Source organism: Mycobacterium sp. E2479 (assembly GCF_001667925.1).
GTDB lineage: Bacteria > Actinomycetota > Actinomycetes > Mycobacteriales > Mycobacteriaceae > Mycobacterium.
In genome coordinates this window covers 1-57671 of sequence record NZ_LZJR01000046.1, presented here as the reverse complement: position 1 = coordinate 57671, position 57671 = coordinate 1, and the positions used below count along the sequence as shown (strand labels likewise).

General features: G+C 67.5%; 51 protein-coding genes (1 of these 51 running past the window's edge). 22 read left to right on the top strand and 29 right to left on the bottom strand.

Translation table 11 applies throughout. The features are described from left to right. Both A5686_RS05020 and A5686_RS05015 read left to right on the top strand, forming a co-directional pair. Nucleotides 1–544, top strand: the end of a protein-coding gene (locus A5686_RS05020; RefSeq protein ID WP_067931820.1) for a DUF3367 domain-containing protein. It extends 3680 nt beyond the left edge of the window; the window shows 544 of its 4224 coding nt (coding positions 3681–4224); its start codon lies beyond the left edge, outside the window; it ends in the stop codon at nucleotides 542–544. 88 nt (nucleotides 545–632) lie between these two features. Continuing rightward, entirely contained in the window at nucleotides 633–2084 is a 1452-nt protein-coding gene (locus tag A5686_RS05015) for a lipase maturation factor family protein (RefSeq protein WP_067931732.1), read from the top strand. A gap of 13 nt (nucleotides 2085–2097) precedes the next feature. On the opposite strand, the gene A5686_RS05010 is transcribed toward A5686_RS05015, so the two are convergent. Next, nucleotides 2098–3252 (bottom strand): NAD-dependent formate dehydrogenase, encoded by a 1155-nt coding sequence (locus A5686_RS05010; protein WP_067931730.1) that lies wholly within the window; start codon nucleotides 3250–3252, stop codon nucleotides 2098–2100. Nucleotides 3253–3355: 103 nt separating this feature from the next. After that, complete coding sequence (locus tag A5686_RS05005) at nucleotides 3356–4267, bottom strand: LysR family transcriptional regulator (RefSeq protein ID WP_067931818.1); 912 nt, start codon at nucleotides 4265–4267, stop codon at nucleotides 3356–3358. A gap of 111 nt (nucleotides 4268–4378) precedes the next feature. Between A5686_RS05005 and A5686_RS05000 the strand changes: the two genes are divergently transcribed. Then, nucleotides 4379–4591, top strand: a complete 213-nt coding sequence (locus A5686_RS05000; protein WP_067931816.1) for a DUF2945 domain-containing protein — start codon at nucleotides 4379–4381, stop codon at nucleotides 4589–4591. Nucleotides 4592–4609: 18 nt separating this feature from the next. Beyond that, on the top strand, nucleotides 4610–5170 hold the full coding sequence (locus A5686_RS04995; protein ID WP_067931728.1) for a DUF488 family protein: 561 nt from the start codon (nucleotides 4610–4612) through the stop codon (nucleotides 5168–5170). A 9-nt stretch (nucleotides 5171–5179) separates the two neighbouring features. On the opposite strand, the gene A5686_RS04990 is transcribed toward A5686_RS04995, so the two are convergent. Further along, the gene (locus A5686_RS04990; RefSeq protein WP_067931726.1) at nucleotides 5180–5653 is read right to left on the bottom strand and encodes a DUF309 domain-containing protein; all 474 of its coding nucleotides are present in this window, start codon (nucleotides 5651–5653) and stop codon (nucleotides 5180–5182) included. 19 nt (nucleotides 5654–5672) lie between these two features. Continuing rightward, on the bottom strand, nucleotides 5673–7319 hold the full coding sequence (locus tag A5686_RS04985; protein ID WP_067931724.1) for an acetolactate synthase large subunit: 1647 nt from the start codon (nucleotides 7317–7319) through the stop codon (nucleotides 5673–5675). 91 nt (nucleotides 7320–7410) lie between these two features. Here A5686_RS04985 and A5686_RS04980 point away from each other — a divergent pair, with 91 nt between their 5' ends. Beyond that, nucleotides 7411–8829, top strand: a complete 1419-nt coding sequence (locus tag A5686_RS04980; protein WP_067931722.1) for an NADP-dependent succinic semialdehyde dehydrogenase — start codon at nucleotides 7411–7413, stop codon at nucleotides 8827–8829. Nucleotides 8830–8845: 16 nt separating this feature from the next. Here A5686_RS04980 and A5686_RS04975 read toward each other — a convergent pair whose 3' ends face one another. The 3 genes from A5686_RS04975 to A5686_RS04965 all read right to left on the bottom strand — a co-directional run bounded on the left by A5686_RS04975 (nucleotide 8846) and on the right by A5686_RS04965 (nucleotide 11573). Next, the gene (locus tag A5686_RS04975; RefSeq protein WP_067931720.1) at nucleotides 8846–9787 is read right to left on the bottom strand and encodes a R2-like ligand-binding oxidase; all 942 of its coding nucleotides are present in this window, start codon (nucleotides 9785–9787) and stop codon (nucleotides 8846–8848) included. Then, a complete protein-coding gene (locus tag A5686_RS04970) occupies nucleotides 9784–10479 on the bottom strand; it encodes a TetR/AcrR family transcriptional regulator (protein WP_067931718.1) in 696 nt (231 codons plus the stop codon). Before A5686_RS04970 ends, A5686_RS04975 begins: the two co-directional genes overlap by 4 nt. Nucleotides 10480–10604: 125 nt before the next feature. Further along, nucleotides 10605–11573, bottom strand: a complete 969-nt coding sequence (locus tag A5686_RS04965; RefSeq protein WP_067931716.1) for a GlxA family transcriptional regulator — start codon at nucleotides 11571–11573, stop codon at nucleotides 10605–10607. A 74-nt stretch (nucleotides 11574–11647) separates the two neighbouring features. Between A5686_RS04965 and A5686_RS04960 the strand changes: the two genes are divergently transcribed. Then, nucleotides 11648–12106 (top strand): tautomerase family protein, encoded by a 459-nt coding sequence (locus A5686_RS04960; RefSeq protein WP_156749939.1) that lies wholly within the window; start codon nucleotides 11648–11650, stop codon nucleotides 12104–12106. 43 nt (nucleotides 12107–12149) lie between these two features. Here A5686_RS04960 and A5686_RS04955 read toward each other — a convergent pair whose 3' ends face one another. Continuing rightward, nucleotides 12150–13850: an acyl-CoA dehydrogenase family protein gene (locus A5686_RS04955; protein ID WP_067931712.1), complete on the bottom strand. Its 1701-nt coding sequence runs from the start codon at nucleotides 13848–13850 to the stop codon at nucleotides 12150–12152. A 124-nt stretch (nucleotides 13851–13974) separates the two neighbouring features. Here A5686_RS04955 and A5686_RS04950 point away from each other — a divergent pair, with 124 nt between their 5' ends. Beyond that, entirely contained in the window at nucleotides 13975–14955 is a 981-nt protein-coding gene (locus A5686_RS04950) for a phosphotriesterase (protein WP_067931710.1), read from the top strand. Beyond that, the gene (locus A5686_RS04945) at nucleotides 14948–16438 is read left to right on the top strand and encodes an AMP-binding protein (protein ID WP_067931708.1); all 1491 of its coding nucleotides are present in this window, start codon (nucleotides 14948–14950) and stop codon (nucleotides 16436–16438) included. Before A5686_RS04950 ends, A5686_RS04945 begins: the two co-directional genes overlap by 8 nt. Here the strand turns inward: A5686_RS04945 and A5686_RS04940 are convergent. Beyond that, on the bottom strand, nucleotides 16435–17667 hold the full coding sequence (locus tag A5686_RS04940; RefSeq protein WP_156749938.1) for an acyltransferase: 1233 nt from the start codon (nucleotides 17665–17667) through the stop codon (nucleotides 16435–16437). The genes A5686_RS04945 and A5686_RS04940 overlap by 4 nt on opposite strands. Nucleotides 17668–17788: 121 nt before the next feature. On the opposite strand from A5686_RS04940, the gene A5686_RS04935 reads away from it, so the two are divergent. Both A5686_RS04935 and A5686_RS04930 read left to right on the top strand, forming a co-directional pair. Further along, on the top strand, nucleotides 17789–19093 hold the full coding sequence (locus A5686_RS04935; protein ID WP_197520477.1) for a DUF3068 domain-containing protein: 1305 nt from the start codon (nucleotides 17789–17791) through the stop codon (nucleotides 19091–19093). Between the two features lie 21 nt (nucleotides 19094–19114). Then, nucleotides 19115–20833 carry a hypothetical protein gene (locus A5686_RS04930; RefSeq protein WP_067931704.1) on the top strand — a complete coding sequence of 573 codons (1719 nt, stop codon included), beginning with the start codon at nucleotides 19115–19117 and terminating at the stop codon, nucleotides 20831–20833. Here A5686_RS04930 and A5686_RS04925 read toward each other — a convergent pair. Next, nucleotides 20813–21979 carry a glycosyltransferase family 4 protein gene (locus A5686_RS04925; RefSeq protein ID WP_067931702.1) on the bottom strand — a complete coding sequence of 389 codons (1167 nt, stop codon included), beginning with the start codon at nucleotides 21977–21979 and terminating at the stop codon, nucleotides 20813–20815. The genes A5686_RS04930 and A5686_RS04925 overlap by 21 nt on opposite strands. A gap of 143 nt (nucleotides 21980–22122) precedes the next feature. Then, a complete protein-coding gene (locus A5686_RS04920) occupies nucleotides 22123–23352 on the bottom strand; it encodes a TerC family protein (RefSeq protein WP_067931700.1) in 1230 nt (409 codons plus the stop codon). A gap of 104 nt (nucleotides 23353–23456) precedes the next feature. Here A5686_RS04920 and A5686_RS04915 point away from each other — a divergent pair, with 104 nt between their 5' ends. The 4 genes from A5686_RS04915 (at nucleotide 23457) to A5686_RS04905 (ending at nucleotide 26915) form a co-directional block, all read left to right on the top strand. Then, nucleotides 23457–24230, top strand: coding sequence for a class I SAM-dependent methyltransferase (locus tag A5686_RS04915; RefSeq protein ID WP_156749943.1), 774 nt, complete (start codon nucleotides 23457–23459; stop codon nucleotides 24228–24230). Between the two features lie 107 nt (nucleotides 24231–24337). After that, entirely contained in the window at nucleotides 24338–25807 is a 1470-nt protein-coding gene (locus A5686_RS04910; RefSeq protein ID WP_067931696.1) for an aldehyde dehydrogenase, read from the top strand. Nucleotides 25808–26106: 299 nt separating this feature from the next. Further along, on the top strand, nucleotides 26107–26238 hold the full coding sequence (locus tag A5686_RS28185; RefSeq protein ID WP_255404998.1) for a hypothetical protein: 132 nt from the start codon (nucleotides 26107–26109) through the stop codon (nucleotides 26236–26238). 23 nt (nucleotides 26239–26261) lie between these two features. After that, complete coding sequence (locus A5686_RS04905; protein ID WP_231986290.1) at nucleotides 26262–26915, top strand: TetR/AcrR family transcriptional regulator; 654 nt, start codon at nucleotides 26262–26264, stop codon at nucleotides 26913–26915. A gap of 5 nt (nucleotides 26916–26920) precedes the next feature. Here the strand turns inward: A5686_RS04905 and A5686_RS04900 are convergent, their stop codons facing one another. The 7 genes from A5686_RS04900 to A5686_RS04870 form a co-directional block, all read right to left on the bottom strand. Beyond that, nucleotides 26921–27217 carry a hypothetical protein gene (locus tag A5686_RS04900; RefSeq protein ID WP_067931694.1) on the bottom strand — a complete coding sequence of 99 codons (297 nt, stop codon included), beginning with the start codon at nucleotides 27215–27217 and terminating at the stop codon, nucleotides 26921–26923. A 20-nt stretch (nucleotides 27218–27237) separates the two neighbouring features. Further along, the gene (locus A5686_RS04895) at nucleotides 27238–28764 is read right to left on the bottom strand and encodes a class I adenylate-forming enzyme family protein (RefSeq protein ID WP_067931692.1); all 1527 of its coding nucleotides are present in this window, start codon (nucleotides 28762–28764) and stop codon (nucleotides 27238–27240) included. A 205-nt stretch (nucleotides 28765–28969) separates the two neighbouring features. Further along, nucleotides 28970–29761: a crotonase/enoyl-CoA hydratase family protein gene (locus tag A5686_RS04890; protein ID WP_067931690.1), complete on the bottom strand. Its 792-nt coding sequence runs from the start codon at nucleotides 29759–29761 to the stop codon at nucleotides 28970–28972. A gap of 140 nt (nucleotides 29762–29901) precedes the next feature. After that, nucleotides 29902–31311: a wax ester/triacylglycerol synthase family O-acyltransferase gene (locus A5686_RS04885; protein ID WP_067931688.1), complete on the bottom strand. Its 1410-nt coding sequence runs from the start codon at nucleotides 31309–31311 to the stop codon at nucleotides 29902–29904. Nucleotides 31312–31355: 44 nt separating this feature from the next. Next, nucleotides 31356–32561, bottom strand: a complete 1206-nt coding sequence (locus A5686_RS04880) for an alpha/beta hydrolase (protein ID WP_067931686.1) — start codon at nucleotides 32559–32561, stop codon at nucleotides 31356–31358. Between the two features lie 168 nt (nucleotides 32562–32729). After that, nucleotides 32730–33383 carry an SAM-dependent methyltransferase gene (locus A5686_RS04875; protein ID WP_067931684.1) on the bottom strand — a complete coding sequence of 218 codons (654 nt, stop codon included), beginning with the start codon at nucleotides 33381–33383 and terminating at the stop codon, nucleotides 32730–32732. A 322-nt stretch (nucleotides 33384–33705) separates the two neighbouring features. Further along, nucleotides 33706–34434 (bottom strand): alpha/beta fold hydrolase, encoded by a 729-nt coding sequence (locus tag A5686_RS04870; protein WP_082947486.1) that lies wholly within the window; start codon nucleotides 34432–34434, stop codon nucleotides 33706–33708. A gap of 179 nt (nucleotides 34435–34613) precedes the next feature. Here A5686_RS04870 and A5686_RS04865 point away from each other — a divergent pair, with 179 nt between their 5' ends. Further along, on the top strand, nucleotides 34614–35513 hold the full coding sequence (locus A5686_RS04865; RefSeq protein WP_067931680.1) for an alpha/beta hydrolase: 900 nt from the start codon (nucleotides 34614–34616) through the stop codon (nucleotides 35511–35513). Nucleotides 35514–35519: 6 nt separating this feature from the next. Here the strand turns inward: A5686_RS04865 and A5686_RS04860 are convergent, their stop codons facing one another. From A5686_RS04860 to A5686_RS04850, 3 genes are read right to left on the bottom strand one after another with little or no spacing between them, the layout of a single operon-like run. Beyond that, a complete protein-coding gene (locus A5686_RS04860) occupies nucleotides 35520–36833 on the bottom strand; it encodes an amidohydrolase family protein (RefSeq protein WP_067931677.1) in 1314 nt (437 codons plus the stop codon). Continuing rightward, nucleotides 36827–38011 (bottom strand): CoA transferase, encoded by a 1185-nt coding sequence (locus A5686_RS04855; RefSeq protein WP_067931675.1) that lies wholly within the window; start codon nucleotides 38009–38011, stop codon nucleotides 36827–36829. The genes A5686_RS04860 and A5686_RS04855 overlap by 7 nt, the downstream gene beginning before the upstream one ends. Before the next feature lie 29 nt (nucleotides 38012–38040). Continuing rightward, nucleotides 38041–39054 carry a MaoC family dehydratase gene (locus A5686_RS04850; protein ID WP_067931673.1) on the bottom strand — a complete coding sequence of 338 codons (1014 nt, stop codon included), beginning with the start codon at nucleotides 39052–39054 and terminating at the stop codon, nucleotides 38041–38043. Nucleotides 39055–39199: 145 nt separating this feature from the next. Between A5686_RS04850 and A5686_RS04845 the strand changes: the two genes are divergently transcribed. Together A5686_RS04845 and A5686_RS04840 are read left to right on the top strand one after the other, a co-directional pair. Beyond that, nucleotides 39200–40342 (top strand): acyl-CoA dehydrogenase family protein, encoded by a 1143-nt coding sequence (locus A5686_RS04845; RefSeq protein ID WP_067931808.1) that lies wholly within the window; start codon nucleotides 39200–39202, stop codon nucleotides 40340–40342. Nucleotides 40343–40472: 130 nt separating this feature from the next. Continuing rightward, nucleotides 40473–40937, top strand: coding sequence for a CD225/dispanin family protein (locus tag A5686_RS04840; RefSeq protein WP_067931671.1), 465 nt, complete (start codon nucleotides 40473–40475; stop codon nucleotides 40935–40937). Here A5686_RS04840 and A5686_RS04835 read toward each other — a convergent pair. From A5686_RS04835 to A5686_RS04820, 4 genes are read right to left on the bottom strand one after another with little or no spacing between them, the layout of a single operon-like run. Then, a complete protein-coding gene (locus A5686_RS04835) occupies nucleotides 40922–41881 on the bottom strand; it encodes an enoyl-CoA hydratase/isomerase family protein (protein ID WP_067931669.1) in 960 nt (319 codons plus the stop codon). The two genes, A5686_RS04840 and A5686_RS04835, sit on opposite strands and share 16 nt — an antisense overlap. 3 nt (nucleotides 41882–41884) lie before the next feature. Beyond that, nucleotides 41885–43402, bottom strand: coding sequence for a fatty-acid--CoA ligase FadD4 (gene fadD4, locus A5686_RS04830; RefSeq protein ID WP_067931667.1), 1518 nt, complete (start codon nucleotides 43400–43402; stop codon nucleotides 41885–41887). A gap of 34 nt (nucleotides 43403–43436) precedes the next feature. Further along, entirely contained in the window at nucleotides 43437–44498 is a 1062-nt protein-coding gene (locus tag A5686_RS04825) for an S-adenosylmethionine:tRNA ribosyltransferase-isomerase (RefSeq protein ID WP_082947483.1), read from the bottom strand. After that, entirely contained in the window at nucleotides 44495–45211 is a 717-nt protein-coding gene (locus A5686_RS04820) for an SDR family oxidoreductase (RefSeq protein WP_067931663.1), read from the bottom strand. The genes A5686_RS04825 and A5686_RS04820 overlap by 4 nt, the downstream gene beginning before the upstream one ends. Nucleotides 45212–45271: 60 nt before the next feature. On the opposite strand from A5686_RS04820, the gene soxR reads away from it, so the two are divergent. After that, nucleotides 45272–45733 carry a redox-sensitive transcriptional activator SoxR gene (gene soxR / locus A5686_RS04815; protein ID WP_067931661.1) on the top strand — a complete coding sequence of 154 codons (462 nt, stop codon included), beginning with the start codon at nucleotides 45272–45274 and terminating at the stop codon, nucleotides 45731–45733. A 31-nt stretch (nucleotides 45734–45764) separates the two neighbouring features. Here soxR and A5686_RS04810 read toward each other — a convergent pair whose 3' ends face one another. The 3 genes from A5686_RS04810 to A5686_RS04800 form a co-directional block, all read right to left on the bottom strand. Then, nucleotides 45765–47594 (bottom strand): phosphoenolpyruvate carboxykinase (GTP), encoded by a 1830-nt coding sequence (locus A5686_RS04810; RefSeq protein ID WP_067931659.1) that lies wholly within the window; start codon nucleotides 47592–47594, stop codon nucleotides 45765–45767. A 140-nt stretch (nucleotides 47595–47734) separates the two neighbouring features. Beyond that, nucleotides 47735–49300 (bottom strand): hypothetical protein, encoded by a 1566-nt coding sequence (locus tag A5686_RS04805; protein WP_197520476.1) that lies wholly within the window; start codon nucleotides 49298–49300, stop codon nucleotides 47735–47737. Next, nucleotides 49297–50400: a hypothetical protein gene (locus A5686_RS04800; RefSeq protein WP_067931655.1), complete on the bottom strand. Its 1104-nt coding sequence runs from the start codon at nucleotides 50398–50400 to the stop codon at nucleotides 49297–49299. Before A5686_RS04800 ends, A5686_RS04805 begins: the two co-directional genes overlap by 4 nt. A gap of 193 nt (nucleotides 50401–50593) precedes the next feature. Between A5686_RS04800 and trmB the strand changes: the two genes are divergently transcribed. From trmB to A5686_RS04785, 3 genes are read left to right on the top strand one after another with little or no spacing between them, the layout of a single operon-like run. Continuing rightward, the gene (trmB, locus tag A5686_RS04795) at nucleotides 50594–51370 is read left to right on the top strand and encodes a tRNA (guanosine(46)-N7)-methyltransferase TrmB (RefSeq protein ID WP_197520479.1); all 777 of its coding nucleotides are present in this window, start codon (nucleotides 50594–50596) and stop codon (nucleotides 51368–51370) included. A 15-nt stretch (nucleotides 51371–51385) separates the two neighbouring features. Continuing rightward, nucleotides 51386–52099, top strand: coding sequence for an NYN domain-containing protein (locus A5686_RS04790; protein WP_067931652.1), 714 nt, complete (start codon nucleotides 51386–51388; stop codon nucleotides 52097–52099). Nucleotides 52100–52148: 49 nt separating this feature from the next. Further along, nucleotides 52149–55061 carry an MMPL family transporter gene (locus A5686_RS04785; protein ID WP_067931650.1) on the top strand — a complete coding sequence of 971 codons (2913 nt, stop codon included), beginning with the start codon at nucleotides 52149–52151 and terminating at the stop codon, nucleotides 55059–55061. A 37-nt stretch (nucleotides 55062–55098) separates the two neighbouring features. Here A5686_RS04785 and A5686_RS04780 read toward each other — a convergent pair whose 3' ends face one another. Next, on the bottom strand, nucleotides 55099–56247 hold the full coding sequence (locus A5686_RS04780) for an AI-2E family transporter (protein WP_067931648.1): 1149 nt from the start codon (nucleotides 56245–56247) through the stop codon (nucleotides 55099–55101). A gap of 155 nt (nucleotides 56248–56402) precedes the next feature. Here A5686_RS04780 and A5686_RS04775 point away from each other — a divergent pair, with 155 nt between their 5' ends. Next, complete coding sequence (locus tag A5686_RS04775; RefSeq protein WP_067931646.1) at nucleotides 56403–57578, top strand: YbhN family protein; 1176 nt, start codon at nucleotides 56403–56405, stop codon at nucleotides 57576–57578. The last annotated feature ends 93 nt before the right edge of the window (nucleotides 57579–57671 follow it).

The window sequence follows — 57671 nt, the reverse complement described above, 5'->3', positions numbered from 1 at the left end:
CACCAGCAACGGAGCCCGCTTGACGCCGATCGCCGTCAACGGATGGCAGCAGGGCTGGGTGGTGCCCGCGGGCGACCCCGGCACCATCACGCTGACGTTCGCCTCCAACTCGCTTTATCGCGCGGGACTGGCGGTGGGGCTGGCCCTGCTGCCGCTGTTGGCGATGCTCGCGCTTTGGCGAACCCGACGCAAAGGCGACGAAGCCGCGCCCGCGCGGCCATGGCGGCCCGGTGCATGGGCGACCGCCCCGGCGCTGGCCGCCGCCGGGTTGATCGCCGGCTGGGGCGGCGTCGTGGCGATGGGTGTCGCCCTGGGCCTGCGCTACGTGTTGCACCGGCGGCGTTGGGAGCGTGTGAGCGTGGTGTGCAGCGCCGGCGGGCTGATCCTGGCCGGGACGGCGTTGTCGCGGCAGCCCTGGCGGTCCGCCGACGGCTACGCCGGCCATTCCGCCGGTGTTCAGCTGCTTGCCCTGATTTCGGTTGCGGTGCTTGCCGCTTCGGTGGTTGCGGTGCCCGCACGTGCGCGAGGACTCCGCGACCAATAGTCGGCCGGGCTATTGGCTAGCCGTTTACCGGCTGATTGACTGGATACGCGGGTTGGCGTAACCGTCACCAACCGAGGAGTCGAGCGCCATGGATTGGTTTTCCGCACCCGACTATTGGGTGGGCAGACTGGTGCTCGAGCGCGGCGCCGCGGTGATTTACCTGCTCGGCTTCGTCGCGGCCGCGGCCCAGTTTCGTGCGCTCATCGGCGAACGCGGCATCCTGCCCATTCCGCAGTTCTTGGCGCGGCAGTCCTTCTGGCGCACGCCGAGCCTTTTCCATTTGCGTTATTCCGATCCGCTGTTCTCGGCCGTCTCGTGGTTCGGCGCGGCGCTGTCGGCGGCCATCGTTGTCGGGGCGGCCGACGCGGTGCCGCTGTGGGCGGCGATGTTGATGTGGTTGACGCTGTGGGTGCTTTACCTGTCGATCGTCAACGTCGGGCAGACCTGGTACTCGTTCGGCTGGGAATCACTGCTGCTCGAGACCGGCTTCTTGATGATCTTCCTGGGCAATCACGACGTGGCGCCACCGGTGCTGACGCTCTGGATGGTTCGACTGCTGTTGTTCCGCGTCGAGTTCGGTGCGGGACTGATCAAGATGCGCGGCGACCCGTGCTGGCGTGATCTGACGTGTTTGTACTACCACCATGAGACACAGCCGATGCCGGGGCCGTTGAGCTGGTTCTTCCACCATCTGCCCAAACCACTGCATCGGATTGAGGTGGCAGGCAACCATTTCGCGCAGCTGATCGTGCCGTTCGGATTGTTCACGCCGCAGCCGGTGGCCGGCGTTGCCGCCGCGATCATCATCGTCACTCAGCTCTGGCTCGTCGCCTCGGGCAATTTCGCCTGGCTCAATTGGGTGACGATCCTGCTGGCGTTCAGCGCAATCGACGACGCGTCGGTGGCGATGCTCCTGCCGCACGGCCTGGTACCAGCGCATGCCGGTCTGGCGCCAACGCCGCTGTGGTTCGTCGGCCTGGTGGCCGCAATCACCGCCGCGGTGTTGTTCATGAGCTACTGGCCGGTGGCAAACATGCTGTCGTCACGGCAGCGAATGAATATGTCGTTCAACTCGTTTCATCTGGTCAACACCTATGGGGCGTTTGGCAGCATCGGACGGATCCGCCGCGAGGTGGTGATCGAAGGCACCGACGAGACGCTCCTCACCGCTCAAACCGTCTGGAAGGAATACGAATTCAAGGGCAAGCCGGGCGCGCTACGACGGCTGCCGAGACAATGGGCCCCATATCATCTGCGCCTGGACTGGCTGATGTGGTTCGCCGCCATCTCGCCGGGCTACGCGCAGCCGTGGCTGAAGCCGTTCATGCGGCGGCTGCTGGAAAACGATCGAGCGACCCTACGCTTGTTGCGCCACAACCCTTTCCCCGACTCGGCGCCCCGGTTCGTACGGGCTCAGCTCTACCAGTATCGCTTCACCACGCTGGCCGAGCTGCGCCGTGACCGAGCCTGGTGGCATCGCGAACTGGTGGGCGGCTACGTGCCACCGATGGCCCTGTCGAGGGCGACCAGCGCCGGTTGAGCGGCTTTGACACCTACTTCTGGTAGGACAGCGCCCCGGTGCCCGCGAGCCTTCCGCCTTCGACGATCAGGTATTCGGGACGAATGGGCGTGCCGGCGAACCAGCTCTCCAGAATCTCCCGGGTGCCGGCGGCATAACGTGCCTGAGCGGACAGCGTGGTACCCGAAACATGCGGCGTCATCGCATTATTCGGCATCATTCGCCACGGGTGATCGGGCGGCGGCGGCTGCGGATACCACACGTCTCCGGCGTAGCCCGCCAGCTGCCCGGATTTCAGGGCGTCCGCGATCGCCTCCGGAACGGTCTCCTCGGCGCGGGCGGTGTTGACGATGTAGGACCCCCGCCGCATCGTCGAGATCAACTGCTCGTTGAACATCCTGCGGGTGTCGTCGTACAACGGCGAGTGGATGGACACCACGTCGACGGCCTTGACCAGCGACTCGACCGTGGGGTGAAACGTCACGTTCAGTTGATTCTCCACGTCCGGTGCCAGCCGGCGGGTGTCGGTGTAGTGCAGGTTGACGTCGAACGGCGCCAGCCGGCGCAGTACCGCACGCCCGATCCGGCCGGCGGCGATGACGCCGACATCCATACCCTCGAGGTCGTAGGCACGCTCGACGCAATCGGCGATGTTCCAGCCTCCCTCGGCGGCCCACCGATGCGACGGCACGAAATTGCGCACCAGCGCGAGGATCTGCATCACCGCGTGTTCGGCGACACTGATGCTGTTGCTGTATGTCACCTCGGCCACGGTGATGCCGCGCTCTTTCGCCGCGTCCAGATCCACATGGTCCGAGCCGATGCCCGCAGTCAGCGCCAGCTTGAGTTTGGGCGCCTTGGCGATGCGTTCCCTGGTCAGGTAGGCCGGCCAAAACGGTTGGGAGATCACGATCTCGGCGTCGGCCAGCTCACGCTCGAATTCCGAGTCGGGGCCCTCCTTGTCCGACGTCACGACCAATTCGTGTCCGGCATCTTCGAAAAACTTGCGCAGCCCGAGCGCGCCCGAGACGCAGCCGAGCAGCTCACCGGGCGTGAAGTCGATCTTGGACGGAGTCGGCACCGTGCTGCCGTCGGGATATCCGTGAATCGTCGGGATGCTGTCGCGCGCGTAGCTCGGCGGGTAGCCGTCGACGGGGTCTGGGTAGAGCACCATCACACACTTGGCCATTGAAGTCCTCCTTGGACGGAATCCACCCCAGTCTCGGAGGGCGCCACTCGGGTGTCAAAGACGCCTTTCCGACCGGCTGATAGGCAGCGCCGATCACCGGCCGCTAGGGCAGCTCGCTGAGCGTCGCGCCGATACGGGCCTCGCGGGCGGTCCGCCGTAACGCACGAGCCAACAACGAGCCCGGCTCCGCCCTGTTGGTCACCAGCGCGATCAACGAGGTCACCGAGGGACGCCGCAGCCGCAGCACGCTGACTCCACCGGGTACGCCCAGGGTGTGAATCCATGGTTGCGGAACGATGCTCGCCCACCGGGCGGTGCGGACGTGGGCGAACAGCGCGGCCACGGAATCGGTTTCCAGCTGCGGGGTGACCTGCAGGCCGTGGGTAGCCAGCGCGTCGTCGATGAGCCGGCGGCCCCGCATCCCCTGCGTCAGCAGACACAGCGGTAACTGCACGGCGTCGGACCACGCGATGGTTTTCGCCTCGCCACCAAGCAGTTCGGCGGCGGCGATGAGCACCGGCTGCTCGTGGTACAGCGGGGTGACCAGCAGATCGGCCGTGTCCTGCTGGTCCGGATACAGGATGCCCGCGTCCAATTCGAACTTGCGGACCCGCTCGACGATCCCCGCCGAGCGCAGGTTGACCTCGAGCTGAACCCGCACCAATGGGTGCGCAGCACAAAACGGATCAGTAAGCAGCGCAACGGTGGTCGAGGCGGCCGGCACCACGCCGAGCCGCAGTTCGCCGGTCAGTCCGGCCCGCAGCGCGGTGACTTCCTGTTTCAGGGCGTCGCGGTCGGCCAGAATGCGCCGCGCCCACGGCACCAGCCGCTCACCCTCGGGAGTGAGGCCCTCGAACCTCTGTCCGCGCCGCACCAGCGGGACGTTGAGTTCGGATTCGAGCTTTCGGATGGCTTCCGACAGCGCGGGCTGCGATACGTAGCAGATGCTTGCGGCGCGGGCGAAGTGACGCTCTTGAGCGAGCGCGACGAAGTATTCCAGCTGACGGAACAGCATGAGCCATTCGATCATGCCGCCGGCTGTTAGCGGGTACCCGTCTTGGTGGCCGCAGCGGTTCAGCGCCATGGTTGGCGAAACGAGGCAGCCCACACGCGAAGGAGGCGCACCGTGCCGAAACATCTCGAGGTCGGAGATCACGTCAGATGGAACTCGGAGGCGGGCCAGGTCAGCGGCACCATCGTGAAGAAGCACACCCGCGACACCGAGTACAAAGGCCACAAACGGCATTGCACGAAAGACGATCCGCAATACGAGATACGAAGCGACAAAACCGACCACATCGCGATGCACAAGGGCGACGCCCTGGAGAAGATCGACTAGACCGAGCGCGACACCACCATGGGCGATCAACACGAAATCTGGACCATTGGGCACTGGACATGTCCGGTGCCGACCTTCCTAGAACCCCTGGATCACGCCCTCATCAATCTGCTCGCCGACGTGCGCGCGCAACCAGGCTCGCGCCGCAGCCCGCAGTTCGGAAGTGCAGAGATGTCGCGCTGGCTCGGAGACGCCGGTATCCGTTACATCCACCTCCCCGAGCTCGGCGGACGCCGTCGTCAGCAGAACGTCGATCCCAGCATCAACGCGGGCTGGCAAAACGCGAGCTTCAAGAACTACGCCGACTACACCCTTTCCGGCGAATACCGGCGCGGCCTCACCCGACTGATCACTCTCGCCCGCTCCCACCGACTGGCGATAATGTGCGGCGAACCCATGCCATGGCGATGCCATCGTCAACTGATCGCGAACAGCCTTGTCGCGCAAGGATGGACGGTATGGCACCTGATGAGCGGATCCGCCCCGCGTCAGCACCGACTAGGTCAATGGGGCGCCACGCCCGTGATCGACGAGCGAAAGCGCGTGACCTACCCGGCGGCGCCGATGCCGGCCGGTTAGCCGGACCGATCAGAGCAGGAGGCGGGGCCGTAGCCGCGACGCGCTGATGTCGACCCCCGCGACAAGATCGTCGATCAGCGTATCGACGTACTCCACCAACCCGCCGACGTCGATACCGTGCGGTGCCGGCCGATTCGCGTGGGCGAGGTGGCCGGAGGCGCGGCGAAGCAGAGCGGTGGCACCGTTTCGGTTCCCCCGCTGGACGTGGGTGATCCCGACCGCTAGCTGCGTCAGGCCTTGCCAGAGCGCCTGCTCGTTGGCCGGACCGCTCTTCCACGCGGCCTCTAAGACCTCGTGAGCGTTGAACGCGAAACCTCGATCCAGCAGATCTTGGGCATACGCGAGGGTCTCGGCCGGTGCGAGCTCCAGGTCATCCGGAACGCGTGGCACGCCTGCGCTGCCGGGGGGTAGCGGTCGGCCCAGCGCATCGCGCGGTCGGGCATTTCGCGGCCGACCCGTCTCGTCACGATCACGCTCTGCCATCTGCAATGGGTTCTTTGACCTATAGCGTTTCGTCCAGCTCGCCGAGACGGTCGGTCAACCGCAGATTCTCGGAGTAGTCGACCGGGCAACTGATCAGCGAGACGCCGTCGTCGTTGAGCGCGGTGCGCAGCGTCGGCAGCAGCTCCTCGGCGCTGTTGATGCGATATCCCTTGGCGCCGAAGCTTTCCGCGTAGGTCACCACATCCGGGTTATTGAACTTCACGTAATGGTGTTCTCCGAGTTCGAGGTCCATCTTCCATTCGATGAGGCCATAACCGCCGTCATCCCAAATCAGCACCACCAGCGGGATCCGCTCGCGGACCGCGGTCTCGATTTCTTGCGAGTTCATCAGGAATGCGCCGTCGCCGACGACGGCCAGCACCTTGGCCTCCGGCTGCGCCAGCTTGACGCCCAGCGCTCCGGGAAGGGCAAAGCTCATGGTGGACAACCCGTTTGAGATCAGACAGGTGTTCCGCTCGTACGTCGGATAGAGCCGGGCCATCCACATCTTGGTCGCGCCGGTGTCGACCAGGACGACGTCGCTGCGGCCCAGCGCCGCGCGCGTGTCGGCCACCACTCGCGCCGGCGCCAGCGGATAGCGCGAATCCTCTTGTCCCCGTTCGAATTCCTCATGAAGAAGACCAGAACCGGGGATTTTCGGGTCAGCCTCGAAGACATGGTCCTCGAGCGCCTCGGTCAGCGCGTCCAGCGAAGCGCTGATGTCGCCGATAATTCCGACGTCGACCGAATAATGCGCGTCGACCTCGGCCGGGAAGCGATGAACATGGATGACCTTCTTGTCGGCCGTGGGGTTGATCCGCACCGGGTCGAATTCCTGCAGCTCGTAACCGACAGCGATGACGGCGTCGGCGTTGTCGAACCCGAAGTTCACATAGTCGTGCCGCATGAACCCGAGCGTCCCGATGCTGTTGGGGTGATCGTCGGGCATGACGCCCTTGCCGTGGAACGTGTTGGCCACCGGGATGCCGAATTTTTCGGAGAAGCGCACGAGGGCCTTAGTCGCGTCGGCACGGGCCGCGCCGTGACCGGCCAGCACCACCGGACGACGCGCATTGCGCAAAATATCGACCGCGCGTGCCACCTGGCGGAACGCCGGCGCGTCGGCGCGGACGACGTTGCGCGGCAAGGGCGTCAGGTCGTAGTCGGCCTCGTCGGCGTCGATGTGTTCCGGCACGGCGAGATAGACCGCCGCCGGGCGTTCGGTCTCGGCCTGTTTGAAGGCTTTGCGCACCATCTCCGGTATGGCGCGCGCGGTCGGAATGTCGGCGGCCCACCGGGTGATCGGCGCGAACATGGACACCAGGTCGACGTACTGGTGTGACTCCTTGTACTCGCGGTCGTGACCTACCTGGGCGGAGATCGCCACCAGCGGGGTGCTGTTGGTGGTGGCGTCGGCGACCCCCAGTTGCATGTTGATGGCACCTGGGCCCAGCGTCGAAGACACCACCGCCGCTCGGCCGGTGACCCGCCCGTACATCTCCGCCATGAACGAGGCGGCCTGCTCATGCCGGGTGAGCACATACCGGATGCTCGACGACGCCAGCGCTTGCACGAAACGAATGTTCTCCTCGCCGGGCAACCCGAATACGACGGCGACACCCTCGTTTTCCAGGCACTTGACGATCAACTCAGCGGCTCTGCTCATCCGACACCTCCCTTAGGGGAACGATAGTGGCAGGCTGGGTGTTGGACTTTCCGCCACCGAGCAAGACAAACCCAATGAAGGGAGCGCCGACGTGCCCATCGCCACCATCAACCCGGCTACCGGCGAGACAGTGAAGACCTTCACCCCGGCCACCGATCAAGAAGTCGATGCCGCGATTGCGCGCGCTTACGAACGCTTCCTCGACTACCGCCACAACACGACGTTTGCCCAGCGCGCCCAGTGGGCAAACGCGACCGCCGACCTGCTGGAGGCCGAGGCCGACGAGGTCGCCGCCATGATGACGCTGGAGATGGGTAAGACCCTGAAGTCGGCCAAGGCCGAAGTGCTGAAGTGCGCCAAGGGTTTTCGCTACTACGCCGAAAACGCCGAGCAGATGCTGGCCGACGAGCCGGCCGACGCCAAAGCGGTAGGCGCGAAGCGGGCCTACATCCGCTACCAGCCGCTCGGGGTGGTGCTGGCGGTGATGCCGTGGAACTTTCCGCTCTGGCAGGCCGTGCGGTTCGCGGCGCCGGCGCTGATGGCCGGCAACGTCGGGATCCTCAAGCACGCGTCGAACGTTCCCCAGACCGCGCTCTACCTTGCCGACGTCATCGCCCGCGGCGGCTTCCCCGAGGGGTGTTTCCAGACCCTGCTCGTCTCCTCGAGCGCGGTCGAGCGCATCCTGCGCGATCCCCGGGTGACTGCGGCCACGCTGACAGGCAGCGAACCGGCCGGCCAGTCGGTGGCGGCCATCGCCGGCGACGAGATCAAGCCGACCGTGCTCGAGCTCGGCGGTAGTGACCCGTTCATCGTGATGCCGTCGGCGAACCTGGACGAGGCCGCCAAGACCGCGGTCACCGCCCGGGTGCAGAACAACGGCCAGTCCTGCATCGCCGCGAAGCGGTTCATCGTGCACACCGACATCTACGACGCGTTCGTCGACAAGTTCACCGAGCGGATGAAGGCGCTGACCGTCGGCGACCCGACCGACCCGGACACAGACGTGGGCCCGCTGGCCACCGAATCGGGCCGCGACGAGATCGCCAAGCAGGTCGATGACGCCGCCGCGGCGGGCGCCACGATCCGGCTCGGCGGCAAGGCCATCGACGGACCGGGGTGGTTCTACCCGCCGACAGTGGTCACCGACATCACCAAGGACATGGCCCTGTACACCGAGGAGGTGTTCGGCCCGGTCGCGTCGATGTATCGGGCGGCTGACATCGACGAAGCCATCGACATTGCCAACGCCACCACGTTCGGCCTGGGGTCCAACGCCTGGACCAACGACGAGGCCGAGCAGCAGCGGTTCATCGATGACATCGAGGCCGGCCAGGTCTTCATCAACGGGATGACGGTGTCCTATCCCGAATTGGGGTTCGGCGGCGTCAAGCGGTCCGGGTACGGACGCGAACTCGCCAGCCTGGGCATCCGTGCCTTCGTCAACGCCAAGACCGTGTGGGTCGGGGAATCCGAGAACGGCTCCTCGAGCGGCGGCGACAAGGTCGAGTGAGCCGGACCGCCGAGCGCTAGGCGGAGGCCCCTGCCAGCGCTCGCTCGTCCTCGTCGGCGAAGGTGTCCTCGAGCTGCAGCGGGGAGTAGTCGACATCGATCTCGCCGAGCGGACGTCCGCGGGCGCTGGAGATGGTGCCGAAGCGTCGCATCCCCTTGTCGGCGGCGTACTGCATGAACTCATCCACCGACAGGCCGAAGGGCATCGGGTCGTAGAGGGCGAAGCCTTCCTCGATCAGGCGCAGGCCGAGCGGCATCAGCTCGTTCATCCGCGTTTCGAAGACGCCCCAGTTGGCGTCGTCGGCGGCAACGTGGCGCCGGCAGGTGAAGGTGCCCCACGCCATGTGCCGGCGCTCGTCGTCGCCGATGCGCCGCACCAACTCCTGCATGCCGGGCAGGATGCCGCGTTCCACGCAGATCTTGTGCCAGCCGAAGTAACCGGTCAGCGCCAGCATGCCTTCGACCATGTGGTTATAGGTCACCGACGCCCGCACCTGGGCCGCCGGCGACGGATCAACCGTCAACGCGTTCAGGCAGTCCGGCAGTTCCTCGTAGAAGATCGTGCGGTAGGTCGGCACGTCCTCGAGGAAATTGTGCAGATCCTCGGTGATCCCGACGGCGTCGAGCCACATGCGGAACACCTGGACGTGCTTGGCCTCCTCGAACGCGAACTGCGTCAGATACATCTCGTCACCGAGCCGGCCTTCGGCCCGCATCGCGGCCATGAACGGCTGGATGTCCTGGGTCACCGATTCCTCGCCGGCGATGAACTCGGCGCACAGCCGGGTCGCGTAGTGGCGTTCGTCGTCGGTGAGGCGTTCCCAGTCTTCGCGATCGCGGGAGAAGTCGATGTCGGCGGGATTCCAGAATTTCGCGTTGCCGCCCGCAAACAGCTTGAGCGGCAAGCTGTCCCAGTTGAGACCGCCCTCGGCCATCGAGGCTATACGGGTTCTGTTCATGTGACCTCCTCAGATCGTTTAGGGGCTGAGCCGACCGGCGGGGTTTTCGGCGCAGCGGAGAACGCCACCGCCAGCACCGCGACGAGTCGGCGCACGGCCAGCGCCGGCTGCTCCGGGGTGGGCTCGTCGAGCCCCAGAACCGGATCCAGGCCGCGCATGTAGGGCGCCAATGCCAGGTGCGGAAAGATCAACAGCAGCAACGACAACAGCGCATCGGTGTCGGAATCCGCGCGAAGGTCGCCGCGGACGTGCGCATCGCGGACCAGCGGCCGCATCACTTCCAAATAGTGACGGTGGATGACGTTCTGCACGCTGACGCGGGCTTCGGTGTCGACCTCCAGGGTCGCCGCGGCGTGCAGCGCGCGTTCGTGCGGATGGTCCGCGAAGTAGGCCACCCACGCGTCGAGCCAATCGGTGAGAAAGTCGAAGAACGGCCGGCTCGGGTCGAGTTCGCGGATGCGATCTTCCATATAGGCGCGCACCCGCTGGCTGGCGATGTCGGCGATGAACGCATACAGGTCACGCTTGTCCGCGAAGTACTGGAACAGGCTGCCCTTGGCGACCCCGGCGCGGCGTGCGATGACATTCAGGCTGCCCCGGGAGAACCCATGGGCCCCGAATTCCGACTCAGCGGCCTCGATGATCGCGGCCCGGCGGGCGGGATCGACGCGCGCCCAAGTGACCGTTGGCAATGCCCCTCCTCAACTGAATGACCACTGGTCATCCTACTGTGAGGAACTTCACAGTCAAGGGGTTCGTGCCGGCCTTCTCGCCGAGGCGTGGGGCGCGAGACCGATCGTATGCGGACAGCTCCTAGCTACGCCGACTTCGGCCGGGCGCCTGGACGCAATGCGCCGGGCGATCGGCCGGTGTGTCGCTTGACCAGTCGGTACAGCGTCGCCGGGTCGGCTAGGCCCACCGCAGCGGCGATTTCTTCAAGGGGCATCGGGGTCGTCCGCAGAAGATGCAGCGCACGTTCAAGGCGCACCCGTTGCACAAGCTGCAGTGGGCTGAGTCCGGCCGCCTTCCTCGTTCGTCGCGCCAGCGTCCGCGGGCTCAGCCGGCACCAGTGGGCCAACGAATCCAGCGTGTGTGCCTCGTTCAGATGGGAGCGTACGAATCTCTCCAGCCCGGCGACAGTTTCGTCGCGGGCCGCCAGGTGTGAGGGAATGAGGAACCCCGCTTGCGATGTGCGCTGATCGGCGACGAGTCGGTTGGCGAGTTCGTCGGTCAACGCCGCCCCGCCGAGGTCGCGGATGAGCGCCAGCATCAGGTCGATATGGGCGAACGCGCTACCCGCGGTCCAGATCGGTCCGTCGCGGACCACCATTTCGTCGATCACGACCCGGGCGCCCGGCGCAAGACGGGCAAGATCCGCGCCGAGCCACCACGTGGTCACGCAGCGTCGTTCGTCCAGCAAACCGGCGAAGCCAAGGACGAACACTGCTGTGCACGAGGCGGCGATGTCGGCGCCGCCGGCACGGGCCCTCCGCAGCCATTCCGCAGCGGCGCTCACGTCCGCGGCACCGAGTCGGTCGGCGATCTCGGCGGGTTCGGCGGCACCGAGGCCGGGAATGACGACCACGTCTCGCGGTTTCGCCCGCGCCAGCGGCTGACCCGTGGCGGTCAGTCCGCCACGCAGGGCAACGAGGCTTTCGGGCGCCACGAACCGCAAGTCAAACGAACTTCTGCGGTGGATTCGATTCGCCGCATGGACGACGTCGATCGTGGCGCCCACTGCGCTGGCGCTGGCCCCATCGAGGACAAGAACATCGACACCGATCATGTGGCGAATTATGCAAGGAAATTGTCCGCCCTGCCACTAGCTTCTGGGGCGCCCAGCGCCGCAGGGTGGTTCTCATGCCCTTACTCCGAGTGACCCTCACGTCCGGTGCTTTCGACGATGCTCAGAAGGCGCGTCTCGTGGCAGCGCTCACCGAGGCGGCCTGTGATGCCGAGTCCGTGCCCGACGAGCCCCACCATCGGATTCGCGCATTGGTGCTGCTGACGGAATTGGCTCCGGGAGGCTTCTATTCCGCCGGCGCCTCCGCGGACGCCGGGGTCGCCGGCGTGTTCGTCGATTGGCAAGTCAGCGGCGGCGTGCTCGACGGCGCGCGCAAAGCGCGTTTCGCCCACGACCTTCAACAGGCGGCCGCCTCCGCCGCGGGCACGCACGGCAACCGGACGGTGGTCACATCGTGCGTCATCCACGAGGTGCCCGAAGGTCAGTGGGCCCAGAACGGCGCGATCCGCCGCCTGCCCCAGGTGGCCTCGATGGCCGGCTTCGAACACCTGGTTCCGATCGCATCGCGCGGATAGCCGCGCCACGGCAGAACTGCCCCGGCGTTTCCCGCCAGGCGCCTCAGGGGCGCATCCGGTAGGCGCCGTTCAGCGGCAGGACGTGATCCTTCCAAATCTGGTCGTAGCGCGCGGGGTCGTGGACGGGGCGGCGGATCATCCGCAACGCAAAGCGCGCCTGTTCGTCCGTCGTCGCGGGCTTGTCGGACAGCTCCACCGCGTAGGCGTTGAAGTCGCGGACCAACACGGCGAAGATCTCGTCGATCAACCCCTCGTCGACGCCCGATAGCGCAGCTTCCTCCAGGATGAGCTGGGCGTAGGGAACCGTCGCGAACAGCTGACCGACGGCGAAGGCGAAGTCGATGTCCTTCTGCTGCGTGGCGTCCGGGGTGGCGCTGGCCAGCATGTCGGCGAGCACGTCGATCTGCGAGCGCAGCAGCGCGACGTTGGGCAGGTGTCCGAAGCCGTCGAAGGGCGCGCGCCAGTCGTGGAAGCGCACCTTGCCCAGGCCGCCGGTCGGCCCCTGCGCGAACAGGAAGGCGTCGTCGGCGTCGTCGTCGCGGCGGCCGATCAACGGCAGCCCGCTGTTGGGGGCGAACAGGAAGTTCGGCATGAACTTGGCGAGCAGCCCGATGTTGATGTGCACGGTGCCCTCCAGCCTTGGCAGCAGGCCGATTTCGCGCGTCATCGCCTCGAAGATGGTGTCCTTCTCGACGCCTTTGGCGGCGATGACGTCCCATAGCGCGGTGATGACGCGTTCGCCTTCGCTGGTGATCTTCGCCTTGGTGAGCGGGCTGTACAGCAGGTAGCGGCGGTCGGAGCCCGACGCGCTGCGCATGTAGTCGCAGGCCCGGGTGGCGACCAGCCGCATCGCGACCAGCCGCGCATAGGCATCGGTGAGCAGCCGCCGCACGTGGGTGAAGTCGGTGACGACCGTCCCGTACAGGATGCGGTTGGACGCGTGGGTGACCGCCTCGTACATCGCGTGCGTACACATGCCGACCGCTCCCCAACCGAGGTTGTACTTGCAGACGTTGACGGTGTTGAGGGCGGCGTGAAAGGCCTCGGCGCCGCGGTGCAGGATGTCGGCCTCGGTGACCGGGTAGTCGCGCAGCGCATAGTTGGCGACGAAGTTCTGGGAGTTCACCACGTTCTTGATCAGGTGGTAGCGATCATGCTGGGAGTCTGCGGCGAAAAACACGTATTCGTCGGTGCCGTCGAACTTGCCGAAGGTGGAGACCATCCGCGCCACGTTTGCGTTGCCGATGTAGTACTTTTCCCCGGCGGCCGTCCAGCCTCCGTCCGGCGAGGGTGTCAGGTTCATGTCAGTCTGGTAGACGTCCGCGCCGTGCGTCTGCTCCGACAGGCCGAAGGCGAAGACCTCGCCCGCCTCGAGCAACGCGGCGGCCTTGCGCTTGGCGTCGGAGTTGGCACTCATCCAGATCGGGCCCAGGCCCAAGGCGCTGACCTGGAAGGGGTACCAGTAGTTCAGCCCGTAGAAGCCGACGATCTCGGCGAACGCACTGATCCGGTAGGTATCCCAGCGGCAATCTCGTGCGCCGTAGGCGCTGGGGGTCAGCAACGACGCGAAAATGCGCTCGCGACCGATATGGTCCAAAAACTCCGAGTACCACACCCGTTCGTGGTCATCGGACTTCAGCCGGGCCTTGCCCCGGGACTCGAAGAAGTCGACCGTGGCGGACATGATTTCCGCCGAGCGGTGGTCTGGGTACTGGCGTTGCAGGTGGGTCGGATTGAGCAACATGACGTGACTCCCAGCGGGCTCTCGACGAAGACGAGGGTGACGGTACTGCAATAGCGCGGCCGCCGGGGTCCCCGCAACAAAACGACCCTGTTGGTCACGTACCAGTCCACCTAGCATCAGTGGCGTGTCAGAACTCAATACCGCTCGCGGGCCCATCGATACCGCTGCATTAGGCGTGACCCTCATGCATGAGCACGTGTTCATCATGACCACCGAGATCGCGGAGAACTATCCCGAGGCGTGGGGTGACGAAGATCAGCGTGTCGCCGACGCCGTCAACCGGCTCAACGAGCTGAAGGCCCGCGGCGTGGACACCATCGTCGACCTCACGGTGATCGGCCTGGGCCGCTACATCCCGCGCATCGCCCGGGTCGCAGCGCAGACCGAACTCAATATCGTTGTGGCAACCGGGCTTTACACCTACAACGACGTCCCGATGTACTTCCACTACCTCGGCCCGGGCGGCGAACTCGGCGGCCCGGAGATCATGACCGACATGTTCGTCCGTGACATCGAGCAGGGCATCGCCGACACCGGCATCAAGGCCGGAATCCTCAAGTGCGCCACCGACACGCCGGGCGTCACCCCCGGTGTGGAGCGGGTGTTGCGCGCGGTCGCCCAGGCGCACAAGCGCACCGGAGTGCCGATCTCGACCCATACCCACGCCGGGCTGCGGCGCGGCCTCGAACAGCAGCGCATCTTCGAAGAAGAGGGCGTGGACCTGAGCCGAGTGATCATCGGGCATTCCGGCGACAGCACCGACATCGGTTATCTCGAGGAGCTCATCGCGGCCGGGTCCTACCTCGGGATGGACCGCTTCGGAATCGACGCGTTCCTGCCCTTCGAAGACCGGGTGAACACCGTGGCGCAGATGTGCGAGCGCGGCCACGCCGACAAGATGGTGCTGTCTCACGACGCTAACTGTTACTTCGACGCGCTGCCCGACGAGCTGGTGTCGCAGGTGATGCCGAACTGGCACTACCTGCATATCCACAACGACGTGATCCCGGCGCTCAAGGAGCGCGGCGTGACCGACGAACAGCTGCAGACCATGTTGGCGGAAAATCCGCGCCGTATCTTCGAGCGACAGGGCGCATATGAGTGAGCCGATCCCGCCGATCGGTACGCAGATTTCGGCGTTGGCCGAACTCGCTCCCGAAGAGCCGGCGGTCACCTGCGACGGAGTGACCCTGACCCGCGCCCAACTCGACCGTTCGACGAATCGACTGGCGCGTGCCTACGCCGAGCGTGGTGTGGGCGTCGGCGACTACGTCACGATGGTGCTGCCCAACTCGGTCGAATGGATCCAGGCCGCGGTGGCGTGCTGGAAACTGGGCGCGGTGCCGCAGCCGTTGTCCGCGCGGCTGCCCGACGCGGAGTTGGCGGGCCTGCTCGAGTTGCGACCGCCGGCCTTGCTGGTGGGCCGCGAACATCCCGAGTTTCCCAGTGTGTCAGCGGGTTTCGAACCCAATCCGACGTTGTCGGACGCCGCAGTGCCGGAGGCGGTGTCACCGGTGTGGAAGGCGATGGGATCCGGCGGCAGCACCGGTCGGCCCAAGCTGATCGAATCCGGCGGCGACAGCCGCATACCGCCGGCGATCGGCTATCCCCTGGGGGCCCAGGAGGGCGACACCACACTGATACCGGTACCGCTGTCGCACAACACCGGCTTCACCACCGCCACCATCGCGCTGCTGATGCGTCATCACCTGGTGCTGATGAGCCGCTTCGACCCCGAGCGGTTTCTCCGGCTGATCGCCGACCATCGGGTCAGCTTCCTGACGACGGTGCCGACGATCATGCAGCGGACGCTGCCGGTCTACCAGGCGGACCCGGACTACTACGACCTGTCCTCGATCCGGCGGTTCTGGCATTTGGGGGCGCCCTGTCCGCCCGCCATCAAGCAGGCATGGATCGACCTGCTGGGCGCGGAGAAAGTTTGGGAGCTCTACGGCGGCACGGAATTACAAGCGCTGACGTTCATCTCCGGCGACCAATGGCTGACGCACCGCGGTTCGGTCGGCGTGGTGGTCGCCGGAGAGATGAAGGTGCTCGACGACGACGGCAACCCCTGCCCGCCCGGCGTGGTCGGCGAGATCTACATGCGGCCCGGTCCGGGCAGCGCGCCCACCTATCGTTACGTCGGTGCCACGGCGAAAAGCCGCGACGGCTGGGACTCGCTGGGCGACCTCGGCTGTTTCGATGCCGACGGCTTCCTGTACCTCTCGGACCGGCGCGTCGACATGTTCACCGTCGGCGGACGCAACGTCTATCCCGCCGAGATCGAGAATGCGTTGTCCGCGCACCCGGACGTGCTGTCCTGTCTGGTCGTCGGGGTCCCCGACCCGAACGCCGGTGACCTGGGGCAAGTACCCTACGCCCTGGTACACACGACCGATGGCTCGGCGCTGGATTCCGTTGGCGTGCAAGAATTCCTGCGCGAGCACCTGGCAGGGTACAAAGTGCCGCCCACCCCTGACTTCATCGAATTCGCCGACTCCCCCTTGCGTGACGACGCGGGCAAGGCCCGTCGGTCGGCGGTCCGCGCCCAGATCATGGAACGCTTGGCGCTCGCGGAGGCCGGCTAGGGCGCGATCGCGTCCGCCTCGAGGTCGACGGCCTGGGGCGTTTCGCCCGGCTTCTCGCGTTTCTCCCAGCGGCGCAACGCTTCTCGACACGGCGACTCGACCAGCGCGTAGCTGACCGCGGCGATCGCGAATCCGAAGATCAGCGTCACCGCCAACACCGCGGGCATGCGGCCGGTGAACGGGAATGTCCCGAGCACCGGGAACACCATGGCCAGCGCCGCCAAATGCCACACGAACAGCCCGTAGGACCAGCGCCCCAGGGTCACCATCGCGGTGGTGCCCAAGACATGATGCGGCGTGTCCATCCGGTCCAGCACCAGCGGGGCGACCAGCGCGAAGGCCACTACGGAGCCCATCGCGGTCTTCAGTGCGAATTGCGCCGGGGTGCCGGGCACCAAACCTTCGGGACCGGCCAACGGCGACGCCGCGATCAGGTAGGCGATGACCGCGACGGCGGCCATCACCGGCCGGCCCCCCTTTTTCTGCGCCAAGCGCACTGGCAATCCGATCCCACTGTGCACCCACTCGGCCAACAACATGCCCGCGGCGAACCACGAGAAGAACGCCGGTGGCCAGTTGAGCGGATTCGTGCCAGACCCGGAATGGATTGGCACCCAGCCCCACGCCCAGCTCAGCGCCCCCAGCGCGGCGATCGCCGGCACCCGGGCCCGCGCCGGCAGCCTGCGGGCCAGCAGGGCGAGAACCGGCAATGCCAGGTAAAAACTGACCTCGACCGACAGGCTCCACATCTGGGTCAGCCCGCCGGTCAGCGTCAGCGGCACGTAAATCTGGGTGAGCGTCAGGTTGGCCAGCCACACCGTCGGGCTGGCGTGGTCGGCATCGGGCAACAGGCTCAGGATCACGATGACGGCGACCACGTAGGCGGGCATGATCCGGACCACCCTGGACCGCAGGTAGTGGCCGGTGGCCGGGCGGGGTCCTAAACCCCTTGCCGCCGCGGCATGTCCGCGCCACAGCAGAAAACCCGACAGCGCGAAGAACACCGCCACGGCAAGGTCGAAGCGGCCGAAGAGCCTGCCGATGGCGCCGCTGGAGTGCCCGGTCTGGAACGCGACGTGCGTGACGACGACACCCATGGCCGCGCAGGCGCGCATGCCTTCCACGGCGGGCAGGAAGCTGCGCACCCCGCCCACCCGCTGGTCATCGCTCACCACCACAGTTTGCCTGTGCCGCGTTGCCCGGCGAACGGGTACACCCGACGGACCCACCACCAGGTTCGTAAGCCGACGCCTTACTTTCTGCTGTTAGGGTCAGACGAGTTTGCCCCGGGCTGCTGCTCGGGTCGGGTCGCGGCTGATGAAGCAAGGAATCGAGGGAGGGCACAGCGACGTGAACCGAGCAGTCATGTTGCGGTTCGCCGCATGCGGGATCATCGGACTCGGAGCTGCCCTGCTGATCGCCGCGCTGCTACTGGCGACGTACACCACCAGCAGGATCACCAAAGTTCCCCTGGACATCGACGCCACGCTGGTCGGTGACGGCACCGGGACGGCACTCGACTCCGCGTCGTTGTCGACCGACCACGTCGTCGTCAACCAGAACGTGCCGCTCGTCTCCCAGCAGCAGATCAGCGTCGAATCGCCCGCCAACGCCGACGTGGTCACCCTCCAGGTCGGAAGTTCGTTGCGGCGCACCGACAAGCAGAAGGACAGTGGGCTGCTGCTCGCGATCGTCGACACCGTCACGCTCAATCGAAAGACCGCGCTGGCCGTCTCGGACGACACCCACACCGGGGGCTCGGTCCAGAAACCACGGGCCGTCAACGACGAGAACCCGCCCACCGCGATGCCGCTGAAACACGACGGGCTGTCCTACCGATTCCCCTTCAACACCGAGAAGAAGACCTATCCATACTTCGATCCGATCGCGCAGAAGGCGTTCGACGTCAACTACGAAACCGAGGAAGACGTCAACGGGCTTTCCACCTACAAGTTCACCCAGAACGTCGGCTACAACGCCGACGGCAAGCTGGTTGCCCCGGTGGCATACCCGTCGCTGCTAGCCGGCAACGAGGACGCCAAGCAGACCACGTCGGCGTCGATGTGGGGCGTCCAGGGCGGCGATCCGAACGAGCAGATCACCATGACCCGCTACTACGCGGCGCAGCGCACATTCTGGGTGGACCCGGTGTCGGGCACCATCGTCAAGCAGACCGAGCACGCCGACCACTATTTCGCCCGCGACCCGCTCAAGCCGGAGCTCACCCTGGCCGACTACAAGGTCGCCTCGAACGAAGACACCGTCGAATCCCAGGTCAACGCGGCCCGCGATGAGCGCGACCGGCTGGCGCTGTGGTCGCGGGTGCTGCCGATCACGTTCACCGCGGTCGGTTTGATCGCACTGATCGGTGGTGGGCTGCTGGCCTCGTTCAGCCTGCGCAGCGAGAGCGCTCTGACCGACCCGGGCCTGGACCGGGGCGACCAGGATTTCTTCGGGCGCAGCGGCCTGGAGGAACCGGTGCCCGGAGCCGAAGCCGAGACCGAGAAGCTGCCCACCCAGCGTCCCGAGGCCCCTCAGGAGTCCGGTCCGCCCGGGGTCGACCGTCCCGTCCCGCCCGGGTCGGCCGGCCCGGACGAACCGACCGAGGCGGGGCCGGCCGAACCCAATCCGCCCGGTCCGCACGACCGCGAATAGCCCAGCCCGGATGCGTTGACCGTGCGGTGGACCCGCCCCGGGTACGCACTGGTCTTGGCGCTGCTGGTGGTCGGGCCGCTCTTGGCGCCCGGCTACCTGCTGTTGCGTGACGCGGTTTCCACGCCGCGGTCCTATCTGTCCGATACCGCGCTGGGGCTGACGTCGGCGCCACGCGCCACCCCCCAGGATTTCGCGGTGGCGCTGGCCTCCCATCTGGTCGACGGCGGCGTCGTGGTGAAGAGCCTGCTGGTTCTCGGGCTGTGGCTTTCCGGGTGGGGCGCAGCCCGGCTGGTCGCGGTCGCGCTGCCATGCGCGGGCATTTCCGGCCAGTTCGTGGGTACCACCGTGGCGATCTGGAATCCCTATGTCGCAGAACGGCTGCTGCAGGGACATTGGAGCCTGTTGGTCGGTTACGGCTGCCTGCCGTGGGTGGCCGCAGCCATGCTGACACTGCGGACGACGGCGGCGAGCCGGTTGGTGTTCTGCGGGCTGGCCTTCTGGATCGCGCTGGCCGGGCTGACCCCGACCGGGCTGCTGCTCGCCGCGACGGTGGCGCTGGTCTGTGTGGCGGCGCCCGGTACCGGCCGGCCGCGCCGGTGGTGCGCCGCCGCGGCGCTCGGTGCCGCACTGGTGGCCGCGCTGCCATGGCTGACGGCGTCGGCGATGGGCTCGTCGCTAACCGCCCACACGGCGGCGAACCGGCTCGGGGTCGAGGCATTCGCGCCCCGCGCCGAGCCCGGGTTGGGCACCCTGGCCAGCCTGGCCAGCCTCGGCGGCATCTGGAACGGCGACGCCGTACCCGGTTCGCGCACCACGCTTTTCGCGGTGTTCTCGGCCGTGGTGCTGCTGGGTGTGGTGGTCGCGGGCCTGCCGACGGTCATCCGGCGCCCGGGGGCGGTGCCCGTGCTGGTGCTGGCGGCGGTGAGCGTGCTCGTCCCAGCGGCGCTGGCGACCGGCCCGGGCCTGCGGCTGCTGAGCACGGTGGTCGACGCCGTGCCCGCGTTCGGGGTGCTGCGTGACGGACAGAAGTGGGTGGCGCTGGCGGCGCCGGGCTACGCCCTGGCGGGTGCCGGCGCGGTGCTGACGCTGCGCCGGTGGCTACGGCTTTCCGGGACCGCCGCCCCTGCGCTGGTCTGTTGCCTGGCGCTGCTACTGGCGCTGCCCGACCTGGCCTGGGGGGTGTTCGGCAAGGTGACGCCGGTGCACTATCCGCGCGGTTGGACCGCGCTCGCCGCGGCGATCGACGCCCAACCGGACGCGGTCGCGACGCTGCCCGCCGGCACCATGCGGCTGTTCTCCTGGTCGGGTCCCGCACCGGTGTTGGACCCGCTGCCCCGGTGGGTGCGCGCCGACGTGCTCAGCACCGGTGACCTGGTGATCTCCGGCACCACCATTGCCGGGGAGGGCACGCAGGCGCGAGCGGTGCAGAGGCTCTTGCTCTCCGGGCCCGATCCGGCGGCACTGGCCGCGGCCGGGGTGGGCTGGCTGGTGGTGGAATCCGACAGCGCCGGCGACATGGGGGCGTCCGGCCGGACGCTGGCCGCGCTGTCCCCGGTCTATCGGGACCACGAGATTGCGCTCTACCGCATCGGCGGGCAGACCCCAGGGGTGTCGGCCGGGCGGCGGACGACGACGATGGCCGCGCATCTAGCGTGGCTGGCGCTGCTGATCGGCGGCGGCGCCGGCGCGGTGATGGGTGCGTGGCGGCGTCGCGCCGGCTCAGTCCCGCCCGGTGACTAGCCCGTTGACCTTGCGGCCGGCCTGCACCGCTTCCAGCACGCCGCACATCGCGTCCGCGCTTTGCGCCCAGGAGAATTCAGCGCAGCGAGTGTGCGCCTTGGCGCCGAGTTGATCGCGCAGCACCGGATCGGCGAGCAGTTCTTCAAGCCGATCCACCAGCTCGGCGTGGCTGTCCACCAGGATCCCGGTGACCTCGTCGACGATCGAGTCCGACAGGCCGCCCGAGGACCGGTAGCCGATGGTCGGCACCCGGTGCTGCGCCGCCTCGACGACGGCCAGACCCCAGCCCTCCTTGCGTGACGGCAACAGGTGCACCCAGGCCCCTTGCAGGACATGGTGTTTGGTCACGTCGTCGACATGCCCGTAAAACGTCACCGCCGAAGTGATGCCGAGCCGCCGCACGTGCTCGACGAGTCGCTCGCGCCACCAGCCGTCGCCGACGATGTCCAGGTGCAGGCCGGGGAGCCGCGGCAGCAGCCGCGCGACCGCCTCCAGGGCGTCCTCGATCTGCTTGTGCGGTACCAGCCGCGAGAGCACCACCACCCGCGGCGCCGCCGACCGTGGGCCCGTCAGCGATTGCGCAGGCGCTCGGTCCAGGCCGTTGCGCACCACCGCGATCTGCGAGCCGTTGACGCCGAGGGTGACCAGGTCGCGCGCGGACGGCAGCGACACCGTGACGTACTGGTTGTGCCGGTTCACCCGCGGCGACAGCGTCGACTCGACGAACCAGCCGAGCCGGCCCAGCACCGGCCCGGCCACCGGCCACTGCTCGCGGTGACAGTGGTGCACCAACACCACCACCCGGCGGCCGTAGATCAGCCGGGCCAGAAAGGGCAAGCCGTTCTGGGTGTCGACGACCACGTCGGGCCGGACGTCGCGCAGCGATCCGACACCCAGCCGCGCCGAGGCCATCGCCAGCAACGCCCAGACGTACACCGAGTAGCGGCCACCGGCCCGGCTGATCCGCACGCCGTCGACGACCTCGCCGCGCGGCGCGCCGGGATAGCGGGCGGTACGTAGGGTCACAGCGATCCCCGATGCCGCCAGCTGGGCGCCGATCCGCTGCAAATAGGCTTCGCTGCCGCCGCCCTGCGGGTGCCCGGTATCGCGCCAGCACAGCAGCAGGACCGAGCGCAGAGCAGACATCACCGGTCAGCCTAATGGGGAGGGGTCGGTGCGCCATGGCGAGGCGGCTGCGGCGCGCCTGCGCCTTCCGGGGCGCCACGAGTGGCCGAGCGCATCAAGCAGGGAGTCGAACACGAGAGCGCAACCCTGAACAGCGGCCATGGTCAGGAGGTCAGCCCCATCCTGGTGAACGGCTCGGCCTCGCCGCGGCCGACGGCTTCGTCGTGTTTGGCCGCGGCGCGGTCGAACAGGTTGATCAGGGCCGGCTCGTCGCGCACCAGTTGGCGGTACTTCGGACCGAGAGCGAGTATCTGGTCGCGCTCGCCCAGCAGCTTGCGGAAGATGCGCTCGCGTTCGTCGGGATCGTGGGTGTATTCGGAGTCGAGGTAGGCCGTCGCGTGCCGCCGCGCGCCGGCGATCGCCGTCCGCGCTTTGCCCATCGGGCTGAGCAACGACGCGACGACGGTGACGGAGAGGACACCGACGATCACGCCCAGCGACAGGTAGGTGCTGAACTCGACCAGGGTGACCGGCTCGCCGTCATTGATGAACGGGACGTTGTTCTCGTGCAGCGCATGCAATATGAGCTTGATGCCGATGAAACCGAGGATCGCCGCCAGGCCATACGAGAGGTAGACGAGTCGGTCCAGCAGGCCCTCGATGAGAAAGTACAGCTGCCGCAGCCCCAGCAGCGAGAACGCGGTCGCGGTGAAGACGATGTAGACACTCTGGGTGAGGCCGAAGATCGCGGGGATCGAGTCGAGTGCGAAAAACATGTCCGTGCCGCCGATGGCGACCATCACCAACAGCATGGGCGTCAACGCGCGCCGGCCGTCCACCGTTGTCAACAACTTGTCGCCGTCATAGTGCTCAGAGGTGTGGACGACCTGCTTCGCCACCCGGATGACGACGTTGTCGGCCCTGCGGGACTCCTCCGGGTCCTCGGGCCGCAGGATGCTGCCGGCCGCAATCAACAGGATCAACCCGAACAGGTAGAAAACCCACGCGAAAGTGTTGATCAGCGCGCCACCGAGAAAAATGAGGCCGGTGCGCGCGGTCAGGGAGAAGACGATGCCGAACAGCAGCACCTTCTGCTGATCCTCGCGCGGGACGCGGAAGCTGGCCATGATCATCAGGAACACGAAGAGGTTGTCGACCGACAACGCCTTTTCGGTGACGTACCCGGCGAAATATTCCGGTCCCTGCTTATGGCCGCCCCACACGAGCAGGCCCACGCCGAACAGCAGCGCGATGCCGATGTAGGCGGCCGACCAGACCGCCGCCTCCCGCACCGTCGGGACGTGCGCCCTGCGCACGTGAAAGAAGAAATCGAAGGACGACAGGCCGACGATGCCCAGGAGGGTCAGGGCCCACTCCCAATTCGGGACATCCATTCGCTGCCTGAGCCACCTTCGTCGGAGCCGCCGTCGTCTGTGCTTCCGTACCCTGTTTGCCGCCACAGTATGTGCGCCGTCGGCCGTAGGGTTGGCCGGTGGCGGTGACCCCGGATTGCACGCGAGTTTTTGCTCGCCGGGCGACGCTGGCCCGCTCGGTGCGGCTGCTGTCGGAGTTTCGCTACGAGCAGGCGGATCCGGCCCGCTTCTATAACACCCTGGCGGCCGATACCGCTGCCATGGTGAGCGATCTGTGGCGGGCCACCCACGGCGAGCCGGCTTCCGGCCGCACGCTGCTCGATGTCGGCGGCGGGCCGGGCTACTTCGCGGCGGCCTTCACCGATGCCGGGCTGCGCTATGTGGGGGTCGAACCCGACCCCAGCGAGATGCATGCGGCCGGGCCCACCGTCGCCCGGGGGGCGGGAACCTTTGTGCGCGCCTCGGGCATGGCGCTGCCCTTCGCCGACGACTCCGTGGACATCTGCCTGTCCTCCAACGTCGCCGAGCACGTGCCGCGGCCCTGGCAGCTCGGCGGCGAGATGCTGCGGGTGACCAAGCCCGGTGGCCTGGCCGTGCTCTCCTACACCGTCTGGCTGGGCCCGTTCGGTGGGCACGAGATGGGCCTGACCCATTACCTCGGCGGGCCCCGCGCCGCCGCCCGCTACGCCCACAAGCACGGCCATCCAGCCAAAAACGACTACGGGTCGTCGTTGTTTGCGGTGTCGGCGGCCGAGGGGCTCAGCTGGGCCGAGAACACCGGGGCGATGGTGGCCGCTTTTCCCCGCTACCACCCACGATGGGCGTGGTGGCTGACGGGCGTGCCGATGCTGCGCGAGTTCCTGGTGAGCAATCTGGTGCTGGTCTTGCAACCCCAATAGTGAAACGTGTTCTCGTTTCGCGTCGGTTTGGGTAGGGTGGCGCCCATGCCCGCCGACGACGACAAGCAGGGCAGTGCGATCTGGAAGGGTAGGAGGAGCGGCGGAATATGTCCGACACCAAGACCGAATACGACAAGCTTTTCATCGGCGGCAAGTGGACTGAGCCATCGACCGACGAGGTGATCGAGGTGCGCTGTCCGGCCACCGGCGAGTACGTCGGCAAGGTGCCGCTGGCGGCGGCCGCCGACGTCGACGCGGCGGTCGCCGCGGCCCGCGCCGCGTTCGACAACGGACCCTGGCCCACGACGCCGCCCAAGGAGCGCGCGGCCGTGATCGCCAACGCGCTCAAGCTGATGGAGGAGCGCAAGGACCTGTTCACCCAGCTGCTCGCGGCCGAGACCGGCCAGCCGCCGACCGGCGTCGAAACGATGCATTGGATGAGCTCGATCGGGGCGCTGAACTTCTTCGCCGGCCCCGCCGTCGACCAGGTCAAGTGGAAAGAGATCCGCACCGGCGGCTACGGCCAGAGCATTGTCCATCGCGAGCCCATCGGCGTGGTGGGCGCGATCGTCGCGTGGAATGTGCCCCTGTTTCTGGCCGTCAACAAGCTGGGGCCGGCGCTGCTGGCCGGCTGCACGGTCGTGCTCAAGCCGGCCGCGGAAACCCCGCTGAGCGCAAACGTTTTGGCCGAGGCCTTCGCCGAGGCGGGACTGCCCGAGGGCGTGCTGTCGGTGGTGCCCGGCGGGATCGAGACGGGGCAGGCGCTGACGTCCAACCCCGACGTCGACCTGTTCTCCTTCACCGGCAGCTCGGCCGTCGGCAAGGAGATCGGCCGGCGGGCCGCCGACATGCTCAAGCCCTGCACCCTGGAGCTCGGCGGCAAGTCCGCCGCCATCGTCCTCGATGACGTCGACTTGCCCTCCGCGATCCCGATGCTGGTGTTCTCCGGGATCATGAACACCGGACAGGCCTGCGTGGCCCAGACCCGCATACTGGCCCCACGCTCGCGCTACGACGAAATCGTGGACGCGGTAAGCGCTTTCGTGCAGGCGCTGCCGGTGGGCCTCCCGACGGACCCGGCGGCCCAGATCGGATCGCTGATCTCGGAGAAGCAGCGCGCCCGGGTCGAGGGCTACATCGCCAAGGGCATCGAGGAGGGCGCGCGGCTGGTGTGCGGCGGCGGCCGCCCCGAAGGCCTGGACAGCGGCTTCTTCGTGCAACCCACGGTCTTCGCCGACGTCGACAACGAGATGACGATCGCCCAGGAAGAGATCTTCGGTCCAGTGCTGAGCATCATTGCCTACGACACCGAGGAGGACGCGATAAAAATCGCCAACGACTCGGTGTACGGCCTGGCCGGCAGCGTGTGGACCACCGACATCGACCGCGGCATCGCGGTCTCGGAGAAGATCCGCACCGGCACCTACGGCATCAACTGGTACGCGTTCGACCCCTGTTGCCCCTTCGGCGGCTACAAGAACTCCGGGATCGGCCGCGAGAACGGGCCAGAAGGCGTCGAGCACTTCACGCAGCAGAAGAGCGTGCTGATGCCGATGGGTCACACGATCGAGAGCTAGGCCTCGCGCGCGTCGACCGTGCACTCATGGCGAAATTTCTGCCGATTTTTCGCCGTGGGTGCACGTTCGGCGTTTTGCGGTTGGTGCCGGACGACGCGGGTTGGCCGACGGTCAGCTCGAGATTATGCAAAAAATCATAATTTGGACCGAATACGCGCCCGGGTCGGGCGTGCAGCCCAGGTCCACCCAGCGAATTTATGCGGCGTAGATCACACCTCGGCTGAGAAATAGATTAATTTACGGATGTCTTATATGGTTCATAGCATAATCAAGGGCCGCACACAGGCCGGGAGAACATCATGTGGATCATCGAGCTCAACGTCGCCGGCTATCAATTCACCCGCGAGATGCCGGACTTGCCGCGCCGCAAATTCCGCTTCGGCCCGCGTCATATGCACTGGCCGGCGGTGCGGCACTCGCACGCCGCATGACCCCAGCCATGACAGGTACACGCATGACCGCTGACGGTGCGGCCGCCTCGGAACAAGGCCCGGCAAAACGCGGTGGCACCCGGACGAAGATGCTGGCCAGCGCGGCCGAGGTGATGCGCGAACGCGGAGCCGCGGGAGTCACCATCGACGCCGTGCTCGCCCGCAGCGGCGCGCCACGCGGCTCGGTTTACTACCACTTTCCCGACGGGCGCAACCAGATCCTGATCGAGGCGCTGCGCTACTCCGGCGACTCCATTACGGCCATGATCGACGACGCCGCAGACCGGGGTGCGCGGGCGTTGTTGCAGGAGTTCGTCGGGTTCTGGGAGCGGCTCCTCACCGACGGCGGATTCACCGCCGGCTGTCCGGTCGTGGCGGCCGCGATCGGTTGTTCGGGCGACGACGGCCCCAAGCTGTCCACCGAGGCAGGCGCCATCTTGGGCCGCTGGTGCGCCGCGCTGACCCGAGCATTCGTCAACGACGGTTTTGACGATGCCGATGCCGCGTCGCTGGCCGTGATGTCGATCGCCGCGCTGGAGGGCGCGATCGTGCTCTCCCGCTCCACTCGCAATGCGGGCCCGCTACACCAGGTGGGTGAGCAGCTCGAATTCCTGATCAAGGCAAAGGAATTCGTGGCCCGGAACAAGATTCCGGGAAGGCAGGGCGCCGCGCGGTGACACGCTCAGTCGCTGGCCGGTAGCGGCTTGACCTCTTTGAGCTGCAGGGCAGTCTGCCCGATGCTCAGGCTCCCCGCGCCCGGCTTGGTCACCAGCACCTCGGCGCCGGTTTCGTCGACGTAGCGCTTACCCATCACCGTGCCCTCGGCGAAGGCCGGGTCCAGTTCGCCCGACCGCTCCCCCCCGACCGGCACCATCGGCACACCTCCGCACCGCAGGTCGTCCAGGCTGTCGGCACTTCTGACGACGATCACCTGCGTGTCACAAACCTGGCTGGCGAGACGAGTTCCGTTCTTGATCATTGATTTCCGTCCTTGATCGCTTACTGCTGGGCCGGTGCGGCGCGCAATCCGGTGAGGGCCTGGATGATCTCTCGCCGCAAGACTTTGCCGGTGGGGGTGGTGGGCAGCTCGTCGCGAAACACTACCTCGTCTGGGGTGCGCGATCCGCGCAAAGTCTTGCGGACGAAGTCGCGCAGTTCTTCGGGGTCGGGTTCGGTGCCCGCCGCCGGCACCACTACAGCGACGATCGCCTGGCCCCACTGTGGGTCCTCGACGCCGACCACGGCGACATCACGCACATGGGGGTGCTCGACCAGGACCTCTTCCAGTTCGGCGGGCGCGATGTTCTCGCCGCCGCGGATGATGGTGTCGTCGCTGCGCCCGCCGATGAACAGGTAGCCCTCGTCGTCGAGCATGGCGATGTCCTTGGTGGGGAACCAGCCGTCTTCGTCGAGCACCGAGCCGATACCGGTGTAGCGGCCCGAGACTTGCTCGCCCCGCACGAACAATTCGCCGGTCTCGCCCGGCGGTAGGACATTGCCGGCCTCGTCGCGGATCTGCAGTTCGATGCCGGCGACCGCTTGCCCCACCGAGCCCAACCGGCGGACGACATGGTGCGCCTGCGCCGCCTGCGCCGCGCGATGGTCGTCGGGTGTCAATACCGCGATCGTCGAGCTGGTCTCGGTAAGGCCGTAGGCGTTGACGAAGCCCACGTTGGGCAGCAGCCCGAGCGCACGACGTACCAGCGGCAGTCCGACTTTGGAGCCACCGTAGGCCAGGTTGCGCAGCGATGGCAGCTCGATGGGCGGCCCGTCGCCGTTTTCCAGCACGGTGACGATGCGGTCCAGCATGGTGGGCACCACCGTCGCGGTGGTCACGTTCTCGGCGTTGATCAGCCGAACCCATTCCTGCGCATCGAAATTGGGCAGGTATACCATCTTGCGGCCGGCATACAGATTCGACAGCGCGGCGCTGACCCCGGCGATGTGGTACGGCGGGACGCAGATCAGGGCGGCGTCGGAGTCCTCGGCCGCTCCGAATTCCACTGTCCCGGTGACGTAACTGGTCAGGTTGTTGTGTGAGAGTTCGACGGCCTTGGGCTGCGACGTGGTGCCGGAGGTGAACAGCACGATGGCGACGGAGTCCGGGTCGGGAAACGCGAGACTTTCACTGTCGGGTTCGGCGGTGCGCGCGGCCGCCAGGAAGTCGTCGGAGACCATCACCCGGTCTGCGGCGTTGCCGACGGCGTCGCGGTAGCGGCTGTCGACGATCACCAACGGCTCGGGTAGCCGCTCGATCAGCCCCTGGATGCCGTCCGCGGAGAGCCGATAATTGATCGGCGTAAAAGCAACCCCGGCGCGCGCCGCGGCGAAGATCAGCACCGGCAACATCGCGCCGCCGGTACCCACGTACGCGACGTGCTTGGCGTTCGACCCGGCGATCACGCATGCGCCACCGTCGGCCAGGTCGCTGAGCTGTTGCGTGGTCAGCCGCAGGTCGCCGGACACCACCGCGGTGCGCTCCGCGTTGCCCGACGCGGCCATCTCGAGCAGCAGCGAAATGCTCATCCTCGATCTTTCTCCGGTATCAACGCGTTACAAAGCTGGCCAAAAGTGTCATGTCCGCTTGTAGTTTAGATCATCCAACTATCGCGCGGCCCTCCCACCGGCGGCCCGCCGGTGCGCGGGCCGCCGTGCTGCCTCGGGCCCGGGGCACCCGCGCGCTCAGCAACCCGGCAAGCCTTGCGGCAGAAGAGGATCCGGCTACCAGATATCAAGTGCCCGTCCATTTGGGTGGGCGCTTCTCCGCGAACGCGATGGCGCCTTCCTTGGCGTCGTTGGACGTGAAGACCGGCAGTTGGATCTTCATCTGCTCGGCGAACATGGTGTCGCGGCTCCAGCCGCGCGATTCGACGATGATGCGTTTGGTCGCCGCCACCGCGAGCGGTCCGTTGGCAGTGATCTTCTCGGCCAGTGCGATGGCCGCCTCCAGCACCTTCCCCGGCTTTGCCAAGACGTTGACCAGACCCAGCGCATGCGCGCGCTCGGCCAACAGCTGGTCGCCGGTGAGCGCCAGCTCCATGGCGATCGCATACGGTATGCGCTCCGGCAGCCGTAATAGGCCCCCGCCGGCGGCGACCAGCCCACGCTTGACCTCCGGAATCCCGAAGACCGAGTCCGTACCCGCCACGATCAGGTCGGTGGCCAGCGCCAGCTCGCAACCGCCGGCCAGGGCGAATCCCTCGACGGCGGCGATGAGCGGCTTGGCCGGCGGCCGTTCGGTGAAGCCCATGCCGCGGCCCTCGACGACGACGTTCTCACCGCGGGCGAACGCCTTGAGATCCATGCCCGCGCAGAATGAGCCGCCCGCCCCGGTGACGATGCCCACCGAGAGATCGGAGTCGCCGTCGAGGCGATCCATCGCGTCCGCAAGTCCCCGGCTGACCGCAGCGTTGACCGCATTCTTGGCCTTGGGCCGGTTGATCGTGATGATGAGGATTCGATCCCGTTGTTCGACTAGAACTTCGGGTTCTTCGGTGCCGGCCTCTTGGTTTCCACTGCTCACGGTGCGGCAGCTCCTTACACGGATCGGTGGCTCTGAGATTGCTCCTGTCGGACCGATGGTAACGGTCGGCGGAAACGACGTTAACGTCCCGGAGAGATTCGGCTTACCGCCGGAGCCGAGCGGCTAGGAATCCGTGCCGATCACGCCGGCGCCATCGCGACCTCGATGACCGTCAGATCCTCGGAAAGCCCTGCGGCCCTGCGTATCTCGATGAAGTCGGCGACCATCGCCTCGGAAACCTCGTGCGGGTCCTCAAGCGTGGACCCGTCCGAGAGTACCGAGATGTTGAGCTGGTCGACATAACTCCACACGGTGATGTTCAGGCCGCTGCCTGCGGTCAACGGGCCCACCGAATAGATCTCGGTGACCAGCGCCCCGCCCACCCGGCCACGTTCCCGGGGGCCGGGGACGTTGGAGATGTTCAGGTTGAGGATCTTGTTGTGTCCGTCGCGTCCGGAGGCCCACCGGAAGAAGGCCTGGGTGGGCGCCGGTGGCATGTAGGCCGCCCACCTGCTGACCAGCTCCGGCCCCATCAGCTGGTTGCTTTCCTTGGCCGCGATGGCGTTTTCGTGGCAGCACCGCACCCGCTCCAGCGGGTCGTCGGAATCGGTCGGCAGGCCCACCAGCACGCCCGTGAAGCGGTTACCCGAGATCCGTTCGGGCGAGAAGTCGAAGCTCATCGGTACCGATGCCAGCAGCGGTTCGGCCTTGCCGTCGTAGCGCAGCAGCAGGGTGCGCAGGGCGCCGGTCGCCATGGCCAGCACCATGTCGTTGATCGTCGCCCCGAGCCGCTTGCCGGTCTCCTTGACGTCGGCCAGGGCCAGGGTGGCGGTCGCGAACCGTCGTTCCGGGGTGATCTTGTGGTTCATGAAAGTCGGCGGCGGCTCGAAGGGCCGCGTCAGTTCCGGGGAGAATTTGCGGGAGCTGCGGCGCACCCGGCCCAACCCCTGAGCGGTGTAGCGGATAGTGTGGGGCAGCGCTCCGATGTGGCGCATGTGGTCGGCGAATGCCGACGCCATGAGCTGCCGCGTGGTCGGTGCCGGGTCGCAGACGTACGGCCCGCCCTCAGGGCCAGGTTGCAGGTCCATGCCCCGCGCCAACAGGTTCGCCGACGCGACGCCGTCGGCCAGCGCGTGGTGGATTTTGCCGACGACCGCAATCCGGTTGTTGGCCAAGCCTTCCACGAAGTACATCTCCCACAACGGTCGGCTGCGATCGAGCGGGGTGCTGGCGATTTGCCCGATGGCCTCGTCCAGTTCGCGGCGGCCCCCGGGCGGCGACACCCGCCAGGGGCGGATGTGATAGTTCAGGTCGAGTTCGCAGTTCTCCCGCCACATCGGGTGGTGCAGGTGCAGCGGCACCTCGACGAGCTGGTAGCAGAACGGATCGAGCTTGTTCAGCCGCCCGGCGATGACTTCGCGAAACGCGTTGACGTCCAGCGACCGGCGGTCAGTGTCCAGCTCGATGACGGCGGCTTTGATGGTGTGCATGTGCACGTTCGGTGTTTCGCTGTAGAGCAGCACAGCGTCCCACCCGCTAAGCCTCTTCACGCTGCTTCTTTCCCATAGAGGGGACCATACTCAGCGGCGGCGGTTCAGATGACCTCTTTTGCTCCGACCCGCGTCTTGGTGCGGTAGATGTGGTTGAGGAACAGCGATGAGACGTGCGCGGCGGCGCCGGCTCGCTCGCCGTCGATGAGGTCATATCCGTGGCCGGCGCCGGGAAATTCGAGGTAGCCGACCATCGAATGCGACACCGCCCGGAGCCGTTCGACGAAGCTGCGTGCCTGTCCGACGGGGATCACGCTGTCTTTGCTGCCATGAATGACCAGGAAGGGCGGCGCGTTGCGGTGCACGCGCGCGATCGGGGACGCGTCGCGGAAGATTTCGGGCCGCCGGGCGATCGACTTCTTCACCACGACGCGCTCCAAGAACTCGACGAACCGCTCGCGCTCCGGTGTCGAGCGGTCCTCCCAGTCGTAGCGGCCGTAGATCCCCACGACGGCGTCCACCGAGGTGTCGGCGCCCTCCGGCAGCTTCGCCCGGAACTGCGGGTCGTCGGGCGTCAACCCGGCCAGCGCGCATAGGTGGCCCCCGGCCGAGCATCCGGCTATCGCAACGAAATCGCGGTCGCCGCCGAACTTGTCGACGTTGGCACGCGCCCACGCGATGGCGGTTTTGACGTCGATGATGTGACGCGGCCAGCGGTGGTGCGGCGCGACGCGGTAGTTGACCGCCAGGCATACCCAGCCCTGCTCGGCGAGCCGTGACATGAGCGCCGATCCCTGGCCCATGCACTTGCCGTGCACCCAAGCGCCGCCCGGCAGGAAGATGAGGACCGGAGCGGGTTGTGCGGGCAGGTCTTTGCGCCGCCAGACGTCGAGCACCTGATCGGGGTGGTCGCCGTAGTGCACCGCGCGGCGATAGACATAACGGCGCTGGCGCAGGCCGTCCCAAATCGGCGGTGTCTTTTCCGCGACGGGCCAGTCCATCTCGAGATCCGCTGCCGACACGACCCCACGCAACGCGGCGAGGGACACCTGCCGGGTGCTCTCCCGATCGCGGCGGCGGACGTCGTTGATTCCCGGCTGGAACCAGTCCCTGGTCGCCGCGGAGATCGCCTCCGGTGCGTGCCGGGCACCCCAGACACCCATGGCGGTCAAACCACCCAGGGGCTCGAGATGCTTGCCGACCACGGGCAGCGAAGCCCCCGCCACACTCAACGCCAGCGCATAGTCACCGGGACGGGCCCGCAGCAGCCATTTCACGCAATCGGTCATGCCCGGTCCACGCACCGTCATGCAGGGGACTGTACCCCTCACGACTGTTCACAAACTGACGTTTTCGTCCAACGCGCGGTGACGGGTAAAACGCTTTGCCCGGTGTGCTCGCCGGAGGCGATTTTTACACTGCTCAGATAGCTTTTCGCCCTCCGCCGCAGCCTGCAACTTTTGCTGTGTACGACACGCTTACCTGGCCGTCAGGTCGGCGATCACCCGTCCGCCGACCAAGCGGACGCTGGTCAGCGTCAGCCCCACCTGCGCGGCCAGCGCGGCAGCGCTGTCCACCCCGACGGATGCCCAGCGAAACCAGGGGCCGACCTCGCCGGCCGCTTCCAGCCGGACCCATCGCGAACAGATGCCGATGGCTTCGGCTTCGAATTCGGCAATGCAACGTCCACCGCGGGCCAACAGCTCGAAGGCGCGCCCGAGAATTCGTCGCGGATCCCCGCCGAGCCCGACATTGCCATCGACCAGCAGAACCGTCTGCCACAGGCCCGTTCCCGGCAAGGGCTCGAACACATCGCCCAACAGGGCCGGTGCACCGCCGCGACCCGCCAGCTGGATCGCGGTCGCGGACCGGTCGATGCCGAGCGCGGGAATGCCCCGCTGAATCAGCCTCGCCACCAACCGGCCTGGGCCGCAGCCCAGCTCGATTGTCGGCCCGGTGCACATCTGCGTGACAGCTTCATCGAAGACTTCGTCGAAGGTGTCACCAGATCCATCACCGGGACATCGCACACCCGACCATTTGTGCGCCGGCAGGGGTCGCAGTTCCCCGTCGTCATGACGTATCCAACATCGCTCGCCGCCGAGTGCCCGATCGTAAAGTTGCCCAAGCATTTCACGTCCTTCGCGTCCTGGCCGATCGGGCGGTGCACCGGCGCTCGGTCCCGTGCGGGACGTTGCGGCGACGTACCGGCTAACCCCAACAAGCTGACGGCAAGCACGTGCGTCAGCATTGCTCCGATACCCCGATCGTGGCTCGGCTAATCCAGCTGTCGTTCTAGCTCCTCCCCGCGGCTACGTTGCAGCACCCGGCGCGGTTCACCCACCGGAAGCGGCCGGAGGTGGACTACGTGGTCACCGGCGTATTGGCGGCGTTGCAATGCTGCGTTCCTGCAGGGGTTTTCGCCACATCGGTGGCCCTGGCAGGCCGGTTGATTCAACCAAACAAGAAGGCGTCCAGCAGCTCGTTCACCCGCGCGGGATCTTCCAGCGCCGCGAGGTGCGCGACCCCGTCGAGGACGGTGAAGCACGCCCCCGCGATGGAGTCGGCCATCGCGCGAGTTTCGGCCGCCGGAAAAGTGGCGTCCTCTGCGCCGGCGACCACGAGCACCGGGGACGTGATGCGACCCAGCAGGTCGTGCTGGTCCGGCCGCATCGAAACCACGCTGCGCACCGCCCAGCGGACCGAATCCACGTTCACCGATCGCAGGTTGGTCCGCACGGTATCCACCACGTCCGGGCGGGTGCGCAGCGTCGTCGGCCCCAAGAAGGCGCGGACGGCCGAGCGTGTCAGCGGCGGCCGGATTCCGCCCAGCGCGGTCGCCAACCACACCATGGCCGCATACTGCATCTTTTGCGCGACACCGGCTTTCGATGCTGTGCAATTCATCAGTACCGCTCGGTTGAGGCGGTCGGGGTAAAGGGCGGCGAAGGTGCCGCCGATCATCCCGCCCCACGAGTTGCCGACGAAGTGCGCGCTGTCGATGCCGAGGCCGTCCAGCAGGTCGACGACGCAGCGCGCGCAGTCGGTGAAACTGAACATCGCGCGCAGCGGTGCGCTGCCCCCGTGGCCGGGTGGATCGATGAGTACTAGGCGGTTGGTGTCGCCGAAACGCGCGGCCTGACCCGCCCACAAACCGCCGGTCATCAACAGGCTGGGCCACATCAGGACGGCGGGCCCGGTCCCCGGACTCACCTGAACCCGGATCGCCCCGAGGGCCGTGTCGACCAACCGCGACGCCAGCCGGGGATTGTCGGCGGTCACGCTGCCTCCTGAAGTCGTAGCGCATGCGGCAGGCCACCCGTCGCCGTCCCTTGATTGTTCGCGTCGGTGATACTAGTCCGGTGAGGAACAACGATGTTCACCCTGACCTGCGGCGATTCGCCCGCATCGCTCCTCGACGGCTCGTCAGCCCCCGGACCCTGCCGATGACGCGGGTGGGGGTCGCATGGCAGGGACGCCTCCACAAGCCCGTCGCCGGCGTCGAGGTGATCACGCTCGACTCCGGCGTCGGCGTCCGGCTGTTCCGGCCCGCCGGTGCCACCGAGGCCACACCCGCGCTGCTGTGGATCCACGGCGGCGGCTACGTGTTCGGCACCGCCCGACAGGACGACCGGCTCTGCAGCGGGTTCAGCAGGCGGCTGGGCATCACCGTCGCATCGGTGGAATACCGCCTGGCGCCCGAACATCCGTATCCCGCACCGCTGGAAGACTGCTACGCGGCGCTGACCTGGCTGGCCGGGCTGCCCTCGGTGGACCGCTACCGCATAGCCATCGGCGGCGCCAGCGCCGGCGGTGGGCTCGCGGCGGCCCTGGCCCTGCTGGCCCGCGATCGCGCCGAGGTGAGCCCGGCGTTCCAGCTGCTGACCTATCCCATGCTGGATGACCGCAGTTCGGCCACCACGCCCAGTGCGAACTACCGGCTGTGGGACAACCGCAGCAATCAGTTCGGCTGGTCGGCATATCTGGGCAACGCCGACCCCGAGGGCGCCGTCCCCGGGCGCCGCAACGACCTCAGCGGATTGCCGCCGGCCTGGATCGGCGTGGGCACGCACGACTTGTTCCACGACGAAGACCTGGCCTACGCCGAACGCCTTCGCGCCGCGGGGGTGCCGTGCCAGGTCGAAATCATTCCAGGTGCTTTCCACGGCTTCGACCTGGTCTTGCCGAAAGCCCAAGTGTCCCGGCAACTTTTCGACAGCCGATGTGACAGCCTTCGGGCGGCGTTTACCCCCGCCGACTGATACGGCTCACATCGCGAAGTACACCAGCTCACCGCCGATGACGGTGGCCGCAACCAGCCCGGCGTCCAGGTCGGCCAGCGCCGTAGCCGGTGGCTCGCTGAGCACGCACAGGTCCCCCGGCTGCCCGACATCCACCGTGCGCGTCTGGCCGGGCTGATCGGCCCGACCCAGAAACATCGTCAAAGCCTTTCGCGCCGAAACACATTCGCGTGCGCCCAGCACGGCGCCCTGCGGCGTGGTGCGGTGTACCGCGGCGCGCATCGCCGTCCAGGGGTCGCCGTGCCCGAACGGCATGTCGGTCGACAACGCGACCGGCACCGCCGCGTCGCACAGGGATGCGACGCGCCACAGCTGGTCGTGTTCGTCAACGGGAACGTCGACGAGGTACTGATCACCGCGCTCGGCGACGAAGTTGGGCTGCGTCACCACCGTGATCCCGAGTTCGGCGAGGTCGCCCAGGTTGTCGTCGGGCACGACGGCGGCGTGTTCGATGCGGTCTTGCGGATGGCCGCCGGCCGCGCGCAGCGCCGCAATGGTCACCACCAGCTGCGCCGGGGTCACACAGTGCACGGCGACCGGTTGCCCACTGTCGTGTTGGCGCGCAATCCATTCCGTGAGCGCCTCGAGATCCAGGCGGTCGTCGTGCAGGATCTTCTTGCCCGGCGACAAGAAATTCAGTCGCGGCCGGAACTCGCCGCGCCGGTGAGCCGTCGTCAGCGACTCGATGTCGTCGACATCGAGATCGGGGGTCGCGTCGGTGACGCCGGTGACTCCGGTCGCGGTGATCTGCCGGCTCAGTTCGGCTAGATCGGTTTCGCGCTGCTGCAGCGCCAGCGACCAGCCGCGGTCGGCGCTGCGAAGCCGACCATCGGGATGTTCGGCCAGGCCGACGCGGCCCAGGGCCTCGGAATTGAGGATCCACAGCGCCCCGCTGCGGTGCTGGATGCGCACCGGAACGTGGGGAACGATGGCGTCGAGGGCGCCCCGATCGAGTTCTCCGGCAACCGAATCGTGATAACCCACGGCTCGAATCCAGCCGTCGGGTCCCGGGGTGGCGTTGGCAAGCAATTGGGTGAGCTGCGATGCGCTGCTGACCCCGGGCGGCCCGACGAAGAACGAATCCAGCGCCGAGGCCGCGGAGCGCAAGTGCACATGGTGGTCGTGCAGCCCGGGCAGGACCGTGCCGCCGCCCGCGTACAGCACCCCCTCCCCGGCCCGGGCCACCAAACCCGCTCCGGGCGGCGCCATCTCCTCGATCAGCGCGCCCACCCGGATGTCCGCTGTGGACCCGTCCAGCAGGGTTGCCCGCTGAATCAGCATGAGGGCACCCGCCTTTGGCTCACCAGGTGGCGCACCGCCGCGTTGTCGTCGCCCGGCGCGGGCGCCGCACGCGATGCCGGCGGCGGAGCCGATGGTTTCGACGCCGGCACCGGCGATGCCGACGGCTCGACCGGCAGGGTCGCGTACGTCGCGGCGACCCCGGCCATGGATACGCCGATCAACTCGCCGCCACCGCGGCCCAGGGATTCGGCCACCGCGAGCGTTGCCTGAAGACCGGTCAACGGGTCAGCGATGGCGTCACCACAGAACACCGGCCCATCACTGCTGGTGCCGACCAGGCCGCCGGCCACCGCAGTGTCGTCACCGAATCCCGGCCGTTGTCCGTCATATCCGGTGATTTGCAACCAGATTCGGCCTGCGCGCGGCGTGATGTCCTCAGGCCCGAGCCCGCGCCGCGTCAGTGCCGCCGGGCGCGAGCCCTCGATGACGATGTCGCTGACCGCGAGCAGTTCACGCAAGTCGTCGGCATGGCTGTCGAAATCGACGCTGTAACAGAGCTTTCCGTCGTTTATCCAATCGAAGAAGGCCCGGTTACCGGCGCGGGTACCGTCCGGGCGGCGCGGGCTTTCGACCTTGACGACGATCGCTCCGGCGCGGGCCAGCAGCTGCCCACACAGCGGTCCCGCCCACATCGAGGACAGGTCTGCCACCAGCAGACCCCGCGGCGCGCGCGGCGCCGAACGCGATGCTGTCACGCTTATTCGCGGCGGCGCGGGTGCGGCCTCGCCCAGGCCCGCCACCGGAACGTCGAGCAGGCCCGCCCGCTCGACGATCTCGGCCACCGGACGGGTGGCGGCCCACCCCTGCAGCACCGGCCACGGGTCGGCGGCCACGCCGTCGGCCCGCAGCAGCGCCGGGACGGCGTCGAGGTCGTCGGCACGAGAGAGGGTGAGGGCGCAGAAGCCATCGTGGGCGCCGAGCAGGCGGGTGGCGCCGCCTGCTGACACCCGACCGCCGCGGGTCAGCCCCAGCAATGCGGCCCGCCCGGTCAGCAGGCTCGCCGCGTCGACGTCGATACCCAGTCGGCCCCCGATCACCGTGGCGACCTCGCGCGCGCGGGTCAACACGTTGGCGCGGGAGAAGTCGGCGGGACCGTCGGGCGGCCCGGTCAAGTAGGCCAGCCCGCTGCTTCCCCAGTTGGTGGCGGCCGAGCTCACGTCCCCATTGTGCGCGTGGCACACACGCGTCAGAACTGCAGCGCGTGAAACCGCCAGTCGAGCACCGGACGGTCTGGCTCGGTGTCGCCGACGGCATACACCAGCGACCGCAGCCCCAGCACGCCGCCGTGATCGGTCGGCTCGGCGGATTCGATGTGCAGCTCGCTATACAGGGTGTCGCCCTCGTGCACGGGTCCGGTGTGGTCGCAGGATTGCCAGTTCAACACCGTCACCAGATTGGGCAGCAACCTACTGGCCTGCGCCAATGCCAGCCCGATGGTATGTCCGCCGTACACCAAGCGTCGCCCGCCTACTCGCGAGTCATGATGCGTGGCAGCAATATTCAAAGTCAGCCTGGCGAGTTCGGCAGCGCCAGTGACCACGTCGGCGGTGCTGTGCAACACCGAACCCGCCAGGCCGGAATCGAAGTGCGGGCCGGGCACCTTGTCGCGGAACACGTCAGGGTCCCACTGCGCGGTCGGATCGTGAGCCGGGCCGGGCACATCGGCGCCGACGGAGGACAGGTCGTCGTGCGGCACTGACCCATCGGGCGTGAAATCCGGGCTGGCGGGCAGCATGCCGCACCGATAGAAGTCGAGCACCAGCTGATCGGCCTGGTCGATCGTGATCATCCGCAGCGCCGCCAGCCCCGTCGGCGCCCGCCCCGGCTTGGGCGAATTCGACCGCAGCCCAACCACCTCGGTGCGGGTGTAGAGGGAATCGCCGATCACCGGGAACCGGTGAAACACCAGGCCGCGATAGAACAGGTTGGCCTTGACCCGCTGGGTCACCAGCGTCGACTGCCCGATCGCCACGTCGCACACCAGCCCCGGATGGGCCAGCGGCGCCGGCAGGCCCGTCACCGCCCCGCACAGGTCGGCGTCCAGCGCCAGACGCAGCCGGTCGCCCACGATCGCCTGGTGGGCGCCCGCCAACCCCGACGACAGCGTCATCGACGGCGCCCAGTCGAACACCTGCCCCACCGAGAGGTCGTCGAAGTAGGGCCCCCCCGGGCGAATCCCCGCATACCCGTCACTCGTCACAACGACCCATGCTGGCAGGCTGTGGAATCGAGGGTCAATTCGGCATCGACCCACCGTCGACTTGTTGGCGCCATTCCGCGGGATTTCGCACATCAAGTCGACGTTCGGCGCAAATGGGATCGGGTGATCGCGGGTGAGCAGGGAACTGAACGACGAAGAAGAGATGCTGGTGGCCACGGTGCGGGCGTTCATCGACCGCGACGTCAAACCGCGCATTCGCGAGGTCGAGCACGCCAACACCTACCCCGAGGCGTGGATCGAACAGATGAAGAGGATAGGCATCTACGGCTTGGCCGTCCCGGAGGAGTACGGCGGGTCGCCGGTGTCCATGCCGTGCTATGTGCGAGTCACCGAGGAACTGGCGCGCGGCTGGATGAGCCTGGCCGGTGCGATGGGCGGGCACACCGTGGTCGCCAAACTGCTGACCCTGTTCGGCACCGAGGACCAGAAGCGCGACTACCTCCCGCGGATGGCCAGCGGAGAGGTGCGCGCCACCATGGCGCTCACCGAGCCCGGCGGGGGCTCGGATCTGCAGAACCTGACCACCACCGCGCTGCCCGGCTCCGACGGGCTGGTGATCAACGGATCCAAGACCTGGATCAGCAACGCGCGCCGTTCCGGACTGATCGCGCTGCTGTGCAAGACCGACCCGGATGCCCAACCGCGGCATAAGGGCATCTCGATCGTGCTCGTCGAGCATGGGCCGGGCCTGACGGTGTCGCGGGACCTGCCGAAGTTGGGTTACAAGGGGGTCGAGTCCTGCGAGCTGTCGTTCGACAACTTCCGGGTGCCTTCGACGGCATTGCTGGGAGGCGTTGCGGGCGAGGGCTTTTCACAGATGATGAAGGGCCTCGAGACGGGGCGCATCCAGGTGGCCGCCCGCGCGCTGGGTGTCGGCACCGCGGCGCTCGAGGACGCGCTGGCCTACGCCCAGCAGCGCGAAAGCTTCGGCCGGCCAATCTGGCAGCACCAGTCGATCGGTAATTATCTCGCCGACATGGCGACCAAACTCACCGCGGCCCGCCAGCTCACCCGATATGCCGCCGAGCGGTACGACAGCGGCGAACGCTGCGACATGGAAGCCGGGATGGCGAAATTGTTTGCCTCCGAGGTCGCCATGGAGATCGCGCTGAATGCGGTGCGAATCCACGGCGGCTACGGCTATTCCACCGAGTATGACGTCGAACGCTACTTCCGGGACGCACCGCTGATGATCGTGGGTGAGGGCACCAACGAAATCCAGCGAAATGTGATTGCCCGGCAACTGGTGACGCGCGGCGGAATCTGAGCCAAACCGCCAATCCTACGGCCCGAGAACGAAGTTTGGGAGTATATTTACCTGACTTCTCCGGCGGGCAAACCGGTATGGAAGTACAGCTGTTCGCCAGCCGCGGGAATCACAGGGAAAGGCGGCCGCCATGAGTTATCCTCCCGTGCCACCCGGAGGTTCACCAGAATGGCCGGGGCAACGACCGGAATGGCAAGGCCAACAACCGGAGTGGCAGGGCCAGCAGCCGGCCGGGTGGCAGGCCCAGCAGCCCCCGGGATGGCAGGGCCAGCCACCACCCGCCGGATGGCCGCCGCAGCCGGGGATGCAGGAGCCCGACAACTATCTGGTCTGGGCGATCTTGTGCACGGTGTTGTGCTGCCTGCCGTTCGGGATCGTGTCGATCGTCTACTCCAACAAGGTGTCCGGGTTGTGGGCCCAGGGCCGGTACGCCGAGGCATACGAGGCGTCCAACAATGCCAAGAAGTGGGTCATCATCGGCGCGGTCGTGGGCGCCGCCGCCGCGGTGATCGGCGTCGTGCTGTGGTTCGCAATGTTCGCAGCGATCGTGTCTTCCATCCCGTCCACGACCACCACCACCTATTCCGGATTCTGACCTCGGGCCTCGTCCACCAGCCCCCACGCCAGCGCGGTATGCGCGTCGACGGTGCGACCGGACAATACGAGATACGCTGTGCGCCAACGACCTATCCGCCGCGTGACGCTGACGGTGCCGCCGGCTCCGGGGAGCAACCCCAATGCCAGCTCGGGCAGCCCGAACATCGCATCGTCGCGGGCGGTGACCCACCCGCAAAACGCCGCCATCTCCAGTCCGCTGCCCACCACCCTGCCGTGCACCTCCGCCCGGCACGCGCGGCCGAGCCTGGCGGCCAGCGCGTCGAGCGCCAGGGCGGGGCTGTAGCGGGTGCGGGCCAGGTGCGCGCTCGCCGGATCGGTGAAGGTGCCGAACTCGGCCAGGTCCCCACCGCTGCAGAACGACGGACCGTTGCCGCTCAACACGATGCCGGTGACCGATGGGTCCAGCTGCGCAACGGTCAGCGCCTCCAACAGCGCCGCGCGCGCATCGGTGGAGAATGCGTTGTGCCGTTGCGGCCGGTTGAACGCGATACGCACGACGTCGCCGTCGCGGGTTGCCCGCACGGGGTCGGGAATCTCGGGCATGCGGACCGGGCCGCGCTCGCGTAACCACTGCGCGAACTCCGGGCCGGCCTGCAGGGTCGAGTACGCCAACGACTCGGTGACCACCCCGGACAGCGTCGAGCCTTGCGGATCCACCGCGCGCAACACGTCGTCACAGATACCGCTGGCGTGCGGCCAGAGTTGACAGCGGGCCGTCAGTTCCGCCACGGTTGCCGGCACCGAGTCGACGGTGACCACACGCCGGTCCGCGCAGCGATCCTCCGTCAGCGTGAAAGTTGCTGCGTCAAGCCAGAATCCGGCCTTGGCGATGTCAGCGGCCGAGCCGAAGGCGACGATCACTTGGGACGGGAACACCGGGCCGTCCTGCGGCGCCTTCGACAGGTCGACCACCTCGAGCATCGGTCACACCGAGTACTTCTCGATCAGCCCGTTCTTGTAGAGCTTGCCGGTGTCGGTGCGCGGCAGCTGGGCTTCGAACGCGATGGATCGCGGGCATTTGTAGTGCGCCAAGCGTTCTCGTAGCCACACCGTCAACTCCTCGGCGAAGTCGTCGCTGGCGTCGGCCGCATCGACGGTCTGCACGGCCGCCACGACGCGCTGGCCCATCTCGTCGTCGGGCACCCCGAAGACCGCGGCGTCCAGCACCTTTGGATGGGTGACCAGGAGGTTCTCGGCTTCCTGTGGGTAGATGTTCACCCCGCCCGAAATGATCATGTGGTGACGCCGGTCGGTCAGGTACAGATAACCCTCGTCGTCCAGATAGCCGATGTCCCCGACCGTGGCCCAGCCGTGCTTGTCGCGCGACGAGGCGGTTTTCGTTGGATCGTTGAGGTATTCGAACGAATAACCGCCCTCGAAGTAGATCTCGCCGGCCTGCCCGGGAGGCAGCTCGTTGCCGTGCTCGTCGAGGATGTGCACGGCTCCCCCCATGGGTTTGCCCACCGAACCCGGGTGCGCCAGCCAATCCTCGGCGGTGATCAGCGTCGACCCGTGTGCTTCCGAGGACGCGTAGTACTCGTCGATGATCGGCCCCCACCAGTCGATCATCTGCTTCTTGATCTCCACCGGGCATGGAGCCGCCGCGTGCATCACCCGCTGCAGGCTGGACAGGTCATACGAATGGCGGACGTGGTCAGGCAGTTTCAGCATGCGGGTGAACATCGCCGGGACAAACTGGCCGTGCGTGACTCGGTGGCGCTGGATGACGTCCAGGCAGCCTTCGGCGTCGAACTTCTCCATCACCACCGTGGTGATGCCGCCGGCCTGCGCGCTCATCGACCACACCGACGGCGCCGTGTGGTACAGCGGCGCGGGGCTGAGGTAGATCGAGTCGGGCTCCATCCAGAAACCGACGAGTGCGGACATCATGCCGGGCGCCTCGGCCGGTGGCACGTGCGGCAATTCGCGTTTGATGCCCTTGGGCCGGCCGGTGGTGCCCGAGGAGTACTGCAGCAGGTCGCCCTCGATCTCGTCATCGATCGGGGTATCGGGCTGTCCGGCAACGCATTCCGGGTATCGCTCCCAGCCCGGCAGGTCGCCGTCGGCGATCAGCAGCAGCTCAGGTAGTCCGCTCGGCAGATGATCGGCCAACCCGGCGAGGGTGTCGCGCAGCGCCGCCGAGCCGATGATGGCCTTGGCGCTGCTGTTGTCGATGATGTAGGCCGCCTCTGTTGCGGTCAGATGGGTGTTGATAGGCACGTAGTACAAACCGCTACGACGAGCCGCCCACATCACCGCGTGGATGTGCTCGTTGTTCTCCATCAGGATGGCAACGGTGTCGCCCTCGCGCAGGCCCGCCGCGCGGAACCGGTGCGCCAGCCGATTGGCACGCGCTTCGAGGTCGTCGAAGGTGACGACCGTTCCGGACGGGTACAGGATGACAGCAGGTTTGTCGGCGCCGATATAGGGGCGGATCTGCATGCGCAGACTGTACCGCCGCCAAACTTGACGGGTGTTAAGTGGTCGCCGGCACGGGCAGTAGGAGCGCGCTGTCGCCGAATTCATGCCACAGGTAGCCGTGTTCCATCGCTTCGCGATACGCTCTGGCGACCAGCTCCGGACCGGCGACCGCCTCCAGCAACAACAGGTGCGAGGCGCCGGCGTCATGCCATCCGGTGATGAGGCCGTCGACCACCCGGCACGGGCGATCGGGCCCTAGCACCAGGTGCGTCCAGCCGTCCACCTGCCGCACCACGCCGTCCGCGGTGGCGGCGGACTCCAGAGCGCGCGTCACCGTCGTTCCCACCGCGATCACCCGTCCGTCGGTCGCGCGCGTCAAGTTCACCAGTCGCGCGGTCGCGGCCGGCACGGCGAAGGGCTCGGGGGTCGGTGGCTCGCCCGCTTCGGCCGACGACACCCCCGCATGCAGCGTGATCGGTGCGATCGCGACGCCCGCAGCCACCAGGGCGGTGACTAGTTCTGTACTGAATGGTCTTGCTGCACTCGGCATTTCGGCGCTACCGGGTTGCCTGGCGAAGACCGTCTGGTAGTAGCGCAACGGCCACGACCGTGGCACATAGGAGTACCGGATGGGCCGGCCGTGCCGGGCCAGGTACGACGCGACGTCACCCTCGAGAATCAGCCGCGCGGTCCACAGCCGCGCGCCGCTGATCCCAGTTTGGGGGTAGGACGCCTCGACGATCAGCGCGCCGCCGCCTGGCAGTTCGATACGTTCGCCCGGCCGGACGTCCGGGAGGTGTCCGGCCGCGGCCCCCGCGGGCCGCAGTTCCACCACCCAGCTCCTGTCGGCTCGCCGGGTCGAGAAGTGCACTGCGACGGGCCAGCCGTCGCGGTGGCCGTTTACCGCGGCGGGCATGGTGGCGGAGTTGTTCACCACCAGCAGATCGCCCGGTCGCAGGTGATCGCCAAGGTCGGCGAAGCGGGCGTGGCTGACGCCGTCGGGGCGAGCTACCAGCAGCTTGACGGCATCGCGGGCGATGCCGTGTGCTTCGGGCGGCTCGATGGCATCGGAGCCCGGGGCGCGGCGGAAACGGGTGCGCGGAGCCGTCATAGTCATCGCGGCGCTCCAGATAACGACAGTTCGACGGCCCGGTAGCGCCCCGACGCCGGGCGCGTGTCCAGCAATCGCAGCAAGGCCGGCACGACGGACTCCGGCTCGGCGCGGTCGAAGATGTCCTCGCCCGGGAAGGCGGCCTGGTGCATCTCTGTGCGCATGTCACCGGGGTCGAAGGCGTACACCGCGACGGCGGGCGCCTCGGCGGCGAGGACGGCCGAGAGTTGGTCGAGTGCGGCCTTCGACGAGCCATACCCGCCCCAGCCGGGATACGGTTCGACGGCGGCGTCGGAGGTCAGGTTGACGATCAAGCCGGCGTTGCCGGCGAGCGCAGGCAGTGTCGCCTGGATCAGGGCCAGCGGCGCGAACAGGTTCGTCTGGTACACCATCCACAAATCGCTCGCCGAATACTCGGCGAGGACCGGTTGCGGGCTGGGCCCCAGCTGACTGGCGTTGTTCACCAGGAGGCCAAGTGGCCCGGCAGTGCGTGCCACCGCGACCAACTCGGCACGGTGTGCTGCGTCGGTGACGTCGCCGGGCAGCGCGATGAAATTCCTTGAATTCAGTTTTCGGACAGTTGATTTCAGTTCAGATGTGCGGCGGGCATCGCCGACGACGGTCCAACCGCGGTCGAGCAGGGCGGCGGTAACCGCCTTTCCGAAGCCGCGCGAGGCGCCGGTGACAATCGCGACGGGTTGCTGTTTGGATTGAGTCATCCCCCCATACTGATAGTTGAAGTAAACTTTAAGTCAAGTCCCGAATTCGAGAAGGCCCCAATGGATAAGCGAGACTTGTTCACCGTCAGTGAGATAGCAAAGCGCAGCGGCTTCGCGGCATCGGCGATCCGGTTCTATGAGAGCCAGGCCCTGATCACGGCGACCCGGACCGCCGGTGGCCAGCGCCGCTTCGAGCGGCAGATGCTGCGACGCCTGGCCTTCATCAAGGCGGCCCGCAACGTCGGCCTACGCCTCGATGAGATCGCCGACGCACTCGCCACACTTCCGGACGGCCGCACCCCGACCCGCGCCGACTGGAGCCGGCTGTCCAAAACCTGGCGCGCGCGCCTCGATGATCAGATCGCCGGGTTGATCGCGCTGCGCGACAACCTGGACTCGTGCATCGGCTGCGGTTGCCTGTCGCTGAAGCGTTGCGCCATCTCCAACCCGGGCGACCTGGCGGCCAACGCCGGAGCGGGAGCAATGTACCTGCCGAGATCGCTACGGCGGCAGGGCGATTAGCGGCTGAGGTCTTCCCCACCGCGCGCGGGGATCAGCCCGCTTCGGACAGCCGCTGCTTGAGCGCCTCGAACTCGTCGCGGACACCGGTGGGCAACTTGTCGCCGATGAACTCGAACCACTCTTCGATCAAGGGCAGTTCCTCGCGCCACTCGGCCGGGTCGACCCTCAGCGCCTTGGCGACGTCACCGCCGTCCACGTCCAGCCCGTCCAGGTCCAGGTCATCGACGGTCGGCACGATGCCGATCGGCGTGTCCTGGCCGCCGGCCCGGTGCTCGATGCGGTCCACGATCCACTTGAGCACCCGGCTGTTCTCGCCGAAGCCCGGCCACAGGAACTCACCCTTGTCGCCGCGGCGGAACCAGTTGACGAAGAACACCTTGGGCAGCTTGGACTCGTCGGCGTTCTTGCCCAGGTCGAGCCAGTGCTGGAAGTAGTCGCCGACGTGGTAACCCAGGAACGGCAGCATGGCCATTGGGTCGCGGCGCACGGTGCCGACCTTGCCCTCGGCGGCGGCGGTCTGCTCGCTGCCCATGGTGGCACCCATGAACACGCCGTGCTGCCAGTCGCGGGCCTGCGTCACCAGCGGCACCGTCGTCTTACGACGCGCGCCGAACAGGATTCCGGAGATCGGCACACCCTGCGGGTCGTCCCACTCCGGCGCCAAGATGGGGCACTGGGACATCGGGGTGCAGTAACGCGAATTGGGGTGCGCCGCTTTGGTATCCGTTTCGCGCAAGACCCAGTCGTTGCCCTTCCAGTCGATCAGGTGATCCGGCTCGCCCTCCAAGCCCTCCCACCACACGTCGTTGTCGTCGGTGAGCGCCACGTTGGTGAAGACGGTGTTGCCGGCTTCGATGGTGCGCATCGCGTTGGGATTCGACTTCCAGTTGGTGCCCGGCGCGACGCCGAAGAAACCGAACTCGGGGTTGACCGCGTACAGGCGTCCGTCCTTGCCGAACCGCATCCAGGCGATGTCGTCACCGAGGGTCTCGGCGCGCCAGCCCGGGATCGTCGGCTGCAGCATGGCGAGGTTGGTCTTGCCGCACGCCGACGGGAACGCCGCGGCGAAGTAGTAGGCCTTGTCCTCCGGGGAGATCAGCTTGAGGATCAGCATGTGCTCGGCGAGCCAGCCCTCGTCGTGGGCCATCGCCGAGGCGATCCGCAGCGAGTAGCACTTCTTGCCCAGCAGTGCGTTACCGCCGTAGCCCGAGCCGTAGCTCATGATCTCGCGGGTCTCCGGGAAGTGGGTGATGTACTTGGTGTCGTTGCACGGCCACGGCACGTCCTTCTGGCCCGGCTCCAGCGGCGCGCCCACCGAATGCAGCGCCTTGACGAAAAATCCGTCGTCGCCCATCTTCTCCAGGGCGGCTTTGCCCATCCGGGTCATCACCTTCATCGAGATGACGACGTACTCGGAGTCGGTGATCTCCACACCCAGCTTCGGGTCGTCGGCACCGAGCGGGCCCATGCAGAACGGCACCACCCACATCGTGCGGCCGCGCATGCAGCCGCGGTACAGGTCGGTCAGGATGGACCGCATCTCGGAGGGGTCCATCCAGTTGTTCGTCGGCCCGGCACCGCTCTCCTGCTCGGTGCAGATGAAGGTCCGCGACTCCACCCGCGCCACGTCGGACGGGTCGGACAGCGCCAGGTAGGAGTTGGGGTGTTTCTTCTCGTTGAGCTTCTTCAAGGTGCCGGCCTCGACCAGTTGGGTGGCCAGCCGATTGAACTCCTCGTCGGAGCCGTCAGCGAAAACCACCCGGTCGGGCTGGGTGAGCTCGGCGACCTCCTGCACCCATGACAGCAGGCCCTGGTGGTTCGTGGGTGCTGTGTCCAAACCGGGAATGGTCGCTGAGGTCATCGAACTCTCCTGAATTCGTCTGCGTATCGGGCTGGTGTCGCTCGCTATGCTCTCGCCCACACAATTAAGGAATTGGTGGCGTTAACTACAGGTTATCGTGAGGATCTTGTCGGGGAAGCCTCGGGCAGGTATAAGCCTTCTCACAACAACGATTCAGAAGATCCTGACGGGTCATCATCTGCGCTCCTCGATGCGGGTTTCTCGGCCTCGTCACCGCCGACGTCGTCGCAGTGACTTTCCTCTTTTCGGTTACCCGGTTCTTCCAGTTCTGCACGTACGGCCGCCAGGGCCGCCGTCACCGCGGGCATGTCTCGATCCCTAGCCGCCGCGGCCCGCGCGGCGGCCAGGGCGTGCTCGCGCAGTTCGGTGTCGATGACGCCGACCGACGCCGACACCTGGGCGTTCTCGGCCTCATCCTGAGCCAGCAGCGCCTTGCTCAACACCGATTCGGCAACCAGCACCCGGGTGGCCACCAGCTCCTCGACGACCGACTGCAGCGATGATGTGACGTCGCCCGCCCAACGGTCCAGCAGCGCCCGGTCGTGCAGCAGCGCACGAATGTTGATCACCATGAAGGTGAGTGCCACCGAGATCGCCACGCATGCCAGGGCCGCGGCCACGGCCAGCGCGGGGTTCAGCCGCGAGGTTAGGCCGCTCATCAGCCGGCTCAGCGTCAGCGCGACACCCAGCCCGAACCCAACGCCCAGCACGATCATCAGCCAGGTTTCCTGTCGGCGTGATTTCAGCGGCGGGGGCGAAACTTTGACCTCCGGCAGCTGGTCGAGCGGTGGCAACTCCATCGGCACGCTCACCGCCTGCGCCACTTCCGCCAATTGCGTGTCGGTGCCTTCGCCGACCTCGGCCACCACCGCATCCAGCCGCCGGCGGGCGTGCGCCTCGAAGCCGGACATTTCGCGCCGGGCCAAGCCCGCCGCGTGTTCCTGCAATTCGGTGCGCGCCGCAGCACACCGGTTGCGCGCGGAGTGCGACAGGGCGACCCGCGCCTGCTGGATTTGACCGCGCAGCGTGATGGTCCGCTCGCTTTTCTCCTGACGCCGCCGCTGCAACGCGGTGCTGCGCTCCTCGCGTAGCGCCTCAACCCGGGCCCGCCGGCCCGACCCCTCGACCTCGCGGTCAAACCGGCGCGCCGCCGTCTGCAGCCGGGCTTCCCACGCCCGCAACCTGTTTCGGCGCGCGAGGTCGGGGTCATCGAGCAGCGCCGTCACGGCTTCGACCAAATCGTCGACGTCCGGGTCACCGAGGTCGGGCAAAGCCGCCGCGCCCACCCAGGACGCCCGGCCGTAGCGGGACGCGTGCGCACCCAGCGACTCGCGGTTGGCGGCGACGATGTCCCGCCAGTTGAGATGCACGTCGATCTTGGACACCACCCCGACGACCGCGTCGGTGTGTTCGGTCGCGGCGTCCAGCAGCGCACAGTCCGAGGGCGTCAGGTTCGCCGCCGCGGACACGACGAACACCACGGCCACCGGCACCTCACCGGGGCCCAGGTCCGTCGACTCCACGAATTCGTGCTGCGGCAGCCGCTCACGCAGGGCGTCCGCCACCGCGGTGACCCCGGCCATCCACGGGCCGGTCACCAGCACCACGTCGCGGCGCTGAATCGCGGGCGGATCCAGCCCGGGGCCGGCCGCCGCCACCAGCGCGTCCACCTCGGCGGCGGGATCCTGGCTTGGTTCGGCGCTCACCAGGATTCCCCCGGCAGCGACGCGCAGGCCTGGGACCACAGCCGCAGCGATCCGCGCGCGATGTCGGCGCCGCAGGCGCGGTGCAGTTCGCTGGCCGACGCGCGGCTGTAGCGCTGCCACCGCACCGCCCGCGGCAGGTGCGCGGATGGGTCTCGATGCGCGTCGAGGGCGGCCTTGCGGTCAGCCGGCTCCAGGCCGGCCGCCTCGGCCAAGTCCACGGCGGCCGCCATCCGGGCGAACACGGTCTCGTCGCGGGACAGGAATCCGCTGATGCGCTCGCCGAGCCTGCCGCCGCCCGCGGCCAGCGCCTCGAGTTCGGCCACGGCGTCCAGCACCCGCTGATAGCGGGCCTCGGCGCCCAGCGCGCCGATTCTGACCAGGACGCCGTCGATGCCGCTCATCCGCTGCAGCAGGGTCAGCACCTGGGCCGGGGTCCGGCCCTGCCGGAACGCGGCGACCGCCAGCGCGGTGCCGAACAGGTCGAGGGTGTCCAGTAGGCGCCGCCGCACGTCCGCCGGCACCGGGGCATCAGCGGCCAGAAATCCGGCGAAGGATCCTTCGAAACACGCCGTGCCAGCGGGGTGCGCGGCCAGCGTGGAAAGCGCCGTCCACTGGCTGCTGTCCAGGTCGTCGAGCGCGGCGACCGCGAGCAGACCGATCATCGGTTCCATGGGCACGCCGACCAGCGCCGAGAGTTCCGTGCACCTCGCGCGCGCGGCCGCGATCGGGCCGTCAACGCCACGGCCGGACAGGGAGCCCGCCAAATCTGCTTTGTTCAGCACCGCCAGCACCGGGCGCCCGGCCTCTGAGACGTCGGCGATCGCCTGGGTGTCCTCGGGCTTGACCACCTCCGTGATCACGTAGACAACCGCGTCGACACCGCGGTCCGTCACCGGGTCGGCAACCGCGATCCCCGCGGCGCGTCCCGCGGCGGCCAGCGCGCGGCGCACGGTGCGGCAGCCGACCCCCCGACGGCCGCGCACAACCACGCGCAGGGGCGCGGCGGATCGCTCCGCAATCGCCGTCACGCGCGGGTCGACGTGGCCGGCGGCAAAGCGTGCCAGCTCGTCGACGAAAGTTGGGTGTCCTTGTGCCCTCATATCCCGCCTGTTCGGTCTGGATGACCCCCGTACCCGGCCCGCGCTGTCGCCAACACATGCGGCGTCGGGGCCAAGCGGTCCCACCGAATGGTGGCATCCGCGTCACCAAGAAGCGAGCCACCGTTAATCAGTTACCAGTTGAAGGCAACTGTTGGGTATCAATCCGGACCAGGGGCGGCTACATCCCAGGTTTATAGGCCACCATGGACAAATGCATGCGCAGCGCGGGGTGGCGATGGCTGCCGACACGCCGACCGGGGACTCGGACCGCCCCGACCAGCGCTATTTCCCGGCAACGGCGTTCCGATCGCGACGCTCGGCGCTGTCCGATGCACAGCGCCAGACCTGGGAGCGGCGCTGGCCCGAACTCGGCCTGTCGGTGGGCGCCGCAACCGAGGAATCCGACCGCCCCGAACCCCCGCTGGATCTCCCCGGATGGTTCGGGCGACCGGCCCCCCTCGTGCTCGAAATCGGTTGCGGCAGTGGGTCTTCCACCCTAGCCATGGCGAAGGACGAGCCCCATGTCGACGTGGTCGCGGTGGAAATCTACCGCCGCGGGCTGGCACAGCTGCTGTGCGCGATCGACCGCGACCACGTGAGCAACATCCGGCTGATCCGCGGCAACGCCCTCGACGTCCTGCGGCTCATCGCCCCGGGTTCGCTGACCGGGGTTCGCGTCTTCTTTCCCGATCCGTGGCCCAAAGCCCGGCACCACAAACGCCGGTTCCTGCAGCCCGGCACGATTGGCTTGATAGCCGACCGGCTACTCCCTGGTGGTGTCCTGCACGTTGCGACCGACCACGCCGGCTACGCCGACCACATCGCTCAGGTCGGCGCGGGTGAACCCCGGCTGCGCCCGGCCGGTCCAGACACCGCGCTGCCGATCTCGATCGTGCGCCCCACCACCAAGTACGAGACGAAGGCTCAGGAAGCGGGCAGCGACGTCACCGAATTCATTTGGCTTAGATGATGGGTAGGCGATGAGATGAGCCTGACCGAAGAGACCGCGGCAAGGGCAGAACCGGTAGCGCCCCCGGCGGTGCTGACCGGTGACGAGCTGGGCGACTTCTCTCCCCCGGGCGGACGCGTGTTGCTGGTCTGGGATGCGCCGAACCTCGACATGGGCCTGGGCTCCATCCTGGGCCGCCGCCCGACGGCCCTGGAACGCCCGCGGTTCGACGCCCTGGGGCGTTGGCTGTTGTCGCGCACGGCCGAGGTCAGCGCCAATCGCCCCGGCGTCGTCGTGGAACCCGAGGCCACCGTCTTCACCAACATCGCCCCGGGCAGCGCCGACGTCGTCCGGCCCTGGGTGGACGCGCTCCGAAACGTGGGATTTGCGGTGTTCGCCAAGCCGAAGATCGACGAGGACAGCGACGTCGACCGCGACATGCTGGCCCATATCGAATTGCGGCGGACCGAAGGGTTAGCGGCGCTGGTGGTGGCTTCCGCCGACGGTCAGGCGTTCCGTCAACCTTTGGAAGACATTGCACGCACCGGGGTCAGCGTTCAGGTGATCGGATTTCGCGAACATGCGAGTTGGGCGCTAGCGTCGGATACCTTGGACTTCGTTGATCTGGAGGACATCGCTGGAGTCTTCCGGGAACCGTTGCCGCGGATCGGCCTAGATTCGCTGCCTGACCAGGGTGCGTGGCTGCAGCCGTTCCGGCCGCTCTCCGCGCTGCTGACCGCGCGTGTGTGACACTGGAAAACCAATGCGCGGGTCGTTAACGATCCAGTAAGGAGCTTGCGTGTTCGCCTGGTGGGGTCGAACTGTGTACCGATACCGGTACATCGTGATCGGGGTCACGGCAGCTCTGTGTCTGTTGGGCGGCGTCTTCGGGGTCAGCCTGGGCAAGCATGTTACACAGAGTGGCTTCTACGACGACGGCAGCCAATCCGTTAAAGCCTCGGTGCTGGGCGACCAGACGTACGGCCGTGATCGCACCAGCCACATCGTGGCCACCTTCACCGCTCCCGACGGAAAAACGGCCGATGACGCGGCGTGGCGCGCCAAGCTCGTCGGCGAACTCAACAAGTTCAAGACCGACCACCCCGACCAGGTCGTCGGCTGGGCGGGCTGGCTGGCGGCGCCGGACAGCACCAACCCGGTCATCAAGGGGATGGTCAGCGAGGACAGGAAGCACACCTTCGTGTCCATCCCGCTGAAGGGCAATGACGACGACAGCATCCTCAACAACTACAAGGCCATCCAGCCGGATCTGCAGAAGCTCGACGGGGGCACGGTGCAGCTGGCCGGGCTCGAGCCGATCGCCAACGCCCTGACAGGCACGATCGCGACCGACCAACGCCGCATGGAGGTCCTCGCGGTGCCGCTGGTCGCAGTGGTCCTGTTCCTGGTCTTCGGGGGCGCCGTCGCCGCCGGCCTGCCCGCCATCGTGGGCGGCCTGAGCATCGCGGGCTCGCTGGGCATCCTGCGGTTGGTCGCCGTGTTCGGGCCGGTGCACTTCTTCGCCCAGCCGGTGGTCTCGCTGATCGGCCTGGGTATCGCCATCGACTACGGGCTTTTCGTGGTGAGCCGGTTCCGGGAAGAGATAGCCGAGGGCTACGACACCGAGGCCGCGGTGCGAAGAACCGTGATGACCGCCGGGCGCACCGTGACGTTTTCGGCGGTGCTGATCATCGCGTCCAGCGCCAGCCTGTTGGTGTTACCGCAGGGCTTCGTGCATTCGTTGACCTACGCAATCTTCGCCGCGGTGGGCCTGGCGGCGTTGCTGTCCATCACGTTCCTGCCCGCCTGCCTGGGCATCCTTGGCCGCCACGTGGACGCGCTGGGCGTGCGTACGGCGTTCCGGGTGCCGTTCCTACGGAACTGGAAGTACTCGCGGGCCTATCTGAACTGGCTGGCCGACCGGCTGCAGAAGACCAAGACCCGCGAAGAGGTCGAGGCCGGCTTCTGGGGCAAGCTCGTCAACTGGGTGATGAAGCGCCCGTTGGCGTTCGCCATCCCGATCGCCGTCGGCATGATCCTGCTGGTGATTCCGCTGGGCAATCTGTCTTTCGGCGGCATGAGCGAGAAGTATCTGCCGCCGGACAACACGGTGCGCATGGCCCAGGAGCACTTCGACAAGCTCTTCCCCGGCTACCGGACCGAACAGTTGACGATGGTGATCCAGAGCACCAACGGCAGCAAGGTAACCGACCAGCAGGTCGCCGACATCCGCAACCGCATTTCCTCGATCGGCGGGTTCACCGACAAACAGTGGGAGGAACGGGCCTGCCCGACCATCGCCGGCAACCCCTGCGTCGCCGGCCCGAACGGGACGACGGTGCCGAAGGACGGCTCGGTACGAGTGATTCAAAACGGGTTGGTCAACAAGAACGATGCCGCCAAGAAAATCAACGAACTGCGGGCGGTGAATCCCCCGAAGGGGTTGGACCTTTACGTCGGCGGCACGCCGGCCCTGGAACAGGACAGCATCCACAGCCTGTTCGACAAGGCGCCGCTGATGCTGGTCCTGTTGCTCAGCGCCACCATGCTGTTGATGTTCCTGGCGTTCGGATCGGTGGTGTTGCCGATCAAGGCGGTGTTGATGAGCGCGTTGACGCTTGGCTCGACGATGGGCATCTTGACCTGGATCTTCGTCGACGGGCACTTGTCGAACGTGTTGAACTTCACGCCCACCCCGCTGATGGTGGTGGTGATCGCGCTGGTCGTCGCGGTCGGTTTCGGTCTGGCTACCGACTACGAGGTGTTCCTGGTCTCTCGCATGGTCGAGGCGCGCGAGCGTGGCATGTCGACGGCGGAAGCAATCCGGATCGGCACCGCGACCACTGGGCGCCTGATCACGGCCGCCGCGCTGGTGCTGGCGGTGGTCGCCGGCTCGTTCGTGTTCTCCGATCTGGTGTTGATGAAATATCTGGCCTTCGGTCTGATGGCCGCGTTGCTGCTGGACGCCACCGTCGTCCGAATGTTCCTGGTGCCCTCCGTGATGAAGCTGCTCGGCGACGACTGCTGGTGGGCACCGCGCTGGGCCCGTCGCCTGCAGAACAAGATCGGGCTCGGTGAGATCGACCTGCCCGATGAACGCAAGCGGCCGACGCTCAACGGCCGGCCCGCGCGGCCGCCCGTCGCCGCCAGCCTGGTCGCGGCGGCCCCGCGGCCACCGCACGACCCCACCCATCCCGGCGCCCCGGAGCCCCCACGGCCGGCCCGCCCGGCCGAGCCGCGGCCGGCGCGGGAACCGTCCCCGAGCGGTGCGACCATGCGCGCCGGGATAGGCGAAAGCCCGAGCAGCACGCGCAATCCGGCGCGGCCCGACCAGCCGACCGAGGCCAGCACGACGCGCCTCTCCGCGCAGGGCACGCCCGGCCATGACCGCCCGGCCGAGATGCGCGCGCCCACCAACTCCGCAGCGCAGGCTGCCCCGCGCCCCCCGGCGCCGGGTCCGGCGGCACGCCCGTCCGGCGATCAGACGCGGGCCATCCCGGTGCCCGGCGACCGGTCCGATGACACCGGTGACTCCGCCGAACCCACCACCGCTCTGCCGAAAATGCGCCCGGACAGCGGCGACCCCAACGCGCCCGCCGAGCAGGTGAACGCGCACGAACAGGGCGAGAACGGCGACGCGTCACGGCAACGCCGACGCTCCGGCGGCGGCCTGTCCGCACAGGATCTGCTGCGGCGCGAGGGCCGGCTGTAACGAGGCTCCCCTTAAAGGCGCCGAAAAACTTTGGGGCTCAGCTGGATTCGTCCTCGAGTTGATCGGGCTCGGCCTGCAGGATGACGTTCTTCTCGTCCGCGTCCTCGGTTTGTTTCTCGGCCTCGGCGGACGGATCGGGCGCCAACAGCACCTGGATCGCATTATTGAGGAACGCCACGGTCGGAACCGCCAGCAGGGCGCCGACGATGCCGGCGAGCACTCCGCCGGTGGAGATGGCGAGCACCACCGCCAGCGGGTGAATCGAGACCGCACGGCCCATCACCAGCGGCTGCAGTAGATGGGCCTCGATCTGGTTGACCGCAATCAGCAGGCCCAGCGTGATCAGTGCGTACACGAAGCCCTTGGCCAGCAGCGCGACCACCACGGCCACCAGGCCCGAGATCAGTGCACCGACCAGCGGGATGAACGCACCCAAAAACACCAGTGATGCCAGCGGCAGCGCGAGCGGAACGCCCATGATCGCCAGGCCCGTGCCGACCCCGGCCGCGTCGGTCAGGGCCACCAGGAACGTGGCCCGCACGTACCCGATCAGCGACCCGTATCCGGCAGTACCGGCTTCGTGCACCCGGCCACGGACATCCGGCGGGATGATCTGCACGACGTACTGCCAGATGTTGCGCCCGCCGTAGAGGAAAAAGATCAGCGTGAACAACACCAGCACCGCCGCCGTGACCAGCTCGGTGACGGTCGCCGCGGTGGAAAGCGCGCCGCTGGTCAGCTTCGCCTGATTGTTGTGCAACGCCTCAATGGCGGCGTTGCCCATGTTGTCGATCTGCTCGTTGCGCAGATGCGCCGGCCCGTGGGTCAGCCACCGGCGTGTCGACTCGATGCTGTTCGTCACCTGTTCGGTCAAGCCGGGCAGGCCGTCGATGAACTGCAGGATGACGAACGACAGTATGCCGCCCAGGATCGCGAAGCCGCCCAGCAACACCAGGGCCACCGCACCGCCGCGGGGCAGGCCCCGCTTGTCCAGCCAGTCGACCACCGGCACCAGCAACGCGCTCAGCAGCAGTGCGACCAGCACCGGAACGACGATGACTTCGAGTTTTTTCACCACCCACAACAGGGCGAGCACGGCGACCAGAATGACGAGCAAGCGCCACGCCCACGCTGCGGTCTTGCGGACAAGAGGTTCGACCGAAGCATCGTCGACGTTTGCTGACATTTGGCCAGCCTATCCGCCGCGGTTCAGGGTCAAACGTAACCGCGGACGTGTGCCCGCGTTCGGGGCCGTCGCGTCGGCACGATCCGGTTACGACGTCGACACGGTAAGCCATCCGCAGCGATCGCTGCGCCACCTGCACCGTTACCCTAAATCACGTGCCGCACGACGCACCCGCCCGCAATCTCGACTTCCCGCGCGAAGAAACTGCGCGGGGGAGGTACTGGTGGGTGCGCTGGGTGATCCTCGGCGCGGTAGCCATCGTGCTTGCCGTCGAGGTTTCGCTGGGCTGGGATCAGCTGGCCAAAGCCTGGATGAGCATGTACGAGGCGAACTGGTGGTGGTTGCTGGCTTCGGCGGCGGCGGCGGCCGCGTCGATGCACAGTTTTGCCCAGATCCAGCGCACGTTGCTCAAATCGGCCGGCGTGCACGTCAAGCAGTTGCGCTCCGAGGCCGCGTTCTATGCAGCCAATTCGCTCAGCACCACGCTGCCCGGCGGACCCGTGCTCTCGGCCACCTTCCTTTTCCGCCAGCAGCGGCTCTGGGGCGCCTCGACCGTGGTGGCGTCGTGGCAGTTGGTGATGTCGGGCGTGCTGCAGGCGGTGGGCTTGGCTTTGCTCGGCCTGGGCGGCGCTTTCCTGCTGGGCGCGAAGAACAACCCGTTCTCGCTGCTGTTCACCCTCGGCGGCTTTGTCGCATTGCTGCTGCTGGCCCAGGCCGTCGCGTCCCGACCGGAGCTGATCGACGGCATCGGCAGCCGGGTGTTGGCGTGGATCAACTCGGTCCGCGGCAGGCCGGCCGACACCGGACTGGAGAAGTGGCGCGAGACGCTGATGCAGCTGGAATCGGTGAGCCTGGGCCGGCGCGACCTGGGGGTGGCATTCGGCTGGTCGATGTTCAACTGGGTCGCCGACGTCGCCTGCCTGGGGTTCGCCGCCTACGCCGCCGGGGACCACGCGTCGGTGGCCGGGTTGACGGTCGCCTACGCGGCCGCCCGCGCCGTCGGCACCATCCCGCTGATGCCCGGCGGCCTGTTGATCGTCGAGGCGGTGCTGGTCCCCGGCCTGGTGTCCAGCGGAATGTCACTGCCCAACGCGATCTCGGCGATGCTGATCTACCGGTTGATCAGTTGGTTGCTCATCTCCGCGGTCGGCTGGGTGGTGTTCTTCTTCATGTTCCGCACCGAGAACCTGGGCGACTCCGAAGAGGACCCGATCACGGGTCCGCTACCGATCATGCCGCCACAGGGCGACCCTCCGGCCGATCCGACCGAGAACGCCCTGCAGGGACCCGTACCGCCCGACCGGAATCCGGAAGCCGACGACCCGCTCTAGAAGCCGACGACCCGCTCTAGTGGCGATCGCAAGCGCGGCGTAGCCGGGCGCAGCGGGTCGCCACCGTCGGGCCTAGTGGCGATCGCAAGCGCG

What these genes read in the sequence shown, in the direction of transcription:
- A5686_RS04790 (WP_067931652.1), top strand. Translation starts at nt 51,386, where the DNA reads ATGAGCCTGACCGAAGAGACCGCGGCAAGGGCAGAACCGGTAGCGCCC.
- A5686_RS28185 (WP_255404998.1), top strand. Translation starts at nt 26,107, where the DNA reads ATGTGGATCATCGAGCTCAACGTCGCCGGCTATCAATTCACCCGCGAG.
- A5686_RS04860 (WP_067931677.1), bottom strand. Translation starts at nt 36,833, where the DNA reads ATGCTGATTCAGCGGGCAACCCTGCTGGACGGGTCCACAGCGGACATC.
- soxR (WP_067931661.1), top strand. Translation starts at nt 45,272, where the DNA reads ATGGATAAGCGAGACTTGTTCACCGTCAGTGAGATAGCAAAGCGCAGC.
- A5686_RS04920 (WP_067931700.1), bottom strand. Translation starts at nt 23,352, where the DNA reads ATGGATGTCCCGAATTGGGAGTGGGCCCTGACCCTCCTGGGCATCGTC.
- A5686_RS04960 (WP_156749939.1), top strand. Translation starts at nt 11,648, where the DNA reads ATGCCCTTACTCCGAGTGACCCTCACGTCCGGTGCTTTCGACGATGCT.
- A5686_RS04955 (WP_067931712.1), bottom strand. Translation starts at nt 13,850, where the DNA reads ATGTTGCTCAATCCGACCCACCTGCAACGCCAGTACCCAGACCACCGC.
- A5686_RS04800 (WP_067931655.1), bottom strand. Translation starts at nt 50,400, where the DNA reads ATGAGGGCACAAGGACACCCAACTTTCGTCGACGAGCTGGCACGCTTT.
- A5686_RS05005 (WP_067931818.1), bottom strand. Translation starts at nt 4,267, where the DNA reads ATGCTGTTCCGTCAGCTGGAATACTTCGTCGCGCTCGCTCAAGAGCGT.
- A5686_RS04835 (WP_067931669.1), bottom strand. Translation starts at nt 41,881, where the DNA reads ATGCTCGAGGTGGTCGACCTGTCGAAGGCGCCGCAGGACGGCCCGGTG.
- A5686_RS05015 (WP_067931732.1), top strand. Translation starts at nt 633, where the DNA reads ATGGATTGGTTTTCCGCACCCGACTATTGGGTGGGCAGACTGGTGCTC.
- A5686_RS04910 (WP_067931696.1), top strand. Translation starts at nt 24,338, where the DNA reads ATGTCCGACACCAAGACCGAATACGACAAGCTTTTCATCGGCGGCAAG.
- A5686_RS05010 (WP_067931730.1), bottom strand. Translation starts at nt 3,252, where the DNA reads ATGGCCAAGTGTGTGATGGTGCTCTACCCAGACCCCGTCGACGGCTAC.
- A5686_RS04825 (WP_082947483.1), bottom strand. Translation starts at nt 44,498, where the DNA reads ATGACTATGACGGCTCCGCGCACCCGTTTCCGCCGCGCCCCGGGCTCC.
- A5686_RS04925 (WP_067931702.1), bottom strand. Translation starts at nt 21,979, where the DNA reads ATGTCTGCTCTGCGCTCGGTCCTGCTGCTGTGCTGGCGCGATACCGGG.
- fadD4 (WP_067931667.1), bottom strand. Translation starts at nt 43,402, where the DNA reads ATGCAGATCCGCCCCTATATCGGCGCCGACAAACCTGCTGTCATCCTG.
- A5686_RS04840 (WP_067931671.1), top strand. Translation starts at nt 40,473, where the DNA reads ATGAGTTATCCTCCCGTGCCACCCGGAGGTTCACCAGAATGGCCGGGG.
- A5686_RS04810 (WP_067931659.1), bottom strand. Translation starts at nt 47,594, where the DNA reads ATGACCTCAGCGACCATTCCCGGTTTGGACACAGCACCCACGAACCAC.
- A5686_RS04995 (WP_067931728.1), top strand. Translation starts at nt 4,610, where the DNA reads ATGGGCGATCAACACGAAATCTGGACCATTGGGCACTGGACATGTCCG.
- A5686_RS04895 (WP_067931692.1), bottom strand. Translation starts at nt 28,764, where the DNA reads ATGAGCATTTCGCTGCTGCTCGAGATGGCCGCGTCGGGCAACGCGGAG.
- A5686_RS04990 (WP_067931726.1), bottom strand. Translation starts at nt 5,653, where the DNA reads ATGGCAGAGCGTGATCGTGACGAGACGGGTCGGCCGCGAAATGCCCGA.
- A5686_RS04870 (WP_082947486.1), bottom strand. Translation starts at nt 34,434, where the DNA reads ATGTGGCCCAGCCTGTTGATGACCGGCGGTTTGTGGGCGGGTCAGGCC.
- A5686_RS04780 (WP_067931648.1), bottom strand. Translation starts at nt 56,247, where the DNA reads ATGTCAGCAAACGTCGACGATGCTTCGGTCGAACCTCTTGTCCGCAAG.
- A5686_RS04900 (WP_067931694.1), bottom strand. Translation starts at nt 27,217, where the DNA reads ATGATCAAGAACGGAACTCGTCTCGCCAGCCAGGTTTGTGACACGCAG.
- A5686_RS04985 (WP_067931724.1), bottom strand. Translation starts at nt 7,319, where the DNA reads ATGAGCAGAGCCGCTGAGTTGATCGTCAAGTGCCTGGAAAACGAGGGT.
- A5686_RS04975 (WP_067931720.1), bottom strand. Translation starts at nt 9,787, where the DNA reads ATGAACAGAACCCGTATAGCCTCGATGGCCGAGGGCGGTCTCAACTGG.
- A5686_RS04965 (WP_067931716.1), bottom strand. Translation starts at nt 11,573, where the DNA reads ATGATCGGTGTCGATGTTCTTGTCCTCGATGGGGCCAGCGCCAGCGCA.
- A5686_RS04945 (WP_067931708.1), top strand. Translation starts at nt 14,948, where the DNA reads ATGAGTGAGCCGATCCCGCCGATCGGTACGCAGATTTCGGCGTTGGCC.
- A5686_RS04880 (WP_067931686.1), bottom strand. Translation starts at nt 32,561, where the DNA reads ATGACGGTGCGTGGACCGGGCATGACCGATTGCGTGAAATGGCTGCTG.
- A5686_RS04905 (WP_231986290.1), top strand. Translation starts at nt 26,262, where the DNA reads ATGACCGCTGACGGTGCGGCCGCCTCGGAACAAGGCCCGGCAAAACGC.
- A5686_RS04875 (WP_067931684.1), bottom strand. Translation starts at nt 33,383, where the DNA reads ATGCTTGGGCAACTTTACGATCGGGCACTCGGCGGCGAGCGATGTTGG.
- A5686_RS04820 (WP_067931663.1), bottom strand. Translation starts at nt 45,211, where the DNA reads ATGACTCAATCCAAACAGCAACCCGTCGCGATTGTCACCGGCGCCTCG.